This window comes from Undibacterium sp. Dicai25W, from assembly GCF_049340505.1.
In the GTDB taxonomy this organism is placed as follows: domain Bacteria; phylum Pseudomonadota; class Gammaproteobacteria; order Burkholderiales; family Burkholderiaceae_D; genus Undibacterium; species Undibacterium jejuense.
Genome location: NZ_JBMPOQ010000007.1, coordinates 1 through 57,671, shown reverse-complemented (window position 1 = coordinate 57,671; position 57,671 = coordinate 1). Strand labels below are relative to the sequence as shown.

Annotated in this window: 54 protein-coding genes, 3 tRNA genes and 1 riboswitch (1 of these 58 running past the window's edge); of the genes, 41 read left to right on the top strand and 16 right to left on the bottom strand. The window is 46.6% G+C overall.

Annotation, left to right across the window (positions count from 1 at the left end):
- The 3 genes from ACO0KY_RS10125 to ACO0KY_RS10115 form a co-directional block, all read left to right on the top strand.
- A protein-coding gene (locus tag ACO0KY_RS10125) for an efflux RND transporter periplasmic adaptor subunit (RefSeq protein WP_423045727.1) crosses the window boundary here: on the top strand, positions 1 to 681 show its 3' portion. Its footprint begins 561 nt before the window's first position; 681 of the gene's 1,242 nt are visible here — the last part of the coding sequence; its start codon lies beyond the left edge, outside the window; its stop codon occupies positions 679 to 681.
- Positions 678 to 2,138: an efflux transporter outer membrane subunit gene (locus tag ACO0KY_RS10120; RefSeq protein WP_423045725.1), complete on the top strand. Its 1,461-nt coding sequence runs from the start codon at positions 678 to 680 to the stop codon at positions 2,136 to 2,138. The genes ACO0KY_RS10125 and ACO0KY_RS10120 overlap by 4 nt, the downstream gene beginning before the upstream one ends.
- An 89-nt stretch (positions 2,139 to 2,227) precedes the next feature.
- The gene (locus ACO0KY_RS10115; protein WP_423045723.1) at positions 2,228 to 3,673 is read left to right on the top strand and encodes a cobyric acid synthase; all 1,446 of its coding nucleotides are present in this window, start codon (positions 2,228 to 2,230) and stop codon (positions 3,671 to 3,673) included.
- 22 nt (positions 3,674 to 3,695) lie between these two features.
- Here ACO0KY_RS10115 and ACO0KY_RS10110 read toward each other — a convergent pair whose 3' ends face one another.
- The 4 genes from ACO0KY_RS10110 to ACO0KY_RS10095 are packed head-to-tail and all read right to left on the bottom strand — an operon-like array spanning position 3,696 to position 7,974.
- On the bottom strand, positions 3,696 to 4,913 hold the full coding sequence (locus tag ACO0KY_RS10110; RefSeq protein WP_423045908.1) for an ABC transporter permease: 1,218 nt from the start codon (positions 4,911 to 4,913) through the stop codon (positions 3,696 to 3,698).
- On the bottom strand, positions 4,862 to 6,019 hold the full coding sequence (locus tag ACO0KY_RS10105) for an ABC transporter permease (protein WP_423045721.1): 1,158 nt from the start codon (positions 6,017 to 6,019) through the stop codon (positions 4,862 to 4,864). The genes ACO0KY_RS10110 and ACO0KY_RS10105 overlap by 52 nt, the downstream gene beginning before the upstream one ends.
- 3 nt (positions 6,020 to 6,022) lie before the next feature.
- Positions 6,023 to 6,763: an ABC transporter ATP-binding protein gene (locus ACO0KY_RS10100; protein WP_423045719.1), complete on the bottom strand. Its 741-nt coding sequence runs from the start codon at positions 6,761 to 6,763 to the stop codon at positions 6,023 to 6,025.
- Complete coding sequence (locus ACO0KY_RS10095) at positions 6,760 to 7,974, bottom strand: efflux RND transporter periplasmic adaptor subunit (protein WP_423045717.1); 1,215 nt, start codon at positions 7,972 to 7,974, stop codon at positions 6,760 to 6,762. Before ACO0KY_RS10095 ends, ACO0KY_RS10100 begins: the two co-directional genes overlap by 4 nt.
- 336 nt (positions 7,975 to 8,310) lie before the next feature.
- On the opposite strand from ACO0KY_RS10095, the gene ACO0KY_RS10090 reads away from it, so the two are divergent.
- The 10 genes from ACO0KY_RS10090 to ACO0KY_RS10045 all read left to right on the top strand — a co-directional run bounded on the left by ACO0KY_RS10090 (position 8,311) and on the right by ACO0KY_RS10045 (position 18,487).
- On the top strand, positions 8,311 to 9,234 hold the full coding sequence (locus tag ACO0KY_RS10090; protein ID WP_423045715.1) for a TonB C-terminal domain-containing protein: 924 nt from the start codon (positions 8,311 to 8,313) through the stop codon (positions 9,232 to 9,234).
- A gap of 15 nt (positions 9,235 to 9,249) precedes the next feature.
- Positions 9,250 to 10,527 (top strand): Tol-Pal system beta propeller repeat protein TolB, encoded by a 1,278-nt coding sequence (tolB, locus tag ACO0KY_RS10085; RefSeq protein ID WP_423045713.1) that lies wholly within the window; start codon positions 9,250 to 9,252, stop codon positions 10,525 to 10,527.
- A gap of 28 nt (positions 10,528 to 10,555) precedes the next feature.
- Entirely contained in the window at positions 10,556 to 11,095 is a 540-nt protein-coding gene (pal, locus tag ACO0KY_RS10080; protein WP_423045711.1) for a peptidoglycan-associated lipoprotein Pal, read from the top strand.
- Positions 11,096 to 11,303: 208 nt separating this feature from the next.
- The gene (ybgF, locus tag ACO0KY_RS10075; protein ID WP_423045709.1) at positions 11,304 to 12,065 is read left to right on the top strand and encodes a tol-pal system protein YbgF; all 762 of its coding nucleotides are present in this window, start codon (positions 11,304 to 11,306) and stop codon (positions 12,063 to 12,065) included.
- Between the two features lie 71 nt (positions 12,066 to 12,136).
- Positions 12,137 to 12,212 (top strand) — tRNA-Lys (locus ACO0KY_RS10070).
- Between the two features lie 55 nt (positions 12,213 to 12,267).
- Positions 12,268 to 12,343 (top strand) — tRNA-Lys (locus tag ACO0KY_RS10065).
- 460 nt (positions 12,344 to 12,803) lie between these two features.
- Positions 12,804 to 13,787, top strand: a complete 984-nt coding sequence (locus ACO0KY_RS10060; protein ID WP_423045707.1) for an ABC transporter substrate-binding protein — start codon at positions 12,804 to 12,806, stop codon at positions 13,785 to 13,787.
- 3 nt (positions 13,788 to 13,790) lie between these two features.
- A complete protein-coding gene (locus ACO0KY_RS10055) occupies positions 13,791 to 15,695 on the top strand; it encodes an ATP-binding protein (RefSeq protein WP_423045705.1) in 1,905 nt (634 codons plus the stop codon).
- A 307-nt stretch (positions 15,696 to 16,002) separates the two neighbouring features.
- Positions 16,003 to 16,884, top strand: a complete 882-nt coding sequence (locus tag ACO0KY_RS10050; RefSeq protein ID WP_186911829.1) for a class I SAM-dependent methyltransferase — start codon at positions 16,003 to 16,005, stop codon at positions 16,882 to 16,884.
- A 145-nt stretch (positions 16,885 to 17,029) separates the two neighbouring features.
- Complete coding sequence (locus ACO0KY_RS10045) at positions 17,030 to 18,487, top strand: Ppx/GppA family phosphatase (RefSeq protein WP_423045703.1); 1,458 nt, start codon at positions 17,030 to 17,032, stop codon at positions 18,485 to 18,487.
- 87 nt (positions 18,488 to 18,574) lie between these two features.
- Here the strand turns inward: ACO0KY_RS10045 and ACO0KY_RS10040 are convergent, their stop codons facing one another.
- The 12 genes from ACO0KY_RS10040 to ACO0KY_RS09985 form a co-directional block, all read right to left on the bottom strand.
- A complete protein-coding gene (locus tag ACO0KY_RS10040) occupies positions 18,575 to 20,749 on the bottom strand; it encodes a TonB-dependent siderophore receptor (protein ID WP_423045701.1) in 2,175 nt (724 codons plus the stop codon).
- A gap of 76 nt (positions 20,750 to 20,825) precedes the next feature.
- Positions 20,826 to 20,922, bottom strand: a riboswitch (TPP riboswitch).
- A 178-nt stretch (positions 20,923 to 21,100) separates the two neighbouring features.
- Positions 21,101 to 21,985, bottom strand: a complete 885-nt coding sequence (gene rarD / locus ACO0KY_RS10035; protein ID WP_423045699.1) for an EamA family transporter RarD — start codon at positions 21,983 to 21,985, stop codon at positions 21,101 to 21,103.
- A gap of 138 nt (positions 21,986 to 22,123) precedes the next feature.
- Entirely contained in the window at positions 22,124 to 22,999 is an 876-nt protein-coding gene (locus ACO0KY_RS10030; RefSeq protein ID WP_423045696.1) for a cobalamin-binding protein, read from the bottom strand.
- Positions 23,000 to 23,004: 5 nt separating this feature from the next.
- The gene (panC, locus tag ACO0KY_RS10025) at positions 23,005 to 23,844 is read right to left on the bottom strand and encodes a pantoate--beta-alanine ligase (protein WP_186911834.1); all 840 of its coding nucleotides are present in this window, start codon (positions 23,842 to 23,844) and stop codon (positions 23,005 to 23,007) included.
- Between the two features lie 88 nt (positions 23,845 to 23,932).
- Positions 23,933 to 24,787, bottom strand: coding sequence for a segregation/condensation protein A (locus ACO0KY_RS10020; RefSeq protein WP_186911835.1), 855 nt, complete (start codon positions 24,785 to 24,787; stop codon positions 23,933 to 23,935).
- Positions 24,788 to 24,808: 21 nt separating this feature from the next.
- Positions 24,809 to 25,018 carry a DUF3460 family protein gene (locus tag ACO0KY_RS10015; protein ID WP_422989783.1) on the bottom strand — a complete coding sequence of 70 codons (210 nt, stop codon included), beginning with the start codon at positions 25,016 to 25,018 and terminating at the stop codon, positions 24,809 to 24,811.
- A 144-nt stretch (positions 25,019 to 25,162) separates the two neighbouring features.
- A complete protein-coding gene (locus ACO0KY_RS10010; RefSeq protein ID WP_423045693.1) occupies positions 25,163 to 25,744 on the bottom strand; it encodes a TIGR00730 family Rossman fold protein in 582 nt (193 codons plus the stop codon).
- Positions 25,741 to 26,412, bottom strand: a complete 672-nt coding sequence (locus ACO0KY_RS10005) for a TetR/AcrR family transcriptional regulator (RefSeq protein ID WP_186911838.1) — start codon at positions 26,410 to 26,412, stop codon at positions 25,741 to 25,743. The genes ACO0KY_RS10010 and ACO0KY_RS10005 overlap by 4 nt, the downstream gene beginning before the upstream one ends.
- Positions 26,413 to 26,592: 180 nt before the next feature.
- Positions 26,593 to 27,105 (bottom strand): RDD family protein, encoded by a 513-nt coding sequence (locus tag ACO0KY_RS10000; RefSeq protein WP_423045691.1) that lies wholly within the window; start codon positions 27,103 to 27,105, stop codon positions 26,593 to 26,595.
- Between the two features lie 4 nt (positions 27,106 to 27,109).
- Positions 27,110 to 27,850, bottom strand: a complete 741-nt coding sequence (locus ACO0KY_RS09995; protein ID WP_423045689.1) for a DUF3106 domain-containing protein — start codon at positions 27,848 to 27,850, stop codon at positions 27,110 to 27,112.
- Between the two features lie 2 nt (positions 27,851 to 27,852).
- A complete protein-coding gene (locus ACO0KY_RS09990) occupies positions 27,853 to 28,269 on the bottom strand; it encodes a DUF3619 family protein (RefSeq protein ID WP_186911840.1) in 417 nt (138 codons plus the stop codon).
- Entirely contained in the window at positions 28,266 to 28,838 is a 573-nt protein-coding gene (locus ACO0KY_RS09985) for an RNA polymerase sigma factor (protein ID WP_423045687.1), read from the bottom strand. The genes ACO0KY_RS09990 and ACO0KY_RS09985 overlap by 4 nt, the downstream gene beginning before the upstream one ends.
- A gap of 526 nt (positions 28,839 to 29,364) precedes the next feature.
- Here ACO0KY_RS09985 and ACO0KY_RS09980 point away from each other — a divergent pair.
- The 28 genes from ACO0KY_RS09980 (at position 29,365) to ACO0KY_RS09845 (ending at position 57,534) form a co-directional block, all read left to right on the top strand.
- Complete coding sequence (locus tag ACO0KY_RS09980) at positions 29,365 to 31,080, top strand: acetolactate synthase 3 catalytic subunit (protein WP_423045685.1); 1,716 nt, start codon at positions 29,365 to 29,367, stop codon at positions 31,078 to 31,080.
- The gene (gene ilvN / locus ACO0KY_RS09975; RefSeq protein ID WP_186911843.1) at positions 31,080 to 31,571 is read left to right on the top strand and encodes an acetolactate synthase small subunit; all 492 of its coding nucleotides are present in this window, start codon (positions 31,080 to 31,082) and stop codon (positions 31,569 to 31,571) included. The genes ACO0KY_RS09980 and ilvN overlap by 1 nt, the downstream gene beginning before the upstream one ends.
- Before the next feature lie 89 nt (positions 31,572 to 31,660).
- Positions 31,661 to 32,677 (top strand): ketol-acid reductoisomerase, encoded by a 1,017-nt coding sequence (gene ilvC / locus ACO0KY_RS09970; protein WP_422989799.1) that lies wholly within the window; start codon positions 31,661 to 31,663, stop codon positions 32,675 to 32,677.
- Between the two features lie 220 nt (positions 32,678 to 32,897).
- Entirely contained in the window at positions 32,898 to 33,632 is a 735-nt protein-coding gene (locus tag ACO0KY_RS09965; protein ID WP_186911845.1) for an SIMPL domain-containing protein, read from the top strand.
- Between the two features lie 136 nt (positions 33,633 to 33,768).
- Positions 33,769 to 34,641 (top strand): CDP-diacylglycerol--serine O-phosphatidyltransferase, encoded by an 873-nt coding sequence (gene pssA / locus ACO0KY_RS09960; RefSeq protein WP_186911846.1) that lies wholly within the window; start codon positions 33,769 to 33,771, stop codon positions 34,639 to 34,641.
- 370 nt (positions 34,642 to 35,011) lie between these two features.
- Positions 35,012 to 36,550: a 2-isopropylmalate synthase gene (locus tag ACO0KY_RS09955; protein ID WP_423045681.1), complete on the top strand. Its 1,539-nt coding sequence runs from the start codon at positions 35,012 to 35,014 to the stop codon at positions 36,548 to 36,550.
- Between the two features lie 128 nt (positions 36,551 to 36,678).
- Complete coding sequence (gene rpsO / locus ACO0KY_RS09950; RefSeq protein ID WP_186911848.1) at positions 36,679 to 36,948, top strand: 30S ribosomal protein S15; 270 nt, start codon at positions 36,679 to 36,681, stop codon at positions 36,946 to 36,948.
- A gap of 241 nt (positions 36,949 to 37,189) precedes the next feature.
- Positions 37,190 to 39,325 carry a polyribonucleotide nucleotidyltransferase gene (gene pnp, locus ACO0KY_RS09945; protein WP_186911849.1) on the top strand — a complete coding sequence of 712 codons (2,136 nt, stop codon included), beginning with the start codon at positions 37,190 to 37,192 and terminating at the stop codon, positions 39,323 to 39,325.
- A 128-nt stretch (positions 39,326 to 39,453) separates the two neighbouring features.
- Entirely contained in the window at positions 39,454 to 40,434 is a 981-nt protein-coding gene (locus ACO0KY_RS09940) for an NAD(P)H-quinone oxidoreductase (protein ID WP_423045678.1), read from the top strand.
- Between the two features lie 129 nt (positions 40,435 to 40,563).
- Positions 40,564 to 41,313, top strand: coding sequence for a triose-phosphate isomerase (tpiA, locus tag ACO0KY_RS09935; protein ID WP_423045676.1), 750 nt, complete (start codon positions 40,564 to 40,566; stop codon positions 41,311 to 41,313).
- A 45-nt stretch (positions 41,314 to 41,358) separates the two neighbouring features.
- The gene (gene secG / locus ACO0KY_RS09930) at positions 41,359 to 41,715 is read left to right on the top strand and encodes a preprotein translocase subunit SecG (protein WP_186911852.1); all 357 of its coding nucleotides are present in this window, start codon (positions 41,359 to 41,361) and stop codon (positions 41,713 to 41,715) included.
- Between the two features lie 86 nt (positions 41,716 to 41,801).
- A tRNA-Leu gene (locus tag ACO0KY_RS09925) sits at positions 41,802 to 41,886 on the top strand.
- Between the two features lie 114 nt (positions 41,887 to 42,000).
- Positions 42,001 to 42,360: an NADH-quinone oxidoreductase subunit A gene (locus tag ACO0KY_RS09920; protein ID WP_186911853.1), complete on the top strand. Its 360-nt coding sequence runs from the start codon at positions 42,001 to 42,003 to the stop codon at positions 42,358 to 42,360.
- Positions 42,361 to 42,366: 6 nt separating this feature from the next.
- Positions 42,367 to 42,843: a NuoB/complex I 20 kDa subunit family protein gene (locus ACO0KY_RS09915; RefSeq protein WP_186911854.1), complete on the top strand. Its 477-nt coding sequence runs from the start codon at positions 42,367 to 42,369 to the stop codon at positions 42,841 to 42,843.
- 29 nt (positions 42,844 to 42,872) lie between these two features.
- A complete protein-coding gene (locus ACO0KY_RS09910; RefSeq protein WP_423045673.1) occupies positions 42,873 to 43,469 on the top strand; it encodes an NADH-quinone oxidoreductase subunit C in 597 nt (198 codons plus the stop codon).
- Entirely contained in the window at positions 43,469 to 44,722 is a 1,254-nt protein-coding gene (locus ACO0KY_RS09905; RefSeq protein WP_422996490.1) for an NADH-quinone oxidoreductase subunit D, read from the top strand. Before ACO0KY_RS09910 ends, ACO0KY_RS09905 begins: the two co-directional genes overlap by 1 nt.
- Positions 44,723 to 44,757: 35 nt before the next feature.
- On the top strand, positions 44,758 to 45,246 hold the full coding sequence (nuoE, locus tag ACO0KY_RS09900) for an NADH-quinone oxidoreductase subunit NuoE (protein ID WP_186911857.1): 489 nt from the start codon (positions 44,758 to 44,760) through the stop codon (positions 45,244 to 45,246).
- On the top strand, positions 45,246 to 46,541 hold the full coding sequence (nuoF, locus tag ACO0KY_RS09895; protein WP_186911858.1) for an NADH-quinone oxidoreductase subunit NuoF: 1,296 nt from the start codon (positions 45,246 to 45,248) through the stop codon (positions 46,539 to 46,541). The genes nuoE and nuoF overlap by 1 nt, the downstream gene beginning before the upstream one ends.
- Before the next feature lie 32 nt (positions 46,542 to 46,573).
- On the top strand, positions 46,574 to 48,877 hold the full coding sequence (gene nuoG / locus ACO0KY_RS09890) for an NADH-quinone oxidoreductase subunit NuoG (protein ID WP_423045670.1): 2,304 nt from the start codon (positions 46,574 to 46,576) through the stop codon (positions 48,875 to 48,877).
- Positions 48,877 to 49,941: an NADH-quinone oxidoreductase subunit NuoH gene (gene nuoH, locus ACO0KY_RS09885; RefSeq protein ID WP_423045668.1), complete on the top strand. Its 1,065-nt coding sequence runs from the start codon at positions 48,877 to 48,879 to the stop codon at positions 49,939 to 49,941. Before nuoG ends, nuoH begins: the two co-directional genes overlap by 1 nt.
- A gap of 13 nt (positions 49,942 to 49,954) precedes the next feature.
- Complete coding sequence (gene nuoI / locus ACO0KY_RS09880) at positions 49,955 to 50,443, top strand: NADH-quinone oxidoreductase subunit NuoI (RefSeq protein ID WP_186911861.1); 489 nt, start codon at positions 49,955 to 49,957, stop codon at positions 50,441 to 50,443.
- Positions 50,444 to 50,459: 16 nt separating this feature from the next.
- Positions 50,460 to 51,092 (top strand): NADH-quinone oxidoreductase subunit J, encoded by a 633-nt coding sequence (locus ACO0KY_RS09875; RefSeq protein WP_186911862.1) that lies wholly within the window; start codon positions 50,460 to 50,462, stop codon positions 51,090 to 51,092.
- A 1-nt stretch (position 51,093) separates the two neighbouring features.
- On the top strand, positions 51,094 to 51,402 hold the full coding sequence (nuoK, locus tag ACO0KY_RS09870; protein ID WP_186911863.1) for an NADH-quinone oxidoreductase subunit NuoK: 309 nt from the start codon (positions 51,094 to 51,096) through the stop codon (positions 51,400 to 51,402).
- Between the two features lie 82 nt (positions 51,403 to 51,484).
- On the top strand, positions 51,485 to 53,560 hold the full coding sequence (gene nuoL / locus ACO0KY_RS09865) for an NADH-quinone oxidoreductase subunit L (protein WP_422989827.1): 2,076 nt from the start codon (positions 51,485 to 51,487) through the stop codon (positions 53,558 to 53,560).
- Between the two features lie 26 nt (positions 53,561 to 53,586).
- Complete coding sequence (locus ACO0KY_RS09860; RefSeq protein WP_186911865.1) at positions 53,587 to 55,080, top strand: NADH-quinone oxidoreductase subunit M; 1,494 nt, start codon at positions 53,587 to 53,589, stop codon at positions 55,078 to 55,080.
- A 66-nt stretch (positions 55,081 to 55,146) separates the two neighbouring features.
- Positions 55,147 to 56,643, top strand: coding sequence for an NADH-quinone oxidoreductase subunit NuoN (gene nuoN, locus ACO0KY_RS09855; protein WP_423045664.1), 1,497 nt, complete (start codon positions 55,147 to 55,149; stop codon positions 56,641 to 56,643).
- A 20-nt stretch (positions 56,644 to 56,663) separates the two neighbouring features.
- A complete protein-coding gene (locus tag ACO0KY_RS09850) occupies positions 56,664 to 56,975 on the top strand; it encodes a DUF2818 family protein (RefSeq protein ID WP_423045662.1) in 312 nt (103 codons plus the stop codon).
- A complete protein-coding gene (locus ACO0KY_RS09845; protein WP_423045660.1) occupies positions 56,968 to 57,534 on the top strand; it encodes an NUDIX domain-containing protein in 567 nt (188 codons plus the stop codon). Before ACO0KY_RS09850 ends, ACO0KY_RS09845 begins: the two co-directional genes overlap by 8 nt.
- The last annotated feature ends 137 nt before the right edge of the window (positions 57,535 to 57,671 follow it).

The following is a 57,671-nucleotide window of genomic DNA, read 5'->3' as shown; positions in this document are numbered from 1 at the left end:
GCGAAAGCCAATCTGGCAGCGGCGAATGCGAATGTGCTACGTCTGCAAAGACAAGAACAATTCAAACGTATCATTGCCCCTTTTTCTGGTGTCATCACACATCGCAATGTAGAAGTCGGTGACCTGATCGACGCCGGTAACGGCGGCGCTGCTAAAGCCTTATTTAGTCTGGCGCAGGTTGATACGTTGCGGATTTATGTCTACGTGCCGCAAGCCTATGCACAACGTATCAAAGCAGGTGATACCGTGAGTATTTCGCAAAAAGAATTACCAGGACAGATTTTTCATGGCACAGTGGCGCGCACTGCGGGTGCGATCGACGTGGCAACCCGTACCATGCAATTGGAAATCAACTTGCCGAATAAAGACAACACGCTAGTTGCGGGGGCGTATGTTGAAGTCGCCTTACCAGTTGGTGGAACCAGCAACATCTTAACCGTGCCATCGAATGTCATCCTGTTCCGTCCTGAAGGAACTCGCGTGGCGATTGTGGATGCCAAAGGTACCATCCAATTGCGCACGGTCAAAATCGGCCATGATTTGGGTAATAAGCTGGAAATTCTGGATGGCATTAGCGTCAACGATAAGCTGGTCTTAAATCCTGCTGATTCGCTGGCTGACAAAGATACAGTCATCGTTTTACCAGCCAAGCCTGAAGAAGAGAAAAAGGCGGCCGCATGAAAGCCGCACGTTACAGATTTGCGTTGACTTCACTGAGTGCACTATTGTTGTTGGGGGGCTGCACGACTGTGCCTGACTACAAAAAGCCAGAAATGGTGCTGCCATCGCATTGGAAAGCCGAGGTGCCTTTTGTTGCCGCTACCCCTGTCGATGGCGAAACCAAAGGCAACTGGTGGGAGTTATTTCACGATACTGACTTAAACCAACTTGCTACCAGCTTATTAGCGAACAATCAGCGTTTGCAAGCTGCAGCGGCGCATTATGAACAAGCTAAAGCGCAGGCCAGTGTTGCTAATGCTGGGTTGTTCCCACAAATTGCTGCTCAAGCTGGTAGCTCACGCCTGAAAATTTCCGCTGATCGTCCTTTAGCAGCGTATAACGCCGTGAATCAATCGACGGTACAAAATAGCCGCCAATTAGGTTTTGCCGTGAATTATGAAGCGGATTTGTTTGGCCGTGTACGGAAAACCATAGAAAGTGCACAAGCCGCTGAACAAGCCGCTAGTGCGGATCTGGAAAACGTGCGGTTAGTGTTGATGGCTGAACTCGTCGCCGATTATTTTAGCTTGCGCGCATTAGATGCCGAAATTAAGGTCGTGCGCGAAGCCATCAGCTTGCAGGCGAAGGCATTGCAATTTATTACTGACCGACATGATCTGGGTGCTGCGTCCGGGCTCGATCTGGCGCAACAACAAGCGTTATTGGAAGCAAATAAAACCCAACTCGAACTACTGCAAAAGCAACGCATGCAGTTTGAACATGCACTTGCAACGATGACTGGCAAGCCAGCACCCGAATTCAGTCTGACAAGCCAGGTGATGAACCTGAATCCGCCAACGATTCCAGTCGCAGTGCCATCGGAAGTGTTGCAACGGCGTCCCGATGTGGCATCCGCCGAACGTGCAGTGGCGGTGGCGAATGCCAATATCGGCGTAGCACGCGCAGCCTATTATCCATCCTTGATGCTGCAGGCAAATGGTGGATGGAATAGTACTGAATTCGGTAACCTGATCAGTGCCCCTAGCATCTTATGGTCACTCGGTGCGTCAGTAACCCAGACTTTGTTTGATGGCGGTAAAACTGATGCCAACGTCAGTTACGCTAAAGCGGCCTACACTGCGACGATTGCGAATTATCGTCAAAGTGTGCTGGTTGCCATGCAGGAATTGGAAGATGGCATGCAAGGCGCGGTATTGCTGGCGCATGCACGTCAGCAGGCGCAGGCTAGTGTGAATAGTGCTCAGCGCGTATTGGATTTGGCAAATGCTCGCTATACCGGCGGTCTGGCAACATATCTCGAAGTGATCACCGCGCAGCAAACTTTGTTAGCGGATCAGCGTCAATTGGTACAAATTCAAGGCCAGCAAATGTTGACTGCCGTTTATGTGATTAAAGCCAGCGGTGGTGGATGGAAGTTTGCTCAATCCAACTCAACAGTCAATTCGATGTCAATGTAATGTGCGTGAAGGTGAGGGCATGAAATGTCCCGCTCTCAGCTTAAGCAGTCTCGTGCGTATCACGCTCGCCATTCGATTCTGGAATCAAAATGAATATCTCTACTCTGATGGTGCAGGGCACCACTTCTGACGCAGGCAAAAGCACTGTGGTTGCGGCACTCTGTCGCTTACTGCAAAGACAAGGTGTCCGTGTTGTACCGATGAAGCCACAAAATATGGCGCTCAATAGCGCGGTGACAATAGATGGTGGAGAGATCGGTCGCGCACAGGCTTTGCAAGCGCAAGCAGCACGTGTGCCAGCACACACAGATATGAATCCAGTCTTGCTCAAACCGTCTTCTGATACTGGTGCACAAGTCATCATTCATGGCAAAGTGCGCGCCGATATGAATGCGCGGGATTACCAACAGTACAAAACCATCGCCATGGGGGCAGTGCTGGAATCCTATGCGAGACTCCAACGCAACTACGATGCCATCATCGTTGAAGGAGCTGGCAGCCCGGCGGAGGTCAATCTGCGCGAACGAGATATCGCCAATATGGGCTTTGCTGAAGCAGTCGATTGTCCAGTTATTTTGGTTGCTGATATTGATCGCGGCGGTGTGTTCGCACACTTTTTGGGGACCTTGGCCTGCTTATCGGAATCCGAACAACATCGCATCGTCGGTTTTGTAATCAATCGCTTTCGCGGTGATATCAGTTTGCTCGAACCTGGCCTGAAATGGCTGGAAGAAAAGACAGGAAAACCAGTCTTAGCGGTACTGCCGTATCTGCATGGCTTACAACTTGACGCTGAAGACGCGATTCAATCCAGTCAGTCCAACAGCGGTAAATTTAAAATCATTGTGCCGGTGATTCCACGAATTTCAAATCATACCGATTTTGATGCTTTACGCGCGCATCCCGACGTGGATTTGCAATTTATCAGTATCGGGATGACGATACCGGCGGCTGACTTGATTATCCTGCCAGGCAGTAAAAATACCCGTGGTGATTTGGAATTTTTGCAAAGTCAAGGCTGGCAAGTGGCAATAGAAAAGCACCTGCGTTACGGTGGCAAAGTCATTGGTATTTGCGGTGGTTATCAAATGTTAGGACAAGTCGTTAGTGATCCCCATGGCGTAGAAGGCAAACCAGGAGATAGCACAGGCTTAGGTTTGCTCGATATCACCACAGAACTGACATCTGAAAAACGACTGGAGCAAGTGACTGGCACGTGCGCATTTGGTGACCTTACTGTCCCGGTAGAAGGTTATGAAATTCATATGGGGATCACCTATGCCAGCAACGATACCTTGCCAGTGTTTAAAATCAACGGCGAAGATGAGGGTGCACGTTCACCCGATGATCTGATTCTCGGTACGTATCTGCATGGCCTGTTCGATCATCCGGACGCCTGTCACGCTTTATTGAAATGGGCAGGTTTACAAAGCAATTTAAAGCCAGATCTGGCTGCGTTGCGGGAGCAAAGCATAGACCGCATTGCTGATGCGTGTGAGCCATTGTTAGAGGCATTGCAGCAACTGCCCGGTTGATTTAGGGAGGTCTGACCAATACTTAAGCCGCTCTCAAACAATCCACAATATTCATCCTCGCTGCTCGCCACGCGGGGATAAATCCGCCAACAAAGCCCATAAATAAAGAAAATAGCAGCGTCTTAATGATGATTTCCGGATTGAGCTTGAACTGAAAAGCGAGTTCGCTAAAGGTCTGGAAATTGGTCGTTGAGATGTCGACCGCCTGCATCCATGAGGCGGCAAATAAACCGATACAGCCGCCGACGAATGATAGCAGTAATGACTCAAGCAAAAAGGCAGTCAGGACCGCACCTCGACGGAAACCTAAAGCGCGTAAAGTACCGATTTCACCTACCCGCTGGGCAACAGCAGCAAACATCGTGATCATCGCGCCGACCACCGCGCCGATAGAAAAGATCACCGACAAACTTAAACCCAGAATCCGTATGAACGTGGCGAGTGCTTCGCTTTGTTCTGCATAAAACTGTATCTCTGGTTTAACGTCTAATTGCAAACGTTGATCGTTGCCAATCAGGGTTTTGATTTTTTCAAACGCGCTCCTATCCGCGAGGCGGAACACCATGGTTAAATAGACATTGCGCCGGAACGCTGCCATCATTTGATCGACATCGCCCCAGATTTCGCTATCAAAGCCGGTTTTGCCGGAATCAAAAATACCGACCACCACCCAGTCGCGTTGCGCAAAGTGCAGAGTTTCACCAAGCTGGGTGCCGCGAAAACCTTTTGCAATCGCGATGCCAACAATAATTTCTGAAGTACCGGGTCGAAACATACGACCTTGCACGATCTTCATTTCCGGTCTGAGTTCCAGCCCGGTTAGAGAGCTGCCACGCATCGTGACATTGCTGGGTTTGCCATTGCTGCGTTTGGGTAAATTGTTAAGGACGACGGGTTCTTTTGTAACCAGTACTTGTCCTTTTTCATTGGTGGCGATGCCGGGCAAACTTTCTATGATAGCGGCCTGATCGCGGGAAATGGCGCTGTTGATTTCTGCACCGGCACCTTTACGCAACACCAGCGCATTGTCGGCTTGACCAGTGGCGACCAATGTAGCGCGTATGCCTTCACTCATCATCAACACGACGGCAAACACAAACACCACAAGTGCCATACCACCCGCGGTCAGTAAGGTTGTAAACCGGCGCACCCAAAGATTTCTGGCGATGTAAGAAATAGGAATGGCTTTCATGCTACGTGCCTCAGGCCATTGACGATATCGATGCGACTCATTTTCCATGCTGGCCATGTAGCTGCCACCACGCCAACGATGACGCTGGCCAAGAACTGGTACAGCATCGTGGTATCGGATACCCGGAACACAGGAAATAAGGTGCCGACCGATTTGGCAAACGCATTCGCAATCGGAATGGTAGCCACCATCCCTAATCCACCACCTAACAAGGCGATGACCAGACTTTCTCCAAAAAGTAATTTGATGACAAATTCCGGAGAAAAACCCAGTGCTTTAAGCGTCGCATATTCTGCAATTCGTTCACGTGCCGTCATCATCATAGTGTTCGCCATCACCGCCATGATAATCACGACGATCACAATACTAACCGCATTAATGGCGACCAAAATCGCCTCACTCATAGAAACAAATCCTAGTTGGAATGCTTTTTCTGTTTCGGTCAGCGTTTCCGCCAGTGAGTTCTTAAACAGTGTGTCGATGCGTTCAGAGATGAGGGGCGCGTTATTTGGTTCGTTGATCCGCACGATGTAAACACCGACATAATCAGCGGACGACGCTTGTCGTTTGCGCACGGTTTCAGCCAGATATTGCCAATGAAACAGTAATTGTGATTCATCGGTCTTGGCATCAATACCATCCCAGATACCACGCAGAGTGAAGTTCCAGGTGCCCGGAAAAATCGTGCCGCGGATAGGAATCTGATCACCAATTTTCCAGCCATATTGATTGGCGAGTTTGCGACCAACAATCGCTCCCTGACGATCTAACAAAAACGCTTTTTTTTCATCATCTTTTAAAACGTATTCTGGATACAGCGCCAGATAGCTGGCTGCCTCAACCGCAAATTGCGGAAAGAAATTGCGTTCCGTGATATACACGCCACCAAACCAATTCGACCAACTAACACCCGTCACGCCCTCAACAGTTTTGAGACGCTCAGCATAATTTAAAGGAAGCGGGAAGGTCAGGGACGTAGCGTTGCGTGTTACCAGACGCACGCTGGAGGTACCTTCAACACCGGCATACCAGGCGTCTACAATCGTGCGCAATAAACCAAAAGCGCAGATCGCCACCACCAAACCGACCATCGTTAAAATGGTCCGCAAGCGGTGACGAAAAGCATTTTTGAGGAGTAGTCTAAAAATGAACATGGTTTAGTGTGAGACGGGTAGTACAGCGGCATTTATTGCATCATCCGGCACCAGCACACCTTTTTCCAGATGTACCAGACGTTTGGCACGCGACGCCGCTTTCGGGTCATGCGTCACCATGACAATGGTTTTTCCGAGTTCACTGTGTAGTTCGTCCAGCAAATCTAATACCTCGCCAGCAGTCACGCGATCGAGATCGCCCGTTGGTTCATCGGCAACGATCAGCGTTGGATCTGTTACCAGGGCACGGGCAATAGCGACCCGTTGCTGCTGTCCACCGGATAGTTCGTTGGGATAGTGATCCATCCTGTCAGTTAAGCTGACCATCGCTAACGCCGCCTCCACATGTTCTTTGCGTTGGCTGCGCGATAAGTGTGTCAGTAATAATGGCAATTCCACATTCTCAAATGCCGTGAGTACTGGCATCAGGTTATAAAATTGAAAAATGAAACCAACGTTCGCTGCACGCCAGTCAGCCAATTCACCTTCGCTCAAATTCGCGATATTCACACCAGCGATTTCTATGCGGCCCGAGGTCGGTTTGTCGATTCCTGCAATCAGATTGAGTAGCGTACTTTTGCCTGATCCACTTGGCCCCATGAGTGCAATAAATTCACCGCTTTGTACTTCCAGATTTACACCTTCCAACACTGGAATATGTTGGCCGCCGCGTTCATAGGATTTATTCAGATCAGAAATACGGATAAGGATGTTGTCCGCTGATGTTTGTAGAGACGCACTCATTTACCAATCACCACTTGTGCGCCAGCTTTCAATTTTTCAGAAGGCGAGAGTACTAACTTGTCACCGGATTTAATATTGCCAGTCACTTCGAGGTTGTCGCCGATTTTGCGGCCACTTGAAACCGGTAAAAGCTCTAATTTGTCGTCATTAATGCGGAATACTTGCTTAATACCATCTCGTTCAATAATGGCTTTGGGATTCAAGGCCAGTATTGGTTTTTGATCGGTATCGGTGATCGCTTTGGACAGGATGGTCACTTTTGCACTCATCTCAGGCAGGACGCGTGGGTCGAGTTTTTCAAACCGAATCTTTGTCATGACGGTCGCTTTAGCGCGGTCAACGGTCGGGACGATGCTGACGATACTGCCGCGAAAGCGATTGTCTGGCAGGGCGTCCAGCGTAATTTCAACTGGTTGTCCTATCTGAGCCTTGGCGAGATTGCTTTCTGATACGTCGGCTTCCACTTCCAGGGTGCTCATATCTGCCATCGTTACCACCGCGCCCTGACTGCCAGCAGCATTAGAAAATGGTGTGATGATGTCGCCGACATTGGCATTTTTGACCAATACCACACCATCAAATGGGGCGCGGATTTCTGTGTAGTCCTGGTTGACTTGTTGGACTTTTAAAACAGACTGAGCGACACCGACGCCCATTCGCGCGGATTGATAAGCGGCTTTTGCTACGGCGACACGATTTTTCGCGGTATCAATCGCTTGAGCAGAAATGAAGCCCTGGTTCTGTAATCCCAAGCTGCGTTTAAGTTCCACTTCAGCATTGAGTAACTCAACATTCGCCTGTGCCACACCAGCTTCAGCCTGTCTGATACTGGCCTGCGCCTGCATTTTGGCAGCGACGATGTCACTGGCATCCAGTTGTGCCAACAGATCGCCTTTTTTGACTTGACTACCTTCGCGAACATTTAACTGCACCAGGCGCCCAGTGGCCTTACTTGCCACTGCTGCGCGGGTTTGTGCAACGACGTAGCCTGACGCAGTCAGTTGCGCGTATTGCTGGGAAGGGTAGGTGGTAATGACTGACGTTACCTGGACCTCGGTTTTGCCAGGCTTTAATATGATGCCTGCTGTGGCAACAATGACGCCCGCAAGAGTGAGCCAAAGGCCAATTTTTTTCTTTTTGCCGGGACTACTATTGCCGCGGTCAATTTTTAATTGTTTTAGCGTAGCTGCAGTGCTCGTCGCGTTGTCCATAGATATCTTTTACGTCCTGAATGAAAACAAAGAAAAAAAAGTGCGTATGCAAATTCTACACGGATAACGTTTTTATTATTGTTGCGTTGATTTCACCTCGCTTCGGCATAGGTATTTTGGCACTCGATATGACTGCAATAAAATAGGTAAATCCAATCAATAAAATTACTTAAATGCAACATTTAGCATTGGTATTGAGAAGCTTTGCTGCATTTTTTTCGGTTTCAGAGCTGCAAGTTAATCATTTCTTATATAGCAAGCTTATAATTCAGGCGTCGCCATTTAAAATTTCACATTTTTCGGAACCAAGTCAACTTTGGCGAATCCAACTCACTTATGAATCAAGTTTCTATTCCAGGTCGGCCAAATTTTCAGCAATACCAGTCGGGCGAGGGGCGTGCCATCGCGCTGGCTATTTTTGTGCATTTATTATTGCTTGGCTTTTTATGGGTAGGTATTAAGTGGCAGAACACTACGCCAACCGCCGTTGAGGCTGAGGTGTGGGATATGACCATGCGTGAGGCGGCGCCGTTGGCGGTGCCAGTCGAGCCGGAGCCAGTCCCGCAGCCAACAATTGCACCAACACCGCCAGTCGCCAAAGAAGAAGCACCTAAGGAAGATCCTGAAATTGCGATAGAGCAGGATAAAAAGCGCAAGTTACTCGAAAAACAAAAAGAAGACGAGCGCAAGCAAGAGATCGCACAACAGCAAGTTGAGCAAAAGCGTAAGGAGCAAGAGTTACAAGCCAAGAAAGAAAAAGAGGCTGAGAAGCAACGCCTGGCAGATAAAGAATTGGAAAAACAGAAGCAAGACAAGCTCGATAAACAGAAGCTTGCTGAGCAAAAAGCACAGCAGGCGAAAGAAAAAGCGGCCAGCGATAAGTTGTTTCAGGAAAACATGCAACGCCTGTCCGCTCAGGCTGGCGCAACTGGTAGCGGTGGAAATGGTACGGCAGCCCGCTCAACTGGCAATAACCGTGGCGATCCGAGTTATGTTGCAAAAATTGCTGCAAAAATTCGATCAAATACGAATTACAATGTGTCGGATGCCGTTGTTGGCAATCCGGCAGTTGATTATCAAATTGATTTATTGCCGGATGGTTATTTGCGTGGGCCGGTACGCAAATTGAAATCTTCTGGAATTCAAGGTTTTGACGATGCGGTGGCAAAAGGTATAGAAAAAGCGCAACCATTTCCTAGAGATAGCTCGGGAGCAGCTGCGACGAGCTTAGTTTTGCACTACAAAATGAAAGAAGAGTAATTTGCAATGATGTCTATGATGAAAAAAATCGCAATTACTGCTGTGTTAGCGGCGGGCGTGAATTTAATGGGTACCGTACCAGCTTACGCTCAATTGCGCGTTGAGGTTTCTGGCGTCGGCTCTATGCAAATACCGGTCGCCATCGCAGCCTTCGGCAATGAGTCAATGTCACCACAGCAAATCAGTAGCATCATTAAAGACGATTTGTCGCGTAGTGGCTATTTTAAAATTATCGATACTGGCGCGGTGATGACCGAAACGACGCCAGTTAATTTCGATGAATGGAAACAGCGTGGTGCAGAAGCTTTAGTGGTTGGGAGCGTTCAAACCCTCGCCGACGGCCGTTTCGATGTGCGCTACAAATTGCTCGATACGATTAAGTCGTCCACTTTATCCGGATTTGCGGCGGCTACACCACCGACTAATACGCGTATCACTGCTCATAAAATTGCTGACGATATTTACGAAAAATTGACGGGTGTTCGTGGTGCGTTTTCAACCCGCATCGCCTATGTGACCAAGTCGGGATCAGAATATCGCCTGGAAGTTGCTGATGCAGATGGCGATGGCGTTAAAGTTGCATTGCGTTCGAATGAGCCGATCATTTCACCTGCCTGGTCGGCAGATGGAACCAAAGTCGCTTATGTCTCTTTTGAAGCCAAAAAACCAGTAGTCTGGGTGCAAAATCTGGTGACTGGTGAACGTAGGGTTGTGGCCAACTATAAAGGCAGTAACTCCGCGCCAGCCTGGTCGCCTGATGGTAGCCGTCTGGCGATTGCCTTATCGCGCGACGGACTGACGCAAATTTATTCTGTTGGTGCGGATGGCTCAGATTTGAAAAAGCTTACCAGCAGTAGCAGCATTGATACTGAACCGCAGTTTTCTGCCGATGGTCAATCAATTTATTTCTTAAGTGATCGTAGCGGTGGCCCGCAGATTTATCGTATGAGTGCCAATGGCGGTGAAGCTAAGCGCGTCACTTTTAACGGTAGCTACAACATAACGCCGCGCATTTCTCCGGATGGAAATACGCTGGCGTATATATCACGTCGGGATGGTAAATTCCAGTTGTATGCATTGGATCTGGCCAGCGGTCAAGAGCAACGCTTGTCGGATACCAGTAAAGATGAGTCGCCTAGCTTTTCGCCAAATGGCCGCTATATTATGTATGCAACCGAATCTGGCCGACGCGGTGCTTTAGCAGTAGTTTCTATCGATGGCAAAGTAAAACAAAAATTGACGGTGCAAGCCGGAGATATTCGGGAGCCCACTTGGGGTCCTTTCATGAAATAATTTTCATTCACTTTTATCAGGAGAGAATATGCGATTTAATTCCCAAACAAAAACTCTGGCTTTGATGATTTCCAGCGTTGTGCTGATGACTGCTTGCGCGTCTAAGGTACCCCTCGAAGACAAAGCTAAAGTCGAAGAAAAGCCAGTAACTACGACGGCGACGCCACCTGCAGAAACCAACACTGTGAAGACAGTTCAAACTGGCTCTGTTGACCCTCTGAATGATCCACAGGGTGTATTGGCTAAACGCAGTGTGTACTTTGATTTTGACAGCTATGTTGTTAAGGATGAGTACAAATCTGTGGTTGAAAATCACTCCAAATATTTAACAACAAACAAGCAACGTAAGATTCTGATTCAAGGCAATACCGATGAACGCGGTGGCAGTGAATACAATTTGGCATTGGGTCAAAAACGTGCAGAAGCTGTACGCAAATCCATGAGCTTGTTGGGCGTGCCAGAGTCTCAAATCGAAGCCGTCTCTTTGGGTAAAGAAAAGCCAAAAGCGACTGGTCATGACGAAGCGTCTTGGGCTGAAAATCGTCGTTCTGATATCGTCTACCAATAATTTTTATGCATAGCAGTATTGCAGAAATCTTATAAAGTTTAACGCCGGCCACTTTGCAGTAGCCGGCGCTTTCTATTTTGGGCTGATGAAAATCGTCTTGTTGAGATTCGTACTTAGCACGCAGTGAGGTTACTGCTTGCCTGGTTCTGTTAGGTGCAATAAGTCAATCACCCACATTTTGCGTCAGTTCTTTTTTATATCGATTGCTATGAAACTTACTTCTTTCCGTACCTCGATTCTGGTTGCTGCGATGCTCTCAGCGTTAGCACCTGGTATTGCTTCTGCAGGTCTGTTTGATGATGACGAGGCGCGCAAAGCAATTCTGGACTTGCGCGCTAAATTGGATGCGGTGAATGTTCGTATCGACAAAACCAATGATGCCAAGGTCGATAAGAGCACTGCTTTAGATCTGGCGAACGAGAATGAGCAATTGCGCTCTGAAATTGCTAAATTACGCGGGCAGATCGAAGTATTAGCGAACGATATCGCTAATACCCAGCGCCGTCAGCAAGATTTTTATGTCGATCTCGATAACCGCATGCGCAAGCTTGAGCCTAAGCGTATGACTGTGGACGGTAAAGATGCGGTCGTTGAAGTCAATGAACAACGTGCCTTTGATAATGCGATGGTTTTGTTTAAAGATGGTGATTATAAAAATGCCGCACCAGCATTTAGTAGCTTTATGACTGCATATCCGCAGTCGGCATATATGGGTTCTGCTCAATATTGGCTGGGCAATTCGTATTATGCGCAACGTGACTGCAAGGGCACAATTACAGCAATGCAGCAATTAGTGAAGACCTACCCCGATCACCCGAAAGCCCCTGATGCAATGCTTAATATCGCAGGGTGCTATACCGAGCTGAAAGAGAAAGCTGCGAGCAAAAAAACCTTGGAAACCTTGATCAGCCAATATCCTGGTACCGAGGCTGCACAAGCGGCTAAGAACCGCCTATCCTCGCTCAAGTAACAGGCATAAGGACTTAATCCTGAAGCAGGGATTGACAGAGGGGCTGAAACGCCATATAATTTCGGTCTTTCGGGTCGTTAGCTCAGCTGGTAGAGCAGCGGACTTTTAATCCGTTGGTCGCAGGTTCGAATCCCGCACGGCCTACCACGAATACAAAATAAACTTAAGTTGCGCCTAAGTTTTTAGATTTTTAGCAGGTTTTGGGTCGTTAGCTCAGCTGGTAGAGCAGCGGACTTTTAATCCGTTGGTCGCAGGTTCGAATCCCGCACGGCCTACCAAAACAAAATGTGAAAAGCCAACCCGCACGGGTTGGCTTTTTGCTTTTGTCTTCACTTTTTACCTACCTTCTTTGATATAGCCAGTTTCTTCGTCGAAAAGTATCAAATGTGTCTGGGTACGAGATCTCTATCCAACTTGTCATAAAGCGTTCGCGAGAGTTGATGAAGCAGTTTTAGCTTGTATTTCTTTGTATATTTAGTATTGTTAATGCTAGCCGTGGCTTACGTATCAACGTCCATAATTGGGCGCACTAAAAAGCAGGTTCATCATAATAGTAATAAGTAGAGACTGTTCGCCATCTGATCAGTGAAAACTAAGTCGTTCCCGTTTTGCATCGTCCAGATCCTCTATTTCAAGTTTCATTGACGCTTCAAGTTGTGAAATTTCGCTTGAAAATCTATTCAAAGTTTTCGTTATATACAATGCTGAATGTGTCATTTATTTAATGAAAGGAGGCGTATGCGTACTGTCGTACTTTTCTTTGTCTGCGTCCTTTTTTTATCTGCTTGTGATAAGACTCGTTCTGTGTCGCCTGCACTTCAGAAAGTTAATCTGGCTTATACCAGCCAGCCTCAATCTGCGTTGATGCACATTGCCATTGAAAAAGGATTTTTTCGTGACGAAGGCTTAGATGTTCACGGCACGATATTTGAGCTCGGGAGAGCTGCCATGGCGTCCATGTTGAAGGACGATGATGATATTGCATCCGTGGCTGAGACGCCAATTATGTACCATGTTGTTAAGGGAGGGGAGATCTCGATTTTTGCCAATATAGTCACTACGAATACCAACAATGGCATCCTCGCCCGCCAGGATGCTGGAATTCAACGACCTGAAGATCTAAAAGGTAAGCGTGTTGGATTTCCTAAGGGATCGACGGCGGAATTTTTCTTAAGTGCCATGCTGAGCGCGCATGGACTGGAGATGAGTGATATTCATCCAGTCTATTTAAAGCCCAATGAGTTGCAGGCTGCGATCATGGATGACCTTGTTGATGCAATTTCAATCTGGAATTACAAATTAGCGCTGATTGCAGATGCTTTGGGATTTAATGGCATCGTATTTTTGGATAAAGAACTGTATACCGAATCTTTTAATCTGGTCTGTCAACCGGACTACACAAAACGTCATCCAGAAGTACTCGAGGCATTATTACGGGGTTTATTGAGAGCGGAAAAGTTTAGTCTTACTCATCTGCTTGAATCACAAGAAATTATGGCCAGAAGAACGCAGGTGCCTCTTAAAACGGTGCAAAAAGTCTGGCCCGAATTTAAATTTAAAATATCCTTGGCACCGACCTTGTTGATTACCTTAGATGACGAGGCGAGATGGGCTTTACAGAATCAATTTGCGGAAGCGACTGCCGAACCCGATTTTTTGTCGCACATTTATTTCGATGCTTTGCGCACGGTAAAACCCGAGGCGATCAAATTTAGGCAATAGACGATGAGAATACTGGTTCGTTTGCGATTGGTTTCGATAGGCTTGTTCGCCGGGCTTACTTGTGCATTGGTTTTACTTGCATGGTCAGTGGCTAAATATAACGAGGTAAAGACATATAACCACAAGCTGTGGAACTTGCATGCGGCTGTTTCAGATAAAGCATTTCAGCGCGATCAATATTTCTTATTTAAGCAAAGCGCCACCAAAAAAATCTGGTCAAAAAGACAGGCGGACGTAATTAACTTGGTAAATCAAATTCAGTCTGAAAATTCGATTAAAGATGATCAGGATAAGTTTCGTGAATTGATCGACAATTTGAATTCTAGTGAAATTATTTTTCAACGAATTTTTGTACTGAATCAGTCTAAGTCAACAGCTTCCTCCCCTTGGCTTGACGCGGACAGGCAATTTGATATTCGTCTCATTAGCCAGATGTTGTTGAAAGACGTGGCCACTACCGATGTGATTGATGTGCTACAAATAGAAAGTGAGAAAAGGGTTGATGCCGCTTATCTTCAGTTAATGTTGAGTATCGCTATCGGTATTTTTATTCTGGTCGGGTTAGCAATTTTAGCGCTCAGAGTAACTGCTGTGTCATTAAGGAACCGACTTCATCACTTACATGATGGTACCAACGTTATTGCTGCTGGTCATCTCGAACATCGCCTTTTAGTTGCTGGAAATGATGAGCTCAGTGAATTGGCAAACTCGATCAACACAATGACTGCAGATTTGCAGGCATTCAAAGGCTCATGGGAAGCGGAACTTGATCGACGAAAAAATATAGAAATTGAACTTCGTCGCAATGATGCTTTATTGAAATCTTCTGCTCGTATCGCCGGGGTTGGTGCCTTGGAACTGGATTTTACGACGCAAGAAGTCAGATGGTCGGAGCAAAGTTGCACTATCTTCGGTATGCCTGCCGGATACCAACCTGATTATGAAGCCTTATTGAATTTTTTTACGCCGACTGCCCAAACGATACTTCAGTCAAAAATGAGTCAAATGTTGGACGGCGGTGACTCGTTCGATATTGAACTCGAAATGATGACCGGGCAAAATAAGGTGATTTTCGTGCGAATCCTTGGGCAGATAGAATACAGTCCCGATCAGCATGCAAGAATGATTGCGACATTGCAGGATGTGACCGCGCAGCGATTAATGGATAGGATTAAATCTGAATTTATCTCCATGGTTAGCCATGAGCTGCGCACACCTTTAACTTCAATTCGTGGCTCGCTAGGTTTATTGGCGAGCGAAGTCTTAGGAAGTCTGGATGAAAAGTCTAAGAAGCTGGTGGTGGTTGCTCATCGAAACTCAGTGCGCCTGATTGGTCTGGTGAACGATATTTTGGATATCAATAAGCTGGCGTCTGGTGCAATGCATATGGATATGCAAAAGCATGATCTGGTTCCATTGATATTCCAAGTGATAGAAAATAACGCTGCGTATGCGCGAGAGTTTTTTATTGAACTCGATTTTCAGAGCGAGATAAGAGCCGCTGTCGTGGAGGTCGATGCCGGTAGATTGATGCAAGTGTTGACCAATTTGATTTCTAATGCGGTCAAATTTTCTGGTGATCCACCTGTCGTTTCTGTAAAGCTTGAGCAGCAGGGCGCCGAATATAAGATTAGCGTCAGCGATACCGGGCCTGGCATTTCTGAGCAGTTTAAAAGGAAAATCTTCGGACAATTTGCACAGGAAAATAATTCCAATACCAGAATGAATGGCGGAAGTGGTCTGGGTCTGTACATCAGTAAAAACCTGATTGAAAAAATGGGCGGCAACATTGGTTTTGATAGTACACCCGGAGTCGGAACTACATTCTGGATTACATTGAAGGCGCAAACGCCGGAAGTTGAAAAGCAATTTGTTAAATCAAATGAAGCGATAGGGCTTTCAAATTGAGTTTGGCTAACATAGATGGATGTCTTGGTTCACGGTTGACGTTGGGTGACAAAATCCGGATAATTTGGTTATGAAATTTAGCTATGAAATTCGGTTTTGAACAGGGTGGCAAAGAAGTGTGATGAAGACGAAAATCTCACATTTTTTGCAAGAGCTGGGCGTACCAGTTGAGCCTCTCGAATTTAAGGACGCAGGTGTCAGCCTGTGTCCTTTTTTGTTTCTGGTTTTATTTTCCACTATTATTTTTGCAACTTATTTTGCAACTTATTTTGAACTAAAGCATTACTAAATTACCAGGCACCGCACAATGAAAAAAAATTCCACAAAAAAACAAACGCCTGCGGTGCAGCCGGTACAGGAAAAACATGAGATACGTCCCGGACAGTCGTTGGAGTTGCTGAAGGAACTGCATATCCTTACGCGCGATGGCAAATTGAATCAGGACAGCCGTCGCAAGCTCAAGCAGGTCTATCATCTGTATCAGTTCATTGAACCCTTGCTATTAAAGTTGCAGGAATCTCATGCCAATATCAGCCTCGTTGATCACGGTGCTGGTAAATCTTATCTCGGTTTTATTCTGTACGATTTATTTTTTAAATCTGGACAAGCGCAAAGCCAGGCACATATCTATGGCATAGAAACACGCGACGAGTTGGTGCAGAAATCCACCGAACTCGCACAGCGCCTTAATTTTCCCGGGATGTCTTTTTTGAATTTATCGGTGGCAGATTCCACACATTCTGACAAATTGCCTGAGCAGATAGATATCGTCACAGCATTGCATGCTTGTGATACGGCGACGGATGATGCAATTCAATTTGCATTAAAAAAGAAAGCAAAGTTTATGGTGCTAGTGCCGTGTTGTCAGGCGGAAGTGGCTGCTGAATTGCGCAAGAGTAAAGGTGATGCTGTACGTAGCAACCCGCTATCAGAAATGTGGCGTCATCCGATTCATACTCGTGAATTCGGTAGTCAGATTACTAATGTACTGCGTTGCTTGCAATTGGAAGCACATGGTTACCAGGTCAGAGTCACAGAACTTGTCGGTTGGGAACACTCGATGAAGAATGAATTAATCGTCGCCGAATATAAGGGGACACCAGCAAAACGCCCCGGTGACCGGTTAGCAGAAATACTCAATACCACAGGACTTGATAACTTGCGTGAACGTTTCTTTGTTCCTCAATGATGTACGTTGACAACGTAGCATGGATTCTAAGCTATCGTAAAATTTGATCGTCATTGCGATGTCATAAAAAATGATTAGTATCATTTTTATGTAAGGTAGGAATAATGACTGGTATTACTAAAGAACATTAAAAAGGAAAGCAAATATGCTGGCCGCCGTTGACCTGGGTTCAAATAGTTTTCGTATGCATATTGCACGTCATGAAGGCGACGCCATTCGCGTTGTCAAGAGTGCGCGTGAACCTATCAGATTGGCGGCAGGCCTCGATGAAAGCGGTAATCTGACTGCGGAGGCTATGCAAAGTGCGATTGACTGCCTGAGCCGTTTTCGCGAGATCCTGAATGCTTATCCAGTTGAAAATTTACGGGTAGTTGCAACCAACACTATACGTATAGCAAAAAACGCCGCTATTCTTTTACCGCAAGCAGAAGCCGCAATTGGCCACCCTATTGAGGTTATTTCGGGTGAGGAAGAAGGCCGCCTGATTTACATGGGGGTGTCGAATGCCGTCGCTATTCCTGGCGAACGCCGCCTCGTTATGGATATTGGTGGTGGCTCAACCGAGGTAATACTTGGTCGCGGGCATGAAATCGTCCAGGTTGAATCCTTCAGTATTGGTACAGTAAAAACCAGTACCAATTTTTTTCCTGATGGCCGTTTAACAGAAGCAGCATTTGAAGCTGCTATTTTGTCGGCGCGATCCATGTTTGAAGATGCCGCGCCACCGTACCAACCCCAGCATTGGCGCAAGGCCTATGGCTCGTCGGGCACCATGCGTGCGATCGCTGATGCCATCATCAAAGGTGGTCTGGGTGACGGCAAAATCACGATGCTGAGTTTGAATGCCTTGAAACAATACTGTATTCAATGTGGCAAGCTCAGTGATTTGGAATTGAGTGGTATTAAACCAGAACGCGTTGCCATGGTCGTCGGTGGTCTGGCGATATTGATCGGTTTGATGATGGAGTTCAATATTGAAGTATTGATCCCGATTGAAGCAGGCTTGCGTATGGGCGTGATGTGGGACTTGTATCTGCGCGCCACCAAACGCGATCGGCGCGAAGTGTCAGTGCAGAAAGTAGCCAATGTGTTTAACACCGACATGTCACGCGCCAATCGGGTCGTCGATATGGTCAAATCTTTGTATCAACAACTTAAACCCTCGTCTGATAACTATCTGCGTTTGTTATTGTGGAGTGCTCGCTTACATGAAGTAGGCATGGTGATTTCTCATACTGGCTACCATAAGCATGGTTCCTATATGATAGAAAATGCGGATATGGCTGGTTTTACTACGAGCGAACAACGCATCATGAGTAAGCTGATCCTGAGCCAGAAAGGGAATCTGCGTAAGATTAGCGAAGCCTTGGTTGACCCTGATTTTGCCAAAGCCGTGTTGGCCTTGCGCTTGTCGGTGATGTTAATGCATTCGCGTGCTGAGATTGATTATGAAGACATTCGTCTCAAAATGAAGCGTAGCGTAGAACTTGAGATGCGGCGTGATTGGGTGACTTTGCATCCTACGGTGGCGTATTGGTTGCAAAAGGAAATTGAATGTTGGCGTGAGGTAGGGGTCGACTTCTTAGTCAGAACGAATGTCTGAAAGAGGTTTTAAAAATAAAAAAGGAATTCATTAATTTGAATTCCTTTTTTTTTCGCTATGTTCGCTATTTGTTATGCTGGCCTTAAATCAAAAATCAAACTGTGCCGATAATTTATAAATTCGCGGTGAGCCCGGGAATAAATAGCCACCCAGTGATTGCGTTGCATCCCGCCAGTAGAACTTGTTGAGCACATTGTCGACGTTAAAGCGTAAGGTCGTCGTTGTATTGCCTATACGTGTCACGTAACGGGCACCAAGGTTATAAACCTGGTAACCAGGAATAATGACGGTGTTATCCGGGGTGTATGCCTTGTTACCTGAGTACTGCCAACTCGCGTTCAGATTTAAACCTTTGACTTCGGCGACAGCATAATCTGCATACACCGTCGCCTTCAGTTTTGGTACATCCAATACACGCTTGCCTTCTAGTGTGGCATTGCCAGTGTCTTGCTGAATGGCGTCAAGCTCAGTTAAGCTGGCGCTGAGCGTCAGTTGTGATGTGATTTTTCCTAAAGCCGACAGCTCCAGTCCGGTATGTTGTGCAGTACCGTTTTGAACATAGTTATTATTGCTATCAATATATTGCAGTGGCTTTTGAATCCGGAAAACGGCAGCACTTACACTTAAATCGCGTGTTACGTCGGATTTGAAGCCCATTTCAATTTGCTTCGATTTGGCAGGATCAAGTAACTGATTCTGGTTGTTTGTCCCGAATGGAGCAATCGTTCCATGTTCCAGGCCTTGTGCAAACGAGGCGTACAGGGATGTGTTCTGAACGGGTTTGTATACCAGTGCCGCATTTGACACCCAATAATTGTGTTGGTAACCACTCAGACCAAGTTGTGTGCGCTCAATATTCAGGTGACGGATACCCGCGTGTACTGTCCATGCATCATTGAGGCTGATGGCGTCTTGTAAGAAAGCGGACCATTCTTTATCGGTTCTTTGTAGCAGCACTGGGCCAGTGGTGTTGCTGGATTGGCCAACGACGACAGGATTGAAAACATTGCTGGTACCAACGAAATCATACACATACGCGCCGAAGAAATCTTTGCGTTGCGAGCTGCTTAAACCGGTTGCAAATTGATGTTGGAAATTACCGGTAGTGAATTTTCCATTCAGCAGTGCCTGAGTCCCCCAGGACGATTTTGCTTCGCCTACACTTTGGTAATCGTAGACATCGTAATCACCGTTCGCACAATAGCCACTCGCGAGATTAGCTGAACCACATCCGAGTGGAAATGCAGTGTAATCATCACGTTTGAATTCGTGCTTGTTGATGGCAACGCTGGTGGTCCAGGCATTGTCCAGTTTGTATTCGTAACGCACTCCGATATTGCTATCTGTCGTATCAACGGGTTTAGACCACGGCTGATTGTTGAGCATAATGTCGGCACGGATTCCACGTGGTAAATCGGTGCCATTTGTTAATTGAAAACCTGGTGCAGAGATTTGCGCGCGGTGTTGGTAGTCAAAGTCGAATTGTAGTAATGACTGCGGTGATAAATGCCAGTCAAATGCGCCAGAAATAAACTGGCGGTTGCCGTTTGCGCCGATGATGTAAGAGCGCATTCTTTCTTCGGCGGCATTGATACGGTAGCCAAATTGCTTGTCTGAAGACATTCCACCCAAATCGAATGTGCCGTATAAGGTGCCGCGTTCAGAGATGCTGGTAGTAACGCTGCGCAGGTCCTTATTTGTCGGGCGTTTAGTCACATAATTGATGACGCCGCCGGGTGTTGCAAAACCAGACTGGAATCCGGAAATACCTTTTAACACTTCAACGGTTTCTTTGTTTTCCAATGGAATCGAACCATCTGCAGGAATCGCAAAGCCATCTTTACGATAGCTGTATTCGTTATCGAGTGCAAAGCCACGGATAGAGAACTGCTCAGCATAACCTACTGCATTGTAAGCATCATTGACGCTGGCATCGTACTTCATGACATCCGTGGTCAAACGGATTTGCAAGTCTTGCAGTTGTTGCGCGGTCCAGGTATTGACGGAAAATGGCGTATCAAGCAATTTTTCATCAATAAAGCCTGCTGCCTTGGTGTGGTCTGCTTTAGCGGAGGTCTTATTGCCAGAGACCACAACTTCTTGCACTGATGAAGAGTTTGCTGTTGCGTTGTTCTCTGGCTCTGCCGCAGCGTAAGCGCCTTGCATGCAGACGAGTTGTGCAATGGCGATGGCGATCAGTGTCGGGCGTAATACCAGCGTGATTGCCTGGCGGTGGGTATGGTGTGAATTTACTTGTGTCATTATGTGCTCGTTATACTTGTGGTGCGCAGGGTGGCAGCACAGCAAAGGAGCAAACAAAGCATAGACAGGAGAAAACGACGTGAACTTTGCGCTTCCCTTCGCTGGCATTATCCAGATCAGGTTCAAGGGACTCTCTCACCCGGAAATGTATTCCAGGACCCCTAGCGAAGGCGTTACTTTAACATGAAATCAGCACTAAGACTTTTGATGATGGTGACCGCTAACTACCCTATGGTCTGATTTGTTGCTTTTTTGGGATTGCTGATACCCTTGGGGAGTATATTTTTAGGTCGTTTGTTATCAAGGAGGTAAACGTATAAAAACGTCTATACTCCCTGGTTTTAATGTTCACTAAGCTTCTTGTCTGGCGGGTTTGAAATTCATCCACAGACCTTCGGCTGAATAGATGAATAATGCAATCCAGATGGCAATGAAACCGATCAGGCGATGGGTATCGAGATTTTCATTGAATATCCATACACCAAGCAATAACTGCACAAATGGTGCAATGTACTGAAGTAATCCCAGCGTCGTCATCGGTATGCGGCGCGCACCAGCGGCAAACATCAATAAGGGAATCGCAGTGATAGGGCCACTTAATGCGAGCAAGATTTTGACATCAGTTCCAGCTGATACCAGTGCATTTTGTCCATGCATGGTGAGCCATGTCAGGTAGCCAAAGGCAAACGGGAAGAAGATTGCGGTTTCCAAAGATAAACCTTCCAGCGCGCCTAATGCTGCAGTTTTTCTTAACAAGCCATACGTACCAAAAGTCGCCGCTAGCGCGAGGCCTATCCATGGTAAATGCCCGGTCTGGAAGGTCATCCATGCCACACCCAAGGCCGCAAAAGAAATCGCCAACCATTGGCCAGAGCGCAGTTTTTCTTTGAGTAGTACCGAGCCAATCAGAATATTAACCAGCGGTGTCATGAAGTAACCAAGACTGGAGTCAATGACTTTGCCATCATTTACCGCCCAGATATAGATAAACCAATTACTTGATAATAAAACGGCGCTGAGTGCGAAGCTGGCAATCAGTTTAGGCTGACGGCGCACCATCGCCAGCCAACCCCATTGCTTGCGCCAGGTAAGTACAATGGCTAAAAATAACAGCGACCACAGCATACGGTTTAATAAAATTTCTAATGAAGGAACCGAGTGCAAGGCTTTGAAGTAGAGTGGGAACAAACCCCAGATCGTGTAGGCAGAGCCGGCTAATAATATGCCTTTACGCATGTGCTGCATCCTAAATAAAGGAGGCCGCAAATGCGGCCAGAGGACGTATTATCGCCGTAAATCTGAAAGTATGCTCAATACCACCCGAAGTGCCGGAAATGTCTGGAGTGAAATTATCCGAACAGCAATGCAGAAAAATTATTTTTCTCTGGCAAGGGCGATTTGTTTGCACAGTGCTTCTGTGCCATCCAGAATGCGCGGACCGGCGCGGTTGAGCAAATCCCCCTTGACGGCATACAAATGATTTTTTTTGACCGCTGTCAGCGTTTTAAATGAGCGCCATTCATTGAGTGAATCGGCGTTTTCACCACCAGTAATAATTGCATCTGGATTACTTGATAACAGGGCTTCTGTCGTAATCGTTGGGCTTAACTCTTTCAGTCTGCCGAAAACGTTTCTACCGCCACATAAGCGAATCGCAGCCGAGATCATGTGTTCGTCATTGAGGGTCATTAATGGCTTATTCCAAACCTCATAAAATACAGTTACCGGTGTCGACGAATCAGGCTGGCGATAGGTTTTTCGCAAATCCTCTAAGCGCTGTCTGAATTTAGCAGCGGCGGCTTTGCCTACAGTTTCAGTGCCCGCCAATATCGATAATCTTTCTATCGACGTTGCCACCATTTCATAATTGCGCGGCTCACTTTCGAAAACGGTGATGTGATTGCTGCGCAGTTTACTGGCTAGAACTTTGCCATTACCAGTGCCCCAGATAACCACTAAATCCGGCTTAATCGCGAGTAGGCGTTCGGTATCCATTGCAAAGACATTGCCGACGGATGGCAAGTTTTTTGCTGCTTCGGGGAAGTTGCTGTAATCGCTGACGGCAACGACGCTTTTTGCAGCGCCAGCTTCAAACAGTAATTCTGTGGCGTGGGGTGCCAGGCTAATGATGCGTTGCGCAGGCTGCGTCAGAGTGACTGTATGCATGGCATCGTCTTTGACACTGACTGCTGCAAATGATGTTGTAACGGTCAATGACAATAAGAAAAAGCTGCCGAGTTGGTGCAACATGAGATTCAAATTTCCAGATTATCGATCAGGCGGGTGTTGCCCAGTTTGGCTGCTGCTAACACGACCAGAGGCGCACCTTGTGCAAGGTCGCCTGCTGATGGTGGTTGTAGGTCAGCGCGTTTGCGGATAGAAATGTAGTCTGGTTTCCAATGGCGTCCGGCAAGTTTTGCCATAGCGTTGCGTTCGAGTTCAAACATATCCAGATGACCGCTACGCACTTCATTCGCGACTTCATTTAATGCCGCATACAAAGCCGGTGCTTCTGCACGTTCCGCTTCAGATAAGTACATATTGCGGGACGACAAAGCCAGGCCGTCGTCAGCGCGATACGTATCAGCCGCAATAATTTCGGTTGGCAAAGCAAATTGCTTGCTCATGTTACGGACGATCATCAATTGTTGATAATCTTTTTTACCGAACACGGCAACACGTGGTTGTACGCAGGAGAAGAGCTTCAGTACCACGGTGGTCACACCAGTAAAAAATCCAGGGCGGAACTCACCTTCCAGAATGTTGCCCAGATCATCCGGTGGGCGCACACGGAATTCTTGCGGTTCAGGATATAAATCTTTTTCAGTTGGCGCAAATAAAATGTAAACGCCTTCTTTTTCCAGTTTTTCTACGTCGGCCTGAAAAGTGCGTGGATATTTATCGAAGTCTTCATTTGGGCCAAATTGCAGGCGATTTACAAAAATCGAGGCAACGATAGGATCGCCATGTTTTTTTGCCAGACGCATCAGCGACAAATGGCCTTCATGTAAATTGCCCATGGTCGGTACAAATGCGGTACGCAATTGTCCGCTCAGATGATCGCGCAATTCTTCGATGGATGAAATGATTTTCATGATGAGAAGTTAAATGAATTCGGTTGTTTACAGTTGTAATTCAGTGTGCCCGTTTCGCTAGGTCGCATTATCAGGACACACCTTGTGTTCAAGCTGGTGAGTACGCGAGCCGTACATAGATCGGTGCAAATGCCTCAGCCTGCGTAATTTCGATCAGCGTCTCTTTTGCAAGCTCTAACAGGGCGACAAAGTTCACCACTAAGACTGGTGCGCCACGAGACGGATCAAACAGATCGGAAAACTCGACAAATTTCGCCGACTGCAACTTACGCAAAATACCGGACATATGTTCGCGCACTGACAGTTCTTCTCGACTGATTTTGTGATGTGCAACTAAGGTTGCACGTTTCAAAATATCTGCCCATGCAGCTTGTATATCGGCCAATTCCACTTGTGGCCAGTGCAGTACCGTATTCTGTTCGACAAACACCTGTGCGTGAAGAAAGTCGCGCCCTAATTGCGGCACAGCATTCAAATCATACGCAGCTAGCTTCATTTGTTCGTATTCCAACAAACGTCTGACCAGTTCTGCGCGTGGATCCTCAGCTTCTTCGCCCGCTGCGCTTTTGGTCGATGGCAACAGCATGCGTGATTTAATTTCTATCAGCATGGCCGCCATCAATAAGTACTCGGCTGCAAGTTCCAGATTGTGATTGCGGATCTGATCGACATATTTCAGATATTGCAAAGTTACTTGCGCCATCGGAATATCCAGAATATTGAAATTTTGTTTGCGTATCAGATACAACAACAAATCCAACGGTCCTTCAAATGCTTCCAGAAAAACTTCGAGGGCATCTGGTGGAATATATAAGTCATTTGGTAACTTAAATAGCGGCTCACCATAGAGCTTGGCAAAAGCCAAACCGTCCACCACATCTGGTGTGCTATCAGTAGCACCGACCAGTGGCAGATCAATAGGGGGGAGTGCAGTAGTAGTCACAAGCTAGCCGTAAAGACGGGCTTATCCTTTGTTTTGGTAAACGTAAGGTTGCTGCGGTACGATAGAATCTAGAGTATCTTTTTGTACGCTCAGATCCACTGGTGCTTTGTCCCATAGCAGGGCACGGCCATCACGCTGGCTTTGCTCCAGTTTAGGATTGGCGTTTTTTAAACTTTGGATGAAGTGAGTCGCTTCGGATTCGTACAAAGAGAATTGCTTGGAGAATTTCATAGTTTTGAAATAAACATATAAAAGAACGGATGAAGCCGCATTTTACTCTTAATTTCAGCAAAAACTGCATTTGCGTACTGATCGCAAGCAAGTAGTTGAATCAAACTTCTACAAATTGTGTCTCTGGAGAGGCCGTGCGCCAATTTACAGATCGCTGCTTTGTACCCATTTTGTCGTTGGTACTGCCTTATAGGTCTGCAATTTCTGCAAAAGTGACTCTGTTTGATTGTCGTGGATCAGGATCTCAAGATGGTTTTCCCGTAAAAAGCCTTGTTCGCCCGTATGTTGTAAAAACTGAAGTAATCCATCATAAAAACCATTGACGTTCAGCAGGCCGATTGGTTTTTCATGAAAACCTAATTGTGCCCAGGTCATGACTTCAAATAGTTCTTCGAGTGTGCCGATACCACCCGGCATCGCAATAAACGCATCAGATAATTGTGCCATCAATGCTTTGCGTTCATGCATGTTATTGACGATATGTAATTCAGTCAGACCAGTGTGCCCGACTTCTTTATCCATTAACGCTTTGGGAATGACGCCAGTGACCTGACCGCCGAGTTTTAAAACTTCATCGGCAATAATGCCCATCAGACCGACATTGCCGCCCCCATACACAAGGCGGAGCTCATGCTTGACCAGGGTTGCAGCTAATTGACGTGCTGCCGCCGCGTAGTCAGGTGTAACTCCTGGCGAGGCGCCGCAATAAACGCATACTGAATTCATGCTGGGCTCATTTTGCGCAAATAATCTTGTGATAGTTTCTCAAATACTTGTTTGGTTTCTCCGCGCAGATAAGGGCTGATCAGAGAGATGACTTGATAGCAGCCGCGAGCCAGAGATTCAGACATCGTTTGTAATTCTGTGTATTTGCGAGGGTTGCGCACGTATTCATAAGACAGCCAATACGTGGCAACCACCACCATATTGGTCGACAGCGCATCAATGTCCATATCTGAGCCTTCAAACTCGCCATCGGCACGCAAGCCATTGCAAAGTTCATTTGCCACCTTGATTTTGTGGGAAAGTATTTGCTTGAAATTGAGCTCTAGTTTGCGGTTACGTGACAACAGGTCGTTCAGATCGCGGTAGAAAAAGCGATAGCGCCAGACCAATTCAAAGGTCAGATGCAGATAAGTCCAGATATCCTGAATATTCGCTTTACGACCGTGCGGGAAAGCGAGTTTTTTATTAATTTCAGCTTCGAATTGCGTGAAAATGGAATTAACAATGTCATCTTTATTTCTGAAGTGATAATAAAGATTGCCCGGGGAAATATTCATTTCCTCAGCAATGACGGTGGTCGTGATATTCGGTTCCCCGAATTCATTAAATAAACGAAGGGATAGTTCGAGGATGCGTTCCCGGGTGCGGCGAGGGGCTTTGTGTTGCATGTCATTCAATCTCGATAGATGATGGACGAACGCAAAATTGCTCCACCGGCGCTCTTGGCCTATCGACGTAACGTCGTATCATAAGCACTCGTTTTGTAAATCTGCTTGGTTGGAATAATTTACGTTAGCCCTATATTATTTCATAAGAATAACATTGATCCAGCCAAGCTCAAAACTTGTCTATGATTCTACGCTGCTTTGTGCCTTTTCCGGCACTTGAATCAGGCATGTTTTTGCTAGTTTGTCATGCAAAAACTGACCGTTTTTATCGAGTCTCGAAGTGAGTGCCCAGCCCGTGATGCCGAGGCTGATAACAAGCACCATCGGCCATTCTTTGAGCCCGAACTGGTAGTCCAGTGCCATTGCTGGTATGAACCACATCCATGCTAAAAAATAACGAACAATTGCTTTTACCAGAGGGAGTTTGCCGCCATCGAGGTCAGTAACGCGAATCCGCCAGGTTTGCATTGCCAGCGTTTGTCCGCTGCGACTCCAGCAAAATACAAAATACGCTCCGATGATAAGAAACAACCACGCTTGGCGCCCATGCCGAAGCATCAAGGCGCTTTTACTTTGCGTTGTCACATCAAATATAAAACCAAAAACAAAAACGATGCCAAATAACAACATGGCCTCATAGACCATGCAGATTAACCGACGACGTAGTAGGGGTGCTTGTAATTCGATAGTCACAGAATTATTTCGATGAGGCTTGAGAGTTTGCTGCCGTACTTGCTGGTGTTTCTGCAACAGCAGGTGTAGCACTTGCTGGGGTAGCTGTCGTTGCAGATACGGCGGAAGCTGCTGCTGGCGCTACCTGTGCTGTCGGTTTGATGAATGTTGGTGCTGGCACTTTGTTTGTCTTCACAGGAGTCGGTCCGACTTTAATCGGTGCGATGATCTGTGGGTTTCTAATGGTTTCTGATGACAAATTGGTCAGGCGCTTTTTCTTTTCATGCTCATCAGCCAGACGTTTTTTCTCTTCCGCGCTGAGTTGCTGATACTGTTCCCATTGTGCGGATTTGTTTTCTGACTTGATTTGTGTCACGTGGGCATAGTTTTCACGTGCCGCGGCACGTTGTTCAGGTGTTAATTTTACCCACTCGCGCATTCTTTCTTGCAGACGTTGCTGTTCATCTGGCTTCATCGTTGCGTAGCGATTTGCAATTTCCAGCCATTTTTTCTTACGTGTCTCTGGCATTTCCGGCCATTCGGCGGACAAAGGGGCTAAGGCTTGCTGTTGCGCAGCGCTTAATTCCGACCAGTGTGGCTTAGCCTGATGTGCTGTCGATGGAGGAACTAAGGGCTTGACCGATGCTGCAGGAGTTGAGGCTGGAGCGGGAGATAAAGACGGAACCGCACCGTTAGCGAAAGCTAACGGCAGCGCGATAAAACTTATTGTGAAAGTGATTAACTGACGTAAGTTGCAAAACTGCACGCTTATTCCTCCGCTTTGTTTAAATAAGCAGTAAATCCGGTATCCACATAAGCTGCAGGTGGCAATTCATCAACTAATACCGCTGTGTCAATATCAGCTAATTCGTTGATGCGTTGTTGCTTTTCATTTTCGTAAATGCCTGCTAGCCCGGCAATCAATGCCAGCAATGGAATAATAATTCCGAGTTTACCTAGCCAAGTTGAAGGACCTGGGAAGGAAAACCCATTCGTGCCAGCAAGCACTCCGCTAAATACATGCACTTTGGCGCCGCTATCTGGCTTCTTGCGCGCGAGCGCTGCTTTACGTGCTTGCGCTAACCTGTCTAGCGTGGGCGTAGGCAGGCTCTCGGCTGATTCGTTCAGCGCGCGCCGGACTTTATAAGCAAAGTCGAGATCTTGAGATTCTTTTGAGTAGTTCATAGCTGTATTCCTTTAGCCTTTAGGGATGCGGCCAATGCGTGAGTTGCACGGGAGCAATGCGTTTTGACGCTGCCTTCTGAGCAACCCATCGCTTCGGCGGTTTCTGCCACATCCATGTCTTCCCAATAACGCATGAGGAATGCTTCCCGTTGACGAGCTGGAAGCTTTTTTATTTCATCATCAATAATATTCAAAACTTGTTCGCGTTCCAGCTTGTCTGCGGTGGATTCTGCTGCTTCAGTACCTTCTTCTGCGGCATAACTTTCCAGCAAGTCAAAATTATCATCCCCATCATTATTATTTGGAGTGATGCTAGAAAATAAACTTACCCATGTATTGCGAACTTTTTCACGCCGAAAGAAATCAAGAATGGTATTTTGCAATATACGCTGAAATAACATGGGCAGCTCGTTAGCCGGCTTGTCTCCATATTTTTCAGAAATTTTGATCATTGCTTCCTGGACAATGTCCAGAGCAGATTCTTCGTTCCTTACCGTGTAGAGAGCATGCTTGAAGGCACGTCTTTCTACGCTTTCGAGGAAATTTGATAATTCTTTTTCAGTAGCCATTGTTGGCAATATTCATATAGTTACTCAGCGATTTTCAAAACGACATTCAAAACGACAGTTTCTTTAAAATCACGCACAGGTATTTAAAATTGCGCATATGCTAGCAAAAATAGCGCATTGTGTCCTAATTTTGTGCACAGATGAATATATTTCAATCTTAAAAAGCTAATTAATTAGCGAATTGCACTTGACCAAAATGCTGCAACGCATTACCGTATGAGTCCGCTCCAAAATCTCGGAGCACCAAATATCTGTTCGGAATAACCCACAATGTTATCGCCAGCAGGTGCGCTTTAAATGAAGCTGTTTGTTCTGACCCATGCCACAAGCGTGAGAAGTCTGTCGTTACATAGCCTTACCACTGATTGAACGAGTGCATTAAGCATTGCCTGGAACCATCTCCAACGGAGCTGTAAAGGGGAATGTGACTGCACAAAAAGGGATTTCAGCTTACCGGACTTGTATGTCGATTTCGCCAGGAAAGAGCATCCGATCAATTTCCTATGGACCTTGAAAGGACACAATAATGAGTTCAGAATTTACAGGCGCAGAGATACTGGTTAAGTGTCTGGCCGAAGAGGGTGTTGAGCACGTTTTCGGATATCCGGGCGGCGCAGTACTCTACATCTACGATGCAATTTTCAATCAAAATAAGTTTCAGCATATTCTCGTGCGCCACGAACAGGCAGCGATTCATGCGGCTGACGCTTATTCCCGATCATCCAATAAAGTCGGCGTTGCCTTAGTTACCTCCGGTCCTGGTGTGACCAATGCAGTAACCGGTCTGGCAACTGCTTATATGGATTCGATTCCTATGGTGGTGATTTCTGGTCAGGTTCCTAGTGCCGTTATCGGTCAGGATGCTTTCCAGGAATGTGATACCGTGGGTATTACCCGTCCTTGCGTTAAGCATAATTTCCTGGTGAAAGATGTGCGCGATCTGGCAGAGACGGTCAAAAAGGCGTTTTTTATTGCGACGACCGGTCGTCCTGGTCCGGTGCTGGTGGATATCCCCAAAGATATCAGTATGCACAAAACGACTTACCACTACCCCAAAGAAGTGGAAATGCGCTCTTACAAGCCAGTCGATAAAGGGCATGCAGGTCAGATTCGCAAAGCTGTGCAACTGTTATTACAAGCTGAACGCCCGATGATTTACACCGGCGGCGGTGTGATCCTTGCGCATGCCGCACCAGAACTTAACAAGCTAGTGGATGAGCTGGGCTTCCCATGCACAAATACGCTGATGGGCTTGGGGGCGTACCGCGCCAGCGACAAAAAATTTGTCGGCATGCCGGGCATGCATGGCACCTATGAAGCAAACATGGCAATGCAACATTGCGATGTACTGATCGCTATTGGCGCGCGATTTGACGACCGCGTTATTGGTAATCCAAAACATTTTGCCTCGCATCCACGCAAGATCATACATATCGATATCGATCCATCGTCTATTTCTAAGCGCGTCAAAGTTGATATTCCGATTGTTGGCAATGTCAAAGATGTGTTGATTGAAATGCTGTCGCAATTGAGCGCAGTAGAGACACGTCCGGATCCCAAAGCGCTGACAGCCTGGTGGAAGCAGATTGAAGAATGGCGTGGACGTGATTGCCTTAACTATCCGACCTCCAATGAAGTGATTAAGCCGCAATCGGTCGTGCAAAAAGTTTGGGAAGTCACTAAAGGTGATGCGTTTGTTACTTCCGATGTCGGACAGCATCAGATGTGGGCTGCGCAATACTATGGCTTTGATAAACCGCGTCGCTGGATTAATTCTGGTGGCTTGGGAACCATGGGCGTAGGCTTGCCATATGCGATGGGTGTGCAAATGGCTAATCCTGATGCGACGGTTGCCTGTATTACTGGGGAGGCGTCTATTCAGATGTGTATCCAGGAATTGGCGACGTGCAAGCAATATCACCTGACACCAAAAATTATTTTGCTTAACAACCGTTTCTTGGGCATGGTCAGGCAGTGGCAGCAGATTGATTATGGTTCGCGCTACTCTGAGTCCTATATGGATTCGTTGCCGGACTTTACTAAGCTGGTTGAAGCCTATGGGCACGTCGGTATGAAGATAGAAAACCCAGCCGACGTTGATGGCGCAATTCGTGAAGCGTTTGGCATGAAGGACCGTTTGGTATTTATGAATTTCATTACTGATCAAACAGAAAATGTCTGGCCCATGGTGAAGGCAGGTAAGGGTTTGACTGAGATGCTGCTTGGTTCGGAGGATCTGTAATGAGACATATTATTTCTATTCTCCTTGAGAACGAAGCGGGTGCTTTGTCGCGTGTGGTTGGTTTGTTTTCTGCACGTGGCTACAACATTGAAACCCTGACTGTTGCGCCGACCGAAGACGCAACGCTGTCGCGTATGACCATTGTCACGACGGGTTCAGATGACGTGATTGAACAAATCACCAAACATCTTAATCGCCTAATCGAAGTAGTGAAAGTGGTTGATCTGACTGAAGGTGCGCATATAGAACGTGAATTGATGCTCATTAAAGTGCGCGCTGTTGGTAAAGAGCGCGAAGAAATGAAACGCACAGCGGATATTTTTCGTGGCCGAATCATTGATGTGACTGAAAAAACCTACACGATAGAACTGACTGGAAATAAAGGAAAGCTGGACGCCTTTATCGACTCCATTGATCGCGCCGCGATTCTTGAAACAGTCAGAACGGGTGGTTCGGGAATCGGACGCGGTGAGCGCATCCTTAAGGTGTAATTGTCGAATTTCGATTCGCTATAAGTAACGAAATTATTTAAATTAATTATTCAAATTATTCAAATTATTCAAATTAAATAGGATACAAAATGAAAGTTTTCTACGATAAAGATTGTGATCTCTCCTTAATCAAAGGCAAAAATGTTGCGATCATTGGCTACGGCTCTCAGGGTCACGCCCATGCGCAAAACTTGAATGATTCTGGTTGCAATGTGACAGTCGCATTACGTAAGGGTGGCGCTTCCTGGAGTAAAGCTGAAGGTGCTGGCTTGAAAGTGGCGGAAGTTAATGACGCAGTGAAAGCAGCTGACGTCATCATGATTTTGCTGCCAGATGAAAATATCGCTCAGGTTTATGCTGAAAACGTTGCGCCACACGCGAAGCAGGGTGCAGTTCTGGCATTTGCGCACGGCTTTAACGTGCATTATGGCCAAGTTGTTCCACGTGCAGATCTGGATGTGATTATGGTTGCGCCAAAAGCGCCTGGTCACACAGTACGTGGCACTTACTCTCAAGGTGGTGGCGTTCCTCACCTGATCGCTGTTTATCAAGATAAGTCTGGCTCTGCACGTGATATCGCTTTGTCTTACGCAATGGCGAATGGTGGCGGCCGTGCCGGTATCATTGAAACTAACTTCCGCGAAGAGACTGAAACAGATTTGTTTGGTGAGCAAGCGGTACTGTGCGGTGGTGCTGTCGAGTTGATCAAAGCGGGTTTTGAAACGCTGGTTGAAGCAGGTTACGCACCAGAAATGGCTTACTTCGAATGCTTACATGAATTGAAATTGATCGTTGATCTGATTTATGAAGGTGGTATCGCCAACATGAACTATTCGATTTCTAACAACGCAGAGTACGGCGAATACGTAACAGGTCCGAAAGTTGTGACTTCCGCTACAAAAGACGCGATGCGCCAATGCCTGAAGGATATTCAGACTGGTGAATACGCGAAGAGCTTCATCTTGGAAAACAAAGCTGGCGCGCCAACCTTGATTTCCCGTCGTCGTTTGACGTCTGAACATCAGATCGAAGAAGTTGGCGCAAAATTGCGTGCGATGATGCCTTGGATTGCTAAAAACAAATTAGTTGATCAATCGAAAAACTAATGTAGTCAGCTCTACTGATTGAAAAATCAAAGTCGCCCGGTTGTTCAGGGCGATTTTTTATTTGTTAAAAATGTCAAAATCAGAGGGAGAATTTGATTCAAAACAAAGTTCAGTCCTACTTTGTGCAACTTCAGGAGTTAAACGCGGTCTTATTTTTATGGTCAATCAAATTAGCTTTTATTGATCAAATTTACCGATAACTAAGTGAGAAGGAACTAACATGAAAAAAATGATTGGATTAACATCCGCCATGCTGTTTTCGTTGCCAGTTTTTGCGCAAAGTATCTCCGGCACCGTGATTACCCTGGCGGGAAATGCAGAAATCAAAGCAGACAATGATCAGGCTGTCGTGACTTTTTTTATTGAAGAACAAGACAAAGATAAGGCCGTAGCTGCATCGCGCGTGAATCAAAAGATGAAAGCGGGCACCGAGTTGATCAAAAAAGAAGATCCTCAGGCTGAATTGCATACGCGTGGCTATTACAGCTACCCAATATATAACGACGCCACCAAAACCGTGGCGGGGCAAGCGCCTAAGCAGCAACTGGTGGGTTGGCGTACCGGGCAGTATCTCGAAGTCAAAACGCAAAATTTAAAACAATTGCCATCAACTGCTGCGGCGGCACAGTCAATTCTTGCACTCAATGGGGTTAATTTTGGGTTGTCAGATGCGACGATTGCTAAATTGGAATCAGAGCGGATTGCTGCTGGTTACAAAGATTTTTCTCAAAAGTTGACGATGATCACCCACACTATGGGCAAAAATCCGGAGGATGTCGTGATTGAATCCCTGGATTTTGATAATGCCGGAAGCAATATGCGCCCAATGGCGATGGCTGCTGAACCTATGATGTTGAGATCTGCGCGCGCAGCAGGACCGGTTGATGCACCCAGTTTTGAGCCTGGTTATACATCCTTGTCGATTCATATTACAGGCAAACTTAAGTTGAAATAAATTGCATGATAAGTTGCCTGACAATCAAGGCGGTTTTCCAGACTGCCAAAGAGGGTTATACTTGAAAGATCAACTGTAAGTTTCTGCCCGACCTGTTCGGGCTATTTTTATCGAATCAGAATCGAATTAGAATCGCATGCCATCTTTTAAATCACGCAGACCCAAAGGTAGTTTTAAGCTTTTTCCAAAAGGCGTTCGCAAATCACAGCAAAAAGTGGATGCTGACGGTAATAGTTTGCCGGTGACAGCGAAACAACGTGCTCGTGGCGTTTATTTGCTACCAAATGCTTTTACTACCGCCGCCTTGTTTTGTGGCTTTTATGCTATTGTGATGGCGATGGATCAAAATTTTCTGAAAGCAGCCATTGCGATTTTTGCTGCCATGGTGTTGGATAGTTTAGATGGTCGGGTAGCACGGATGACCAACACGCAAAGTGAATTCGGTGCGCAATACGATAGCTTATCCGACATGATTTCATTTGGCGCAGCACCTGCATTGGTGGCTTATGAGTGGACTTTGCGTGGCATGGGTAAATTGGGCTGGATAGGAGCATTTGTGTATTGCGCTGGTGCTGCCCTGCGTTTAGCCCGTTTTAATACCAATATTGCAGTGGTTGATAAGCGTTATTTTCAGGGATTACCTAGTCCTGCTGCAGCTGCATTGATTGCCAGCTTTGTGCTGTTGATGGATGATTTAGAAATTTTGCCGGTCAATCTGCATTGGTACGCCTGGGGCATCACTTTGTTTGCGGGTTTGACAATGGTGACCAATGTACCTTTCTATAGTTTCAAAGATTTGAATTTGAAGCGTAGCTTTCCGTTTATCGCGCCGCTGATTATTTTGTTGGTCTATGTGGTTGTAGTCAGTGATCCGCCTAAGGTTTTATTTGGATTGTTTGTGCTGTATGGCTTGTCTGGCTATGCGGTATTGCTGTGGCGCTGGAGAAATGGCCGTCCGATTAGCATCATTCAGACCAGTCACGAAAGCCATGAAGAAAACGATGGATAGTGATTTTTAGAAATAAAATTTTGTTTTTTTAAAGTAGAGCCACGGCAATCAAAATACGCTGTGGCTTTTTTACTTTCAGACCTAATTTAATTGGGATTCATGTGCTATAAATTCTTGCACTTTTTTTAGATCGCGCTTATAGTCTAAGGCATGAACTCTCAAGTTAAATCATTCCCAGTAATCGCAACCAACGGCCTCGTTGGTTCGCTATTACTATCTGCAAGTCTACTAGTGCGGTAACGCGCTAAATCCCCCATTCCCCCAATTCGAGTAGTCCCTCTTTACCCATGTGTGTCTTACAAGGGTGGGCCGGAGAATATTCAAAAACTCAGTTTCATTTCTATATTGGTAAAATCTAAAGGAGAACATCATGGCTGACAAACTCATCATATTCGATACAACATTACGCGACGGCGAACAATCCCCTGGTGCATCAATGACCAAGGATGAAAAAATCCGTATTGCAAAGCAGTTGGAGCGCCTGAAAGTAGACGTTATTGAGGCAGGTTTCGCGGCAGCCTCTCCGGGAGATTTTGAGTCTATCAAAGCGATTTCTGCGACGATTAAGGATTCCATTATTTGTTCTTTGTCGCGTGCAAATGACCGCGATATCGCACGCGCTGCTGAGGCCTTGCAAGCAGCACAACGTAAGCGTATTCACACATTTATTGCGACTTCACCATTGCATATGGAAAAGAAGTTGCGGATGTCCCCAGATCAGGTTTTGGAACAAGCGATTCAGGCGGTCAGATACGCGAGAAATTTTACTGACGACGTCGAATTTAGTCCGGAGGATGGTAGTCGCTCAGAAATGGATTTCTTATGCCGTGTGATTGAGGCGGTGATTAAAGAAGGTGCGACCACGATTAACTTTGCTGATACCGTGGGTTATGGTGTGCCAGAGTTGTATGGCACGATGCTTAAAAATTTGCGGGAACGGATTCCCAATTCGGATAAAGCTATCTGGTCAGTGCATTGCCATAATGACCTCGGTATGGCGGTCGCGAACTCCCTGGCTGGTGTGATGATTGGCGGCGCACGTCAGATCGAATGTACGATCAATGGTCTTGGCGAGCGCGCTGGCAACACGGCCTTGGAAGAAATCGTCATGGCGGTGCGTACTCGTAAAGATTACTTCAATCTGGAATTGGGTATTGATACGACGCAGATTGTGCCAGCGTCCAAATTGGTTTCGCAAATCACTGGTTTTGCTGTGCAACCAAATAAAGCCGTGGTCGGTGCGAATGCGTTTGCCCATGCATCCGGAATTCATCAGGATGGCATCTTGAAAGCGCGAGATACCTATGAAATTATGCGTGCCGAAGATGTGGGTTGGAGCGCCAACAAAATCGTTCTTGGTAAGCTTTCCGGACGCAATGCATTCAAGCAGCGTCTCGATGAATTAGGTATTACTTTGGAATCCGAAGCTGATGTTAACGGCGCTTTTGCTCGCTTTAAAGAATTGGCTGATCGCAAGTCTGAAATTTTTGATGAAGATATTCTTGCCTTGGTCTCGGATGAGGAGCAGGCCAATGACAATGAGGCTTATCATTTCGTGTCTTTGGCGCAGCATTCGGAAACCGGCGAAATGCCAGCGGCAAAAGTGGTGTTCTCCAATCAGGGTAAAGAAATCAGTTGTGAAGGCATAGGTAATGGCCCAGTCGATGCAATCGTCAACGCGATTGAATCTAAGGTTGCCAGTGGCGCTGAATTATTGCTGTTTTCAGTCAACGCAATTACTACTGGTACTCAGTCGCAGGGCGAGGTGACTATGCGTTTGTCGAAGTCGGGCCGTATCGTGAATGGCGTTGGCGCTGATCCGGATATCGTGGTGGCATCTGCCAAGGCTTACTTATCAGCCCTGAATAAACTGGAGTCCAAATCTGAGAAGCTCAATCCCCAGATTTGATTTCTGTTGTAATTTCGTGTTATAGTCGCGGGTCCCGTCATGTTGGCGGGTGTTTATTTCACGATAACGACGGTTTTGTAGTGAGCTTTTGTTGCTACGACTCTTGTTATCGCATGTAAAGGAAAATTATGTCTATCGAAAAAAGTGCAAAAGCCGCTATCGTAGCGGATAACGCCCGTGGTCAAAACGACACCGGATCTCCAGAAGTGCAAGTTGCTTTGTTGACAGCACGTATCAATGACTTGAACGGTCACTTCAAAGCCCACGGTAAAGATCACCATTCCCGTCGCGGTTTGATCATGATGGTTAACCGTCGTAAAAGCCTGTTGTCTTACCTGAAAGGTAAAGACCTGAATCGCTATCGCTCACTGATCGAAAAACTCGGCTTGCGTAAGTAATTCTTGCTGTATCTGGCAAACAATTTATAGTAAAAAGCCTGCGTCAGTTGACTGTCGCAGGCTTTTTGCTTATTTGGCGTGCATAATGAGCATCAATTATGTGCCATATTAAGTAAAAAGTTTTGGCGAATTTTCAAAGTATGTGTTGAAAATAAGCAAAAAAAGCAATCTTTAGGGATTGCTCGCGGTGAGGTGAACGACAGCCCCTGAAAATCTGTCGGCATAATAGAAAGGACACATTGTGTTTAATAAAGTAACTAAAACCTTCCAATACGGTCAGCATCAAGTCACTCTGGAAACAGGTGAAATCGCTCGTCAGGCTTCTGGCGCCGTTATCGTATCTATTGAAGATACCGTTGTGTTGGCAACTGTTGTTGCTAAAAAAGATGCAAAACCAGGTCAGGATTTCTTTCCTTTGACCGTGGATTACATGGAAAAAACTTACGCTGCCGGCCGTATTCCTGGCGGTTTCTTTAAGCGTGAAGGTCGTCCATCTGAAAAAGAAACACTGACTTCCCGTCTGATCGATCGCCCAATTCGTCCACTGTTTCCCGAAGGTTACCTGAATGAAGTGCAAGTGATCGTGCACGTATTATCTGTAAATCCAGAAATCGATCCTGATATTGCCGCCATGATTGGCGCATCTGCTGCTATCTCTGTTGCTGGCATTCCATTTAGTGGTCCAGTCGGCGCGGCGCGCGTTGGTTATATCGACGGTCAATATGTACTGAACCCAACAGCGACACAATTAAAATCTTCTAAATTGGATTTGGTTGTCGCTGGTACTGAAACTGCCGTATTGATGGTGGAATCTGAAGCGCAACAATTGTCTGAAGAAGTGATGTTGGGCGCGGTTGTGTATGGTCACGAGCAAATGAAGGCTGTGATTGATGCGATTCATGATCTGGTGCGTGATGGCGGGAAACCTGAAGTTGAATGGGCGCCAGCGCCTAAGAATGAGCCTTTGATTGCTGCAGTCACAGCAGTTGCAGAGCCATTGCTGCGTGCGGCGTATCAGACTAAAGAAAAGCAAGCTCGTACAGAACAATTAAAGGCTGCAACTTCCAGCGTTTCTGCTGCATTGGCTGAGCAAGCGGCGGCAGCCGGTGTTGCTGCACCGGATTCTTCTGAAGTTGGTAACATCCTGTTTGATCTGGAGGCGAAAATTGTTCGCTCCCAAATCCTCGAAGGTGAGCCACGTATCGATGGCCGTGACACACGCACAGTGCGTCCAATCACTATCCGCACTGGCGTATTGCCACGCACGCACGGTACAGCATTGTTCACACGCGGTGAAACACAAGCGTTGGTGATCGCTACTCTGGGTACTGCACGTGATGAGCAAAAAATTGATGCGTTGATGGGTGAGTACTCTGATCGCTTCATGTTGCATTACAACATGCCTCCGTTTGCCACTGGCGAAACAGGTCGCGTAGGCACGCCTAAGCGTCGTGAAATTGGTCATGGCCGTTTGGCTAAGCGTGCATTGCAAGCAGCATTGCCAGATCCGGAAGATTTCAGTTACTCAGTTCGTCTGGTATCTGAAATTACTGAATCCAATGGTTCTTCTTCCATGGCTTCTGTTTGTGGTGGCTGCCTGGCATTGATGGACGCTGGTGTGCCAATGAAGGCGCACGTTGCCGGTATCGCGATGGGTTTGATCAAAGATGGCAATAAATTTGCTGTTTTGACCGATATTCTGGGTGACGAAGATCACCTCGGTGATATGGACTTTAAAGTCGCTGGTACTGCAGAAGGTATTACTGCATTGCAAATGGATATCAAAATCCAGGGTATTACTAAAGAAATTATGCAAGTTGCTTTGGCTCAGGCTAAAGAGGGTCGCGTGCATATTCTGGGTAAAATGCAAGAAGCAGTGCCAGTGGGTAAAACTGAATTGTCTGACTTTGCACCACGTCTGATCACAATCAAGATCAATCCTGAAAAAATCCGTGATGTCATCGGTAAGGGTGGTGCAGTGATTCGTGCCTTGACGGAAGAAACTGGCACGCAAATCGATATCAGCGATGAAGGTGTAGTCACTATCGCTTCTGTTGATGCCGCTGCTGGTCAGGAAGCCAAGCGTCGCATTGAAGAGTTGACTGCAGAAGTTGAAGTGGGCAAAGTCTATGAAGGTACGGTATTGAAATTGTTGGACTTCGGTGCAATCGTTCAAATCATGCCAGGCAAAGATGGCTTGCTGCACATCAGCCAAATCGCCAACGAGCGCGTGAATGCGGTCGCTGACTACCTCAAAGAAGGTCAGCAAGTACGTGTAAAAGTGCTGGAAACTGATGACCGTGGTCGCTTTAAGTTGTCTATGAAAGCCGCAGTTGCTGAAGGCGAAGCTCAGCCACAGCAACAACAGCAGCAATAATCAACTCCATCTCAAAAATTCGTGATGAATTTTTGAGTGTTTGATGATTTAAGTTAAAAACGTCCGTGCAAAACACGGGCGTTTTTTTTATGGCATACAATGGCTGTTTAAATTTTGCTGGAGTAGCTATGCGCGCAATCGAAATCAGTAAATTTGGTGGCCCCGACGTATTGCAGTTGACGGAAAGGTCTGAGCCGCAAGCTGGTGCTGGTGAGGTATTGATACGCGTACACGCTGCTGGTATTAATCGACCCGATGTGTTGCAGCGCATGGGGTTTTATCCCGTGCCGCCCGGTGCCTCGGACCTTCCTGGCCTGGAAGTGGCAGGTGAAATCGTTGGTGGTGACCTTGTGGGATGCGAATTTAAGCTTGGCGATCACATTTGTGCCTTAGTGCAGGGTGGCGGTTATGCTGAATACTGTGTGGCGCCTATTGCACAGTGCCTTCCTGTCCCTGTTGGGCTTTCTATGATCGAAGCGGCCTCGTTGCCAGAAACCTACTTCACAGTATGGAGTAATGTCTTTGACCGTGCGCGTCTGATTGAGGGGGAGTCGCTGTTGGTGCAAGGTGGTACTTCTGGTATTGGTGTGACGGCGATCCAGATTGCCCGCGCCTTGGGTCATCGTGTGTTTGCCACGGCGGGATCGGAGGAAAAGTGTCGTGCCACAGAGAGATTGGGTGCGGAGCGCGGAATCAACTATAAAACTGAACAATTTCCAGATGTAGTCAAATCATTGACGGATGGCAAGGGTGTGGATGTGATTCTGGATATGGTTGCTGGTAGTTATATTCCGCGCGAGATTGATTGTCTCGCTGATGATGGTAGGATTGCGATCATTGCTCTACTTGGTGGTAGTAAATCGGAAATAGATTTGGCTCAAGTCTTGCGTCGACGGTTGACGATTACCGGGTCAACTTTGCGTCCGAGATCTGTGCAATTTAAGTCGGCGATTGCTGCTCAATTGCGTGTGAAGGTGTGGCCTTTGCTTGAGACAAAGAAAATAGCGCCGGTAATTTATCAGGTTTTTCCGATGGAGCAAGCATCTGTCGCGCACGCAACGATGGAGCACGGTGATCACATTGGCAAGATAGTGCTGCAAATTTTGTAATTTTAAAATGCGTTCCGTTGTTGCAAATATATTGTGGTATTCCCTGTGTTTGGAGGTCTAGCTGGTTTGACCGTGCACATGTCCGCAAGATACAATAGACGGTTATTTAATTTGTGACTTACTATGACTATGCGGCGAACTCTTATAGCTGGCAATTGGAAGATGAATGGCAGTTTTTCTGCTAATCACACCTTGCTAACCGGAATAATTGCTGGTTTGCCAGCAAATGACGCTGTTGATGTGCTGATTTGTGCTCCTGCGCCTTACCTGACTCAGTGTGCTGAAGTTTTGGGTGATTCGCGTGTTGCATGGGGTGGGCAGGACGTTTCTGCGCATACTCATGGCGCTTTTACTGGTGAGGTGTCGGCTGGCATGTTGGCTGATTGTTTATGTAAGTACGTGATTGTTGGTCACTCTGAGCGTCGCGCGTACCATGCTGAGAGTAGTGAGCTTGTGGCGCAGAAAGTTTTACAGGCTTTGGCGCAGAATCTGATTCCTGTTGTTTGTGTTGGTGAAACATTGGAGCAGCGTGAAAATGGTGCGACCAATATTGTGGTTGCTGAGCAGTTGCAGGCAGTACTGGATGTATTGAGTGCTGATCAATTGACAAATATTGTCCTGGCCTATGAGCCCGTGTGGGCCATTGGTACTGGAAAAACAGCAACGCCGCAAATGGCGCAAGATGTACACGCATTCTTGCGTTCTCAATTGGCTGTAAAGAATGCTGAAGCCGCAAATGCAGTGCAGATTTTATATGGTGGAAGTATGAAGCCAGAAAATGCAAAAGAATTGTTGGCAATGGCTGATATTGACGGCGGCTTGATTGGTGGAGCTGCCTTGAAGGCGATGGATTTTTTGGCGATCATTTCTGCTTGCTGATAAATTAATGTAGTGATGTGGATTAATCTTTTTTAGGTGTTTTGAATGCAAACTTTTTTTACTTTGGTAGTTGTGGTTCAGGTGTTGTCCGCATTGGCGATTATTGGTCTGGTGCTGTTGCAGCACGGTAAAGGTGCTGACATGGGGGCCTCTTTTGGTTCTGGTGCTTCGGGTAGTTTGTTTGGTGCAACGGGCTCATCGAATTTCTTGTCTCGCTCGACTGGTGTGGCTGCGGCCTTATTTTTTATTGCAACATTATCGTTGGGCGTGATTGCTGGTAATCGTAAGGCGTCGACTGGTGTAATGGATAATGTATCTGTGATGAAAACTGTGTCATCTGCAAGTGCTTCCGCGCCAGCAGTTTCTGCTTCTGCGGCTCAAGTAAATCAGATTCCAAAATAATTTCCGAAAAACCCAGCAAAAAAACTTGAATTTCCGCAATTGTGCGTTGAACAATGAGGTCAATCATAGTAGAATGCTGGGCTTAGGCCGACGTGGTGAAATTGGTAGACACGCTATCTTGAGGGGGTAGTGGCGAAAGCTGTACGAGTTCGAGTCTCGTCGTCGGCACCAAAGCAATAGGTCAGATTTTCTTTTCTGATTTTGTCGAGGAAGTGGTCATTTTTTTGAATTTTGTGTCAAACGGTGATTTGCTTCAATGTGGCGTTCAATTACAGGTAGCCTAACGTGAACCTCGAAAATTATTTCCCAGTTCTTCTCTTTATTCTGGTTGGCATTGGTGTTGGTGTGGTGCCTCAAGTCTTAGGGCGTGTTCTTGCTCCCTATAAGCCAGACTCTCAAAAAACATCTGCGTATGAGTGCGGTTTTGAAGCATTTGAAGATGCTCGCATGAAATTTGATGTGCGCTATTATCTGATCGCAATTCTGTTTATTCTCTTTGATCTTGAAACGGCATTTTTCTTTCCGTGGGCTGTTGCTTCGCACGACCTGGGTTGGACTGGCTTTTTGATCATGTTGGGTTTCGTGTTGGAATTTGGCGTAGGTTTTTGGTACATCTGGAAAAAAGGCGCTCTGGATTGGGAGTGATGGATTATGGCTATTGAAGGTGTATTAAACGAAGGCTTTGTTACGACAACAGCCGATAAGTTGATCAACTGGACACGCACGGGTTCGATGTGGCCGATGACGTTTGGTTTGGCTTGCTGTGCAGTTGAGATGATGCATGCGGGCGCGTCACGCTACGATCTGGATCGTTTTGGTGTAGTATTCCGTCCGTCTCCGCGTCAGTCTGATGTGATGATTGTTGCGGGTACGCTGTGCAACAAGATGGCACCCGCTTTGCGTAAAGTTTATGATCAGATGGCTGAGCCACGCTGGGTCATTTCAATGGGCTCATGCGCAAACGGTGGTGGTTATTACCATTATTCGTATTCTGTAGTTCGTGGTTGTGATCGTATTGTTCCTGTGGATATTTATGTGCCAGGATGTCCTCCGACAGCTGAGGCGCTGATTTATGGTGTGATTCAGTTGCAGAACAAGATTAAACGTACTAATACTATCGCTCGCTAATCGCGTGAATGCTAAGGCAGCCGTTAAATATGACAACTAAATTAGAAAAACTTGAGATTGCGGTCAAAGCCGTCTTAGGTGATCGTATTATCGAGTTAAAAAATGCTTTGGGCGAATTGACTGTGGTCGTTTCGCCATTAGAGTATTTGCAGGTGATGCGTGATTTGCGCGATCATCCTGATACCCATTTTGAAGAACTGATCGATCTTTGCGGTGTGGATTATTCTGCTTACGGTGATGGTGTTTGGGAAGGTGCGCGTTTTGCGGCCGTTTCTCATTTGCTGTCTGTGAAGAATAATTGCCGTTTGCGCGTACGTGTGTTTGCTGCAGATGATGAAATGCCAGTGATTCCTTCTCTGGTAAATATCTGGAATGCTGCCAACTGGTACGAGCGCGAAGCTTTTGATTTGTTTGGTATTTTGTTTGACGGACACAATGATTTGCGTCGAATTCTGACTGATTATGGTTTTATTGGTCACCCGTTCCGTAAAGATTTTCCAGTGTCTGGATACGTTGAAATGCGCTACGACGCGGAGCAAAAGCGTGTTGTGTATCAGCCTGTGACGATAGAGCCGCGTGAAAATACACCGCGTATCATTCGTGAAGAAAATTACGGGATCAAATAATGGCCGAAATTAAGAACTATACCCTCAACTTTGGTCCTCAACATCCGGCCGCGCACGGGGTTTTGCGTTTGGTGTTGGAGTTGGATGGCGAAGTGATTCAGCGTGCGGATCCGCATATTGGCTTGTTGCATCGTGCAACTGAAAAGCTGGCTGAGCAAAAAACTTTCCTGCAATCCGTTCCTTATATGGATAGGCTCGACTACGTGTCGATGATGTCCAATGAGCACGCCTACGTGATGGCGATTGAGAAAATGCTGGGGCTTGAAGTTCCTATGCGTGCTCAATACATTCGCGTCATGTTTGATGAAATTACACGTGTTCTGAATCACTTGATGTGGATCGGCGCCCATGCTCTCGACGTTGGTGCGATGGCGGTGTTTTTGTATGCATTCCGCGAACGTGAAGATTTGATGGATTGCTATGAAGCGGTCTCAGGCGCGCGTTTGCATGCGGCTTACTATCGTCCAGGTGGTGTGTACCGTGATCTGCCGGAAAAAATGCCGCAGTTCACAACTTCGGCGTTAAAAAATGCCAAAGTGATGCGTGAAATGAATGAAAATCGCCAGGGTTCCCTGCTCGATTTTATTGAGGATTTCACAAACCGCTTCCCAGGCTATGTTGATGAATATGAAACCCTGCTGACTGATAACCGTATCTGGAAACAGCGTTTGGTTGGTATTGGTGTGGTCAGTCCTGAACGAGCTTTGGCAAAAGGCTTTACTGGGCCAATGTTGCGTGGTTCAGGCATTGAATGGGATTTGCGTAAAAAGCAGCCTTACGAAGTGTACGATTTGCTTGATTTTGATATTCCGGTTGGCGTGAATGGTGATTGCTATGACCGTTATCTGGTACGTGTTGAAGAGATGCGCCAATCAAATCGTATTATTAAACAATGCGTAGAGTGGCTAAGAAATAATCCGGGTCCTGTGATTTCTGAAAATCACAAAGTGACGCCACCACATCGCGTGGATATGAAGTCGAATATGGAAGCATTAATCCATCACTTCAAATTGTTCACTGAAGGTTTCCATGTTCCTGCTGGCGAAGCCTATGCAGCGGTCGAACATCCGAAAGGTGAATTTGGTATTTATTTGATGTCCGATGGCGCGAATAAACCATATCGTCTGAAGATCCGTGCGCCAGGTTATGCGCATTTGCAGGGTCTGGACGAGATGGCAAAGGGTCACATGATTGCTGATGCTGTAACCATCATCGGTACTCAGGATATTGTGTTTGGTGAGATTGATAGATAAAAGACGCTGACTGGCGTTGATTCGAGGCATTGGCTATGGTGTTATCAGAGCAGGCATTTAAAAAAATTGATCGCGAACTTGCAAAGTTCCCGACTGACCAACGGCAATCTGCCGTCATGGCGGCGTTGGCTATTGCTCAGGACGAAACCGGTTGGGTATCTCCAGAGGTCATGCAGACTTTGGCAGATTACATCGGTATGCCTGCGGTCGCGGTTCAAGAGGTGGCAACCTTCTATAACATGTACAACACGAAACCTGTGGGTAAGTTCAAGATTTCCGTTTGTACTAACCTGCCATGTGCTTTGTCTGGCGGTGAGCGCGCTGCGCTGCACTTAAAGCAAAAACTGGGTATCGATTACAAAGAAACGACAGCGGACGGCCAATTTACTTTGGTTGAAGGCGAATGTATGGGCGCATGTGGTGATGCGCCGGTCATGCTGGTCAATAACAAACGTATGTGCAGCCTGATGTCGAACGATAAGATTGACGGTCTGGTAAGTGAATTGAAAGAGGCGGGTAAATAATGACGAGTCTGCATAATCGCCATATTAAGCCTTTAATTTTGGCTGGTCTGGATGGAAAAAACTGGCACCTGCAAGATTACGTAGCCCGTGGTGGTTACGAATCTCTGAAACGTATTTTGTCGGAAAAAATTCCGCCAGAGCAGGTAATCGCTGAGTTGAAAGCATCTTCGCTGCGCGGTCGCGGCGGCGCTGGCTTTCCGACCGGCTTGAAGTGGAGCTTTATGCCACGTCAGTTTCCAGGTCAAAAATACCTGGTCTGTAATACCGACGAAGGCGAACCTGGTACATTTAAAGATCGCGATATCATTCGCTATAACCCGCACGCTTTGATCGAAGGTATGGCCATTGGTGCGTACGCGATGGGCATCACCGTTGGCTATAACTATATCCACGGCGAAATTTTTGCTGACTATGATCGCTTTGAAGAAGCAATTGAAGAGGCGCGCGCTGCTGGGATGTTAGGTGACAAGATTGCAGGCTCTGATTTCTCTTTCCAATTGCATGCATTCCATGGTTATGGTGCTTACATTTGTGGTGAAGAAACAGCCTTGCTCGAATCACTCGAAGGTAAAAAAGGTCAGCCACGTTTCAAACCGCCTTTCCCGGCAAGTTTTGGTCTGTACGGTAAGCCGACAACCATCAATAACACAGAGACTTTTGCTGCTGTTCCGTTTGTATTGGCAATGGGTGGCGAGAAATACGCTGCCTTGGGTAAGCCAAACAATGGCGGCACTAAGATTTTTTCTATGTCCGGTGACGTTGCGAAACCAGGTAACTACGAAGTTCCAATGGGAACACCGTTTGCTACGCTGCTCGAATTAGCTGGCGGCATGCGCGACGGTAAAAAAATTAAAGCGGTTATTCCAGGTGGTTCTTCAATGCCAGTATTGACTGGTGACGTGATGATGGCCACCGATATGGATTACGATTCCATCGCCAAAGCCGGTTCTATGCTGGGTTCAGGCGCGGTGATCGTGATGGATGAAACACGTTGCATGGTCAAATCATTGTTGCGCTTGTCTTACTTCTATTTTGAAGAGTCTTGCGGTCAATGTACGCCTTGCCGTGAAGGCACTGGCTGGTTGTATCGTATGGTTCATCGTATTGAGCACGGTCAGGGGCGTCCTGAAGATTTGGATATGTTGAACTCTATTGCTGACAACATTCAAGGCAAAACAATTTGCGCTTTGGGTGATGCCGCTGCAATGCCAGTTCGTGCATTTATCAAAAATTTCCGCGAAGAATTTGAATATCACATCGAGCATAAGCATTGCTTGGTTCCCACTTACCTGTAAGCCAGATTCGGTTAGCACACTTAGAGTAGACCATGGTTGAAATCGAAATAGACGGCAAAAAAGTCGAAGTCCTAGAGGGTAGTATGGTGATGGATGCGGCCAATAAACTTGGCACATACATCCCGCATTTTTGCTATCACAAAAAATTATCTATTGCGGCGAACTGCCGCATGTGTCTGGTTGAGGTTGAAAAAGCACCTAAGCCATTGCCAGCTTGCGCGACGCCAGTAACGCCAGGGATGATCGTACGTTCATCCAGCGATAAAGCGGTGAAAGCACAAAAAGCGGTAATGGAATTCTTGCTGATTAATCACCCACTGGATTGCCCGATTTGCGATCAAGGTGGTGAGTGCCAATTGCAAGATCTGGCTGTCGGTTACGGTGGTACCGCTTCACGCTACGAAGAAGAAAAACGCGTGGTGTTCCACAAAGATGTGGGGCCGCTGGTTTCAATGGAAGAAATGAGTCGTTGCATTCATTGCACACGTTGCGTACGTTTCGGTCAGGAAATCGCAGGGGTGATGGAGCTCGGCATGCTTAATCGTGGCGAACACTCTGAAATCACATCGTTTGTCGGTCAGACAGTTGATTCCGAATTGTCTGGCAACATGATCGATCTGTGCCCAGTAGGCGCGCTGACGTCTAAGCCATTCCGTTACTCAGCCCGCACATGGGAATTGTCTCGTCGTAAATCCGTTAGTGCACATGATGCCCTTGGTTCTAACCTGATCGTTCAGGTCAAGAACGGCAAGGTCATGCGCGTTGTGCCGATGGAAAACGAAGATGTGAATGAATGCTGGATTTCTGATAAGGATCGTTTCTCTTACGAAGCCTTGAATAGTTCTGAGCGTTTGACTAAGCCCATGATCAAACAAGGCGGTCAATGGCAAGAAACTGATTGGCAAACTGCACTCGAATACATCGCTCACGGTCTGCGCAATGTAAAACATGAGCACGGTGCTGAGGCCATCGCAGCGGTTGCGGCGCCACATTCCACGCTTGAAGAATTATCTTTGCTGCAGCGCGTCGTGCGCGGTTTGGGTTCTGATAATGTTGATTTCCGCCTGCGCGAATCTGACTTCAGTTTGAATGGTCAGATCAAGCCTTGGTTGGGTACATCGATCAGCCAGTTTGGAAAATTAAAAAACGTCTTTATCGTCGGTTCTTTCTTGCGTAAAGATCACCCAGTTCTGGCTGCACGTTTGCGTCAGTCCGTAAAATTGGGCACCAAATTAAGCGTCTTGAATTCCAGTGACGATGATCAGTTGATGAAGCTGACTAACAAAGCAATTCTGGCACCATCCGCATGGGTTTCCTTCCTCGCTGAAGTAGCGGTTGCAGTTGCCGCTAAAAAGGAAGTGGCGGCTCCAGCTGGTTTTGAAGGTGTTACTGCAACTGAAGTTGCATCAAAAATCGCTGATAGCCTGATCGCAGGGGATGCAGGTGTGTTTTTCGGTAACACCGCGTCCTACCATCCAGAAGCAGCGAAATTACACGCGCTGGTGCAGTGGATTGCCAAAAATGCAGACGCAACTTTCGGATATTTGACCGAAGCAGCGAACACTGTAGGTGGCTACCTCGCGAATGCGATTCCGTCTACATCTGCAAAGGCAGTTTTTGCTGAAGCTAAAAAAGCTTACATCGTATTGCACGCTGAACCAATGTTGGATTCTGCGCATCCGGTACAAGCAAAAGCCGCCTTGGCGCAAGCTGATATGGTGGTTGTCATGTCACCGTTCAAACACGGCGCAGAATACGCTGACGTATTGTTGCCTGTATCACCTTTCACAGAAACGTCTGGTACGTTTGTGAACTGCGAAGGTCGTCCGCAAAGTTTCCACGGTGTGGTAAAACCTTTAGGTGATACTCGTCCGGCATGGAAAGTCTTGCGCGTTTTAGGTAATTTGTTGGGTCTGGAAAAATTCGACTACGAAACTGCTGAAAGTATTCGTGATGAGGTTTTAGGTCAAGCGGACATCGTTTCACGTTTGAACAATCTGACATCCGCTGCACCAACGCTCAGCACTGCTGGAACTGGTCTGGAACGTTTGACAGACGTGTCGATTTACAGCACTGATGGTATTGTTCGTCGCGCAGAATCACTGCAAAAAACGGCAGATGCTCAAGTAACGCTGGCATGGATTAGTGCCGACTTGGCGAAAAAATTGGATGTCAGCAACGGCGATATGGTCAAGTTCACGAAAGGTGGTTCCATCTTGTTGAATGTAGGTGTTGATCAATCTCTTCCTGAAAATGTAGTCCGGGTAGCGGCAGGTCATGAAACGACCAGCAACCTCGACGGCATGTTTGGTGCAATTACTGTGGAGCGTGCGTAATGAGTTTGCTGCTCACTATTGAAAGCTTGGGACAGGGTACGTTTGGCTACTTATGGCCGTTAATCTGGACCCTGGTGAAAATCGTTGCTATTACCCTGCCAGTAATGGGATGTGTTGCTTACCTCACGCTGTGGGAACGTAAAATGATTGGCTGGATGCATATCCGTCTTGGCCCGAATCGTGTTGGTCCTGCTGGCTTGTTGCAACCGATTGCCGATGCGGTAAAACTGCTGTTAAAAGAAATTATTGTTCCGGCAAAAGCTAACAAAGTGTTGTTTATCCTGGCGCCAATCATGACGATTATGCCGGCTTTAGCTGCCTGGTCTGTGATTCCTTTCGGACCAGAAACAGTATTGGCAAACGTTAATGCTGGTTTGCTGTTGGTAATGGCAATTACTTCGATGGAAGTCTACGGTATTATTATCGCGGGTTGGGCTTCTAACTCTAAGTATGCATTCCTAGGTGCAATGCGCGCTTCCGCACAGATGGTTTCCTATGAAATTGCCATGGGTTTTGCTCTGGTCATCGTATTGATGGTGTCCGGTAGTTTGAATCTTACTGATATCGTTAATGGCCAGTCTAAAGGCTACTTCGCGCACATGGGTCTGAATTTCTTGTCTTGGAACTGGTTGCCGTTGTTGCCGATTTTTGTTGTGTATGTCATTTCTGGTATCGCTGAAACGAATCGTCACCCATTCGACGTGGTAGAAGGTGAATCTGAGATCGTTGCAGGTCACATGGTTGAGTACTCTGGTATGTCGTTTGCCATGTTCTTCCTGGCTGAATACGCGAACATGATTTTGATTTCTGCGATGGCATCGTTGATGTTCCTTGGCGGCTGGTCGTCACCATTTAGTTTCCTGGACTTTATCCCGGGTTGGATCTGGCTCGGTATCAAGACTTTTGTTGTGGTTTCCATGTTCATCTGGGCACGTGCATCTTTCCCACGCTATCGCTATGACCAGATCATGCGTTTGGGCTGGAAAGTATTTATCCCCCTGACTTTAGTGTATTTGGTGTTTGTCGCAGCGTGGATGCAAACGCCGTGGAATATTTGGAAGTAAGAGGCTGAAGAAAATGGAAGCAATTAAAGATTTTTTTGGCAGCCTGATGCTGCGCGAACTGATTAAGGGATTGGCATTGACCGGTCGCTATATGTTCGCTCGCAAAATTACTGTCCAATTTCCGGAAGAAAAAACACCGCAATCCCCACGGTTTCGTGGATTGCATGCTTTACGTCGCTACCCGAATGGTGAAGAGCGTTGTATTGCATGTAAATTGTGTGAGGCGGTTTGTCCTGCGATGGCAATCACGATTGAATCCGATCAACGTGCTGACGGTTCCCGCCGTACTACTCGCTACGATATTGACTTAACTAAATGTATTTTTTGCGGTTTCTGCGAAGAATCATGCCCGGTTGACTCTATCGTTGAGACACATGTTCTGGAATACCACGGCGAGAAACGCGGCGATCTGTATTTTACAAAAGAGATGTTGTTAGCCGTAGGCGATCGCTACGAAACACAAATTGCGGCAGCTCGTGAAGCTGACGCAGCTTACCGATAATTGGAATGGTTTCGATATGGAATTTACAACCGCATTATTTTATGTATTTGCAGCGATTTTGATTCTCGCTGCGACGCAGGTGATTACAGCGCGTAATCCTGTGCATTCGGCACTGTTTCTGGTGCTCGCATTTTTTACCGCATCCGGTATCTGGATGTTGCTCAAAGCAGAGTTTCTGGCCATCGTTCTGGTGCTGGTTTATGTTGGCGCCGTCATGGTCTTGTTCTTGTTCGTAGTGATGATGCTTGATATCGATCTCGACAAGTTGCGTGCGGGATTCTGGAGTCACTTTCCATTGGCGTTGACAGTTGGTGTGGTGGTGGTGTTGGAAATGTCGGCGGTGTTGTGGCGCGGTTTCCTTACTGTCGGCAGACAGATTCACGGTGACTCCGGCAATATTGGTGATACTAAAAATCTGGGTCTGGTTATTTTTACACATTACCAATTAGCGTTTGAAGTTGCAGCGGCAATTTTGTTACTGGCGATTGTGGCAGCAGTGGCTTTGACTTTGCGTCGTCGTAAAGACAGTAAGTATGTTGATCCAGCACAAGCGGTCAAGGTACAAAGCAAAGATCGGGTACGTATTGTGAAGATGAAAGCAGAGTCTGACCGTGTGACTCTTGCAGCAACAGAAAAGCAGGGGAACTAATATGGCTTTGACATTGACGCATTACCTGGTTCTGGGTGCCATTTTATTCGCGATATCAATTGTTGGTATTTTTTTGAATCGCAAAAATATTATTGTGCTGCTCATGGCAATCGAATTGATGTTGCTCGCAGTGAACATTAATTTCATCGCGTTTTCTCATTATTTAGGAGACGCAGCGGGACAAATTTTCGTGTTCTTCATTCTGACGGTGGCGGCTGCTGAGTCCGCAATCGGTTTAGCGATTCTCGTAGTCATGTTCCGTAGCCTGGATACGATTAACGTTGAAGATCTGGACGCACTCAAGGGATAATGTGGATGGGTTGTTGTGGTGAGCAACAACCCCTCATTCGCTGGCGATTTAAAAAAAGTAACAAGCTAACAAAAGGGTCATCATGGCGGGGCAACTTAACCCACAACTATTATTGGCTGTACCTCTGGCACCATTGGCAGGATCTGCCATTGCGGGTTTGTTGGGCACCAAGTTCTTCGGTAACGTCGTGGGACGTAAAGTCTCACATACGGCAACAATACTTGGCGTATTGGTTGCTTTCATCATTTCATGCATGACCTTAAATGCGTTGATTGATGGCGCGCCAATTTACAACGCTACTCTGTATCAATGGATGCAGGTGGCAGGTTTGAAGCTGGAAGTAGGCTTTCTGGTCGATAATCTGACAGCAATGATGATGTGTGTGGTGACCTTCGTTTCGCTGATGGTTCATATCTACACTATAGGTTATATGGCTGAAGATGAAGGTTACAATCGCTTCTTCTCATACATTTCCCTGTTCACGTTTTCGATGTTGATGCTGGTGATGAGCAACAACTTCTTGCAACTGTTCTTCGGTTGGGAAGCAGTGGGTCTGGTGTCATATCTGTTGATTGGTTTCTGGTACACCAAGCCAACAGCAATTTACGCGAATATGAAAGCTTTCTTAGTCAACCGTGTTGGTGACTTTGGCTTCATTCTCGGTATTGGTCTGATTCTGGCTTATGCTGGTTCTATGAACTACGCAGAGGTCTTCGCGAAGAAAGAAGAATTAGCAAAACTGCTGTTGCCTGGAACGAACTGGATGTTGATTACCGTTGCCTGTATTTGCCTGTTCATCGGTGCAATGGGTAAGTCGGCGCAGTTTCCATTGCACGTTTGGTTGCCAGATTCGATGGAAGGTCCAACTCCAATTTCTGCGCTGATTCACGCGGCGACGATGGTGACTGCTGGTATTTTCATGGTTTCCCGTATGTCCCCGTTGTTTGAATTGTCTGATACCGCCTTGTCATTCATTCTGGTGATAGGTTCTATCACGGCCTTATTTATGGGTTTCCTTGGGATTATCCAAAACGATATCAAACGTGTGGTCGCTTATTCGACTTTGTCGCAATTGGGTTACATGACTGTCGCACTCGGCGCTTCCGCCTACTCGGTTGCTGTATTCCACTTAATGACACATGCGTTTTTCAAAGCGTTGTTGTTCTTAGCGGCTGGTTCTGTGATCATCGGTATGCACCACGATCAAGACATTCGCAATATGGGTGGCTTGCGTAAATACATGCCTATTACGTGGATCACTTCTTTGATAGGTTCCCTGGCTCTGATCGGTACACCTTTCTTCTCAGGTTTCTACTCCAAAGATAGCATTATTGATGCTGTGCAAGCTTCACATCTGACCGGTGCTGGTTTTGCTCAGTTTGCGACCTTGGCCGGTGTTTTTGTAACGGCGTTCTACTCTTTCCGTATGTACTTCCTGGTATTTCACGGTAAAGAAAACTTTGGACATGCTCATGGCCACGATCATCATGCACATGATCACAAGGCACACGACAGTCATGCCCACGACGATCACGCGGATCATGATGAGCACCACGGCCTCGCACCAGGACAAAAACCGCACGAGTCTCCGTTCGTAGTCTGGTTCCCATTGGTGATGCTGGCAATTCCATCTGTGATTATTGGTTTTATCGCGATTGAACCTATGTTGTTTGGCGCATTCTTTGAAAAAGTGATTACTGTCAATGAAGCTCACAAAGCAATGGAAGAATTGAAAGATGAATTCCATGGCCCAGTAGCGATGGCAGTCCATGCATTTACGTCTTTGCCGTTCTGGTTGGCTTTGGCTGGTGTTGTTACTTCGTATTTCTTCTACATGGTGAAACCGGCGATTCCGACGGCAATCAAGAAGCATTCAAGCGCTATCTACAATCTGCTTGATAACAAGTACTACATGGATAAATTCAATGAAATCGTATTCGCAGGCGGTGCTCGCGTGTTGGGTGGCGGATTGTGGAACATCGGTGACAAAGGTTTGATTGATGGTTTGGTGGTAAATGGTAGCGCGAAGTTGGTAGGTTGGTTCTCGCGTGGCATTCGTTTGTTCCAAAGTGGTTATATCTATCACTATGCTTTTGTAATGATTTTGGGTGTTCTGGGGTTCCTTGTGTACTTCATGCCATTCCCTTTTGCTAAATAAGTGACCTCGGCTATAAAAATATAATCATGATGCAGTCAACTTCCTCCTTACTCAGCCTGGCGATTTGGTGTCCGATCGCGTTTGGCCTCTTTGTATTAGCTTTCGGTCGGGATGAAAATCCCGGTCTGGTGCGCGGTGTTTCGCTTATCGGTTCTCTGGCGAGCTTTTTGGTAACTTTGCCTTTGATTACCCATTTTGATAACAATGCGCATGGCATGCAATTTGTTGAAAAATTCGCGTGGATAGAAAAATTTAACGTTTTTTACTCATTGGGAATTGATGGTATCTCTCTGTGGCTAATCCCTTTGACAGCGTTCATTACTGTGATCGTGGTGATCGCTGCATGGCAGGTAATTGAGAAGCAAGTTGCTCAGTACATGGGTGCGTTCCTGATATTGTCTGGACTAATGATCGGTGTATTTTCAGCGTTGGACGGTATGCTGTTCTACGTGTTCTTCGAAGCAACTTTGATTCCTATGTACATCATTGTAGGTATCTGGGGCGGCCCGAATCGCGTGTATGCAGCGTTCAAGTTCTTCTTGTACACCTTGCTCGGTTCTTTGTTAACACTGGTTGCGATCATTTATCTGTACAACAAAGCAGGTCATTCTTTCGATATTCTTGATTGGCACAAACTGCCGTTGAGCATGTCAGAACAAATCATGATCTTCTGTGCTTTCCTGATGGCGTTTGCAGTGAAAGTGCCAATGTGGCCAGTACATACATGGTTGCCAGATGCTCACGTGGAAGCGCCTACCGGTGGTTCTGTTGTGTTGGCAGCGATCATGTTGAAATTGGGCGCTTATGGTTTCTTGCGCTTCTCCTTGCCAATCGCTCCTGATGCAAGCCATTACATGGCCGGTTTCATGATCACGTTGTCTTTGATCGCGGTAATCTATATCGGCTTAGTAGCTTTGGTACAGGCTGACATGAAAAAGCTGGTTGCGTATTCTTCTATTGCACATATGGGCTTCGTTACTCTGGGCTTCTTCATGTTTAACGCGATGTCCATGCAAGGCGCCATTGTGCAGATGATTTCCCACGGTTTTATTTCCGGGGCAATGTTCTTGTGTATTGGTGTACTGTATGACCGCGTACACTCACGTCAAATCGTCGACTACGGTGGCGTGGTTAATAAAATGCCTAAGTTTGCTGCATTGTTTGTATTGTTCTCCATGGCTAACTGCGGTTTGCCTGCAACGTCGGGTTTCGTTGGTGAGTTCATGGTGATTTTGGGTGCAGTTCAATTTAATTTCTGGATTGGTATGCTGGCTGCTACGGCCTTGATTTTTGGTGCAGCTTACTCTTTGTGGATGGTTAAACGTGTTGTATTCGGTAAAATTACGAATGACCATGTTGCTCACTTAAGTGATATTAATAAGCGCGAGTTTTTTATGCTGGGTGTTTTAGCGATTGCAGTCATTGCAATGGGGCTGTATCCAGCACCATTTACTGATGCGATGCAAGTCTCAGTAAGTGATCTTTTGAAGCATGTGGCTGTGTCTAAGTTGCCACTCTAATTAAGGATATAGACAAGCAAGCCCGTCACACGATTTTCGATTCGCAAATCGTGTGATAGCAGATCAATGCTAGTAGAACTGAATAATATGAACTTCACACCACTTTATCCTGAAATATTTTTGCTGCTGGCGACCTGTGCAATTTTGCTGGTCGATATGTTTTTGGCCGACAGCAAGCGTAACGTGACTTATGTCATGAGTATTGTCGCGTTGTTTGTGTGCGGCGCTCTGACCTTAGCAACGGCAAATAGCGGAGGATCGACCTACGTTAGCAATAACATGTTTGTGTCTGATCCTATGTCTATGCTGCTGAAGATGTTCTCCTACGTCGCGGTGGGTATGACGCTGATTTACTCTCGTCAATACGTTACAGACAGAGGTATGACTAACGGCAAACTGGGCGGAGAATTTTACGTTCTTGCTTTGTTCGCCTTACTTGGTCAAATGATTATGATCTCAGGAAATAATTTCCTGATTATTTACTTGGGCCTGGAATTGATGTCCTTGTCGCTGTACGCATTGGTTGCTTTGCGCCGCGATCACACCGTATCGACTGAAGCCGCGATGAAGTATTTCATCCTTGGTGCTTTAGCTTCTGGTTTCATGTTGTACGGTATTTCGATGTTGTACGGTGCTACTGGTTCTTTGGATTTATCTGAAGTTGCAAAAGCTGCTGCGTCCCCAATTGCTAATAAAACTATCCTGGTGTTCGGTATTGTGTTCCTGGTGGCTGGCCTGGCGTTTAAACTGGGTGTTGTGCCTTTCCACATGTGGGTGCCTGACGTTTATCAAGGTTCTCCAACAGCAGTTACCTTGTTGTTGGGTGGTGCGCCAAAATTGGCAGCGTTTGCAATTACCTTCCGTTTGTTGGTAGAAGGTTTGTTCTCCCAGGCAGTTGATTGGCAGCAAATGTTGGTTGTACTGGCTGTATTGTCCATGGCTATCGGTAACCTGACGGCGATTGCGCAGACAAATTTGAAGCGCATGCTGGCGTACTCCACCATTTCTCAAATGGGTTTCATGTTGCTAGGATTGTTGTCTGGCGTTGTGAATGGCAACACCAGCATGGCTGCTGATGCTTATAGTGCGTCGATGTTTTACAGTATTACCTACGTCTTGACGACACTAGGTACTTTCGGTGTGATCATGCTGTTGTCACGTTCTGGTTTCGAAGCTGAAAACCTCGATGATCTGAAAGGTCTCAACAAGCGTTCCCCATGGTTTGCATTGGTGATGTTGTTATTGATGTTCTCGTTGGCCGGTATTCCTCCGATGATGGGTTTCTACGCAAAACTGTCTGTGTTGCAATCCGTCGTTGCAAGTGGTCAGATCTGGCTTGCACTGGTTGCAGTATTGTTCTCACTGATTGGTACTTTCTACTACCTGCGTGTAGTGAAATTGATGTACTTCGATGACCCTTCTGACAGTACGATCATCAACCCTAGCTTTGATGTACGGATGATCTTGAGCTTGAATGGTATTGCTGTACTCGTATTAGGTGTAATGCCAGGCGGCTTGATGACTGCATGTCTGAATGCAATTGTTAAGACACTTGCATCTTAAGATGGAAAAGGTTGAATCTTTTGAGTAGCTCCGCATCTGTGTGGTTCGTGGTAGTGTTGGCAGTATTGGCTGCCAACCTGCCATTCATCAATGAACGCTGTTTCGCCTTGTTTGCGATACAGCGTTTTTCTTTGGTTAAGCCGTTTTGGCTGCGCATCGTCGAGATAATCGTGCTTTATGTGTTTGTCGGTGAACTCGGTTTTGCGCTTGAACGTAATGCTGGCAATGCGTTCCCGCAAGGATGGGAATTCTATGCAATCAGTTTTTGCCTGTTCGTTGTCTTGGGCTTTCCCGGTTTTGTATATCGTTATTTGAGGCGCGATCATGTCTGAAACAGATTTAACAGACAGCCATTTGCGCGAACATAAGATAGATGGTGTTCTGGCCTACGACGGAGATTTTCTTCAGGTTCAGAAGGACCGAATTACCCTCCCAGATGGTAAGCAGGCAACGCGTGAATACATAAGACACCCTGGTGCGGTCGTTATCATTCCTTTATTTGATGACGGTACCGTTCTGATGGAAAGACAATTTCGCTATCCTTTGGACAGAGTGTTTATTGAATTTCCTGCCGGTAAAATTGACCCGGGCGAAGATACATTGGTCTGCGCACAACGCGAGTTGAAAGAAGAAACAGGCTATACTGCACAAAGTTGGCGCCATGTTTGCACCATTCATAATGCGATCGCTTATGCCGATGAGCATCTTGAAATCTATCTGGCACAAGGCTTGACGGCGGGTGAGGCGAGATTGGACGAGGAAGAGTTCCTGGAAACATTCGTAGCTACCCAATCTGAGCTGCTGGAGTGGGTACGTGATGGCAAGATCACTGATGTGAAAACGGTCATAGGTACGTTCTGGTTGGAAAAAATCCTGAAACAGCAATGGTAGTTTGAAGCTTATTGTAAGCACCCGGTGAAGTCATCTTGAAGTTAAGAGCGTAAGCGTAGATGATCGTGTCCACTTATTAAGTGGACACTTGTACATGATGGAAGATGGAATCAATACGCCTAGACGGCGTCGGCGAC

Coding starts and splice junctions, on each gene's coding strand:
- ACO0KY_RS09875 (WP_186911862.1), top strand. CDS start 50,460: ATGGAATTTACAACCGCATTATTTTATGTATTTGCAGCGATTTTGATT.
- nuoK (WP_186911863.1), top strand. CDS start 51,094: ATGGCTTTGACATTGACGCATTACCTGGTTCTGGGTGCCATTTTATTC.
- nuoE (WP_186911857.1), top strand. CDS start 44,758: ATGGTGTTATCAGAGCAGGCATTTAAAAAAATTGATCGCGAACTTGCA.
- nuoF (WP_186911858.1), top strand. CDS start 45,246: ATGACGAGTCTGCATAATCGCCATATTAAGCCTTTAATTTTGGCTGGT.
- ACO0KY_RS10060 (WP_423045707.1), top strand. CDS start 12,804: ATGCGTACTGTCGTACTTTTCTTTGTCTGCGTCCTTTTTTTATCTGCT.
- ACO0KY_RS09985 (WP_423045687.1), bottom strand. CDS start 28,838: ATGGCTACTGAAAAAGAATTATCAAATTTCCTCGAAAGCGTAGAAAGA.
- nuoL (WP_422989827.1), top strand. CDS start 51,485: ATGGCGGGGCAACTTAACCCACAACTATTATTGGCTGTACCTCTGGCA.
- ACO0KY_RS10040 (WP_423045701.1), bottom strand. CDS start 20,749: ATGACACAAGTAAATTCACACCATACCCACCGCCAGGCAATCACGCTG.
- tolB (WP_423045713.1), top strand. CDS start 9,250: ATGATGAAAAAAATCGCAATTACTGCTGTGTTAGCGGCGGGCGTGAAT.
- rpsO (WP_186911848.1), top strand. CDS start 36,679: ATGTCTATCGAAAAAAGTGCAAAAGCCGCTATCGTAGCGGATAACGCC.
- ACO0KY_RS10105 (WP_423045721.1), bottom strand. CDS start 6,019: ATGTTCATTTTTAGACTACTCCTCAAAAATGCTTTTCGTCACCGCTTG.
- ACO0KY_RS10030 (WP_423045696.1), bottom strand. CDS start 22,999: ATGTTGCACCAACTCGGCAGCTTTTTCTTATTGTCATTGACCGTTACA.
- ACO0KY_RS10110 (WP_423045908.1), bottom strand. CDS start 4,913: ATGGAAAATGAGTCGCATCGATATCGTCAATGGCCTGAGGCACGTAGC.
- ACO0KY_RS09980 (WP_423045685.1), top strand. CDS start 29,365: ATGAGTTCAGAATTTACAGGCGCAGAGATACTGGTTAAGTGTCTGGCC.
- ilvC (WP_422989799.1), top strand. CDS start 31,661: ATGAAAGTTTTCTACGATAAAGATTGTGATCTCTCCTTAATCAAAGGC.
- ilvN (WP_186911843.1), top strand. CDS start 31,080: ATGAGACATATTATTTCTATTCTCCTTGAGAACGAAGCGGGTGCTTTG.
- ACO0KY_RS10050 (WP_186911829.1), top strand. CDS start 16,003: ATGAAAAAAAATTCCACAAAAAAACAAACGCCTGCGGTGCAGCCGGTA.
- ACO0KY_RS10090 (WP_423045715.1), top strand. CDS start 8,311: ATGAATCAAGTTTCTATTCCAGGTCGGCCAAATTTTCAGCAATACCAG.
- ACO0KY_RS10120 (WP_423045725.1), top strand. CDS start 678: ATGAAAGCCGCACGTTACAGATTTGCGTTGACTTCACTGAGTGCACTA.
- panC (WP_186911834.1), bottom strand. CDS start 23,844: ATGAAAATCATTTCATCCATCGAAGAATTGCGCGATCATCTGAGCGGA.
- ACO0KY_RS10045 (WP_423045703.1), top strand. CDS start 17,030: ATGCTGGCCGCCGTTGACCTGGGTTCAAATAGTTTTCGTATGCATATT.
- ACO0KY_RS09905 (WP_422996490.1), top strand. CDS start 43,469: ATGGCCGAAATTAAGAACTATACCCTCAACTTTGGTCCTCAACATCCG.
- rarD (WP_423045699.1), bottom strand. CDS start 21,985: ATGCGTAAAGGCATATTATTAGCCGGCTCTGCCTACACGATCTGGGGT.
- ACO0KY_RS10115 (WP_423045723.1), top strand. CDS start 2,228: ATGAATATCTCTACTCTGATGGTGCAGGGCACCACTTCTGACGCAGGC.
- ACO0KY_RS10005 (WP_186911838.1), bottom strand. CDS start 26,412: ATGCAACACAAAGCCCCTCGCCGCACCCGGGAACGCATCCTCGAACTA.
- nuoI (WP_186911861.1), top strand. CDS start 49,955: ATGGAAGCAATTAAAGATTTTTTTGGCAGCCTGATGCTGCGCGAACTG.
- pal (WP_423045711.1), top strand. CDS start 10,556: ATGCGATTTAATTCCCAAACAAAAACTCTGGCTTTGATGATTTCCAGC.
- ACO0KY_RS10100 (WP_423045719.1), bottom strand. CDS start 6,763: ATGAGTGCGTCTCTACAAACATCAGCGGACAACATCCTTATCCGTATT.
- ACO0KY_RS10010 (WP_423045693.1), bottom strand. CDS start 25,744: ATGAATTCAGTATGCGTTTATTGCGGCGCCTCGCCAGGAGTTACACCT.
- ybgF (WP_423045709.1), top strand. CDS start 11,304: ATGAAACTTACTTCTTTCCGTACCTCGATTCTGGTTGCTGCGATGCTC.
- nuoN (WP_423045664.1), top strand. CDS start 55,147: ATGCTAGTAGAACTGAATAATATGAACTTCACACCACTTTATCCTGAA.
- ACO0KY_RS09940 (WP_423045678.1), top strand. CDS start 39,454: ATGCGCGCAATCGAAATCAGTAAATTTGGTGGCCCCGACGTATTGCAG.
- nuoG (WP_423045670.1), top strand. CDS start 46,574: ATGGTTGAAATCGAAATAGACGGCAAAAAAGTCGAAGTCCTAGAGGGT.
- ACO0KY_RS09910 (WP_423045673.1), top strand. CDS start 42,873: ATGACAACTAAATTAGAAAAACTTGAGATTGCGGTCAAAGCCGTCTTA.
- ACO0KY_RS09860 (WP_186911865.1), top strand. CDS start 53,587: ATGATGCAGTCAACTTCCTCCTTACTCAGCCTGGCGATTTGGTGTCCG.
- ACO0KY_RS09990 (WP_186911840.1), bottom strand. CDS start 28,269: ATGAACTACTCAAAAGAATCTCAAGATCTCGACTTTGCTTATAAAGTC.
- ACO0KY_RS10055 (WP_423045705.1), top strand. CDS start 13,791: ATGAGAATACTGGTTCGTTTGCGATTGGTTTCGATAGGCTTGTTCGCC.
- ACO0KY_RS10095 (WP_423045717.1), bottom strand. CDS start 7,974: ATGGACAACGCGACGAGCACTGCAGCTACGCTAAAACAATTAAAAATT.
- secG (WP_186911852.1), top strand. CDS start 41,359: ATGCAAACTTTTTTTACTTTGGTAGTTGTGGTTCAGGTGTTGTCCGCA.
- ACO0KY_RS10015 (WP_422989783.1), bottom strand. CDS start 25,018: ATGAAATTCTCCAAGCAATTCTCTTTGTACGAATCCGAAGCGACTCAC.
- ACO0KY_RS09845 (WP_423045660.1), top strand. CDS start 56,968: ATGTCTGAAACAGATTTAACAGACAGCCATTTGCGCGAACATAAGATA.
- ACO0KY_RS09965 (WP_186911845.1), top strand. CDS start 32,898: ATGAAAAAAATGATTGGATTAACATCCGCCATGCTGTTTTCGTTGCCA.
- ACO0KY_RS09915 (WP_186911854.1), top strand. CDS start 42,367: ATGGCTATTGAAGGTGTATTAAACGAAGGCTTTGTTACGACAACAGCC.
- tpiA (WP_423045676.1), top strand. CDS start 40,564: ATGCGGCGAACTCTTATAGCTGGCAATTGGAAGATGAATGGCAGTTTT.
- nuoH (WP_423045668.1), top strand. CDS start 48,877: ATGAGTTTGCTGCTCACTATTGAAAGCTTGGGACAGGGTACGTTTGGC.
- ACO0KY_RS09955 (WP_423045681.1), top strand. CDS start 35,012: ATGGCTGACAAACTCATCATATTCGATACAACATTACGCGACGGCGAA.
- pssA (WP_186911846.1), top strand. CDS start 33,769: ATGCCATCTTTTAAATCACGCAGACCCAAAGGTAGTTTTAAGCTTTTT.